Here is a 47,400-nt window from a genome sequence, read left to right on the forward strand (position 1 = left end):
TTCATAGGCTTTGACTTTTAGTTAATTGTTTTTGCCAATTTCTCTTTGAACAAATCATACCTTAGTTCAGCAACGCCCTAAATCTTTCTCTCAAGAAGGTGAATTCTTTCTAGTAAACCTTCGTTGGGCTGTCAATATAGACACGGATCTGAAATTTTTCTTGATAGCTTCATCCCCTAAAGGTCAAGCCACATAATTTAAACCCGAGTAGAGGATAAAGCAAGGCTCTGTGCTTTCTGATGACACGCTGTAAATAATAACAAAATTTTGAGCATCGCACCAACGTCCTACCGTTCGATTGCTTTAAGTATCCTGGAGTTTAGGCCTTCTCTAACCATAGCAAGCACATCGCTAACTGGGTAAATTTTTCTTCCCTAGCGGAGTTATCGTTGGCCGACTGTTGCAGCAACGCCCGCTGTGGCTTTTGTTTCGTCTGCTTAAAATTATCAAGACAATTCGGGAATGCTACCTAAAATTGATTGAGGGGCTTTATCGGATCTTCATACTGTCACGATATATTTAAAGGAATCGTGAAGTTATACTTCCGGGAGATGGCAAATTGTGTTGTTTGTGAGTACGTGCGATCGCGCAAGTGCGAACCGAAAGCCAAAAAAATTAGAGAAATCCGCAGCCAAGAGTTGCGCGGCGGGTTAACTCTCAGTAGAATTTATCCGGGTGGTTTTGGCCACTGACGCGACAAACTCGTGTAGAACTGCTTAAATAAGAATGTGACGTTAAGAACTTAATGTGATTTAACATCAAAATTAAACCCAATTTCTGAGATTTGAGCTAACTTAACAATGAAAGCCCCTGTTGCATTACTCAACCCGCAACGCTTCATTGGGGGTCAGAGTCGGTCTCTAATCCAGAGTGGCCGACTTAAAACTAAAGCTACGAGCTTTATTCAATCGCAGATTGCGTATGATTCAATTCAGGGAAACAGGGTAATGATGGGTGTATCTACACGGATTGTATTGGTTCCAATTTGGGCAACTCAAAAATTGTCTGCTAACTGTCTGGCCAACTACGCCGCAGCCGTTCACCCAGATATACGCAGAAAACAGCGCCGTTCGATCGTGCCAAAGTTTTTGCGGGTCGTTCTCAGGATTTAGCAGAGCCGGACATAAGTTAGTATTGTCAAGCTAAGCTGACAGAGTTTTCCTAGTTCTTGACCAACAATGGAAAACAACTTCCATTTTTTGTGAGAAAGGCTACAATCGGGAAGGTCTTTGCAAGATCCGATTCTCCCGGTTTGGTGCTTCAACCCTCTGCTGTTGCATTTGAGGCAGCAGACCAACATCCAAGGTGGCGAAAATTTGCCGCGCAACTGTCATGTCCGACAACCCGAGTAAAGCAAGGCGAATCAAAAGTTCGACACCTCGAATACAAAAGTTAGAGGGTTCCGTGCCGGAAAACTTGTACGGGTAAAAACTCGAAGTACCGAGTAAAAAAGCCAGTATTTTTGGAAGTGCGCTCGATCGTAGTTCATGGTTTGTTTCTCTGGGCCAGGTATTGCAGATGATGTGGTAACTCGCTCCGAAAGAAAAAGCCGCCAGCTCAATTTAAGGTCGCCATGTTAAAATCTGCGATCGATTGAATGCGCTGCCTGCTTCAAACCCGAACTCGAACTTTGACTCATAAAACTGGTGCAGTTTCGGTAACAGATTCAGCTAGCAGACCGAAAATCCCACTATTTTTTCCTGCGGGAATGTCAATACTGGCTAACTTGTCTAAACTACAAACAGACACTATTCCACTCTTATTTATTCTTTAATTCAGGAGCATGAGGAAGACGGCATGATCCAGGCTAACACCGTACTCGAAACCACAATTACACCGGAAATGGAAACAATCGAGTTGCTTCGGAGCGCCGAAAGCGTTCTACCTGAGAGCGAGTTAGAACTCTTTATCGACGAAGAAGACGATCGCGAAGAATTCTTAGACTCTCAATCAGAGGAAGACCCTAAATCTGGCAAAGGCGCCAAAGCCCGCCGTCGGGCACAGGCAAAGAAAAAGCATTATACTGAAGACTCTATTCGTCTTTACCTGCAAGAAATCGGTCGGATTCGACTGCTGCGAGCTGACGAAGAGATTGAACTAGCGCGCAAGATTGCAGATTTGCTGGAATTAGAGCGAGTTCGAGAACAACTGCTCGAAGAGTATAACCGCGAACCCAAAGACAGCGAATGGGCAAATGCTGTAGATATGGCACTTCCTGCATTCCGTCACCGACTCCACGTCGGCCGTCGGGCAAAGGAAAAAATGGTGCAATCAAACCTGCGTTTGGTGGTGTCGATCGCCAAAAAATACATGAATCGCGGTTTGTCTTTCCAAGATTTGATTCAGGAAGGCTCTTTGGGTCTGATCCGGGCTGCTGAAAAATTCGATCACGAAAAAGGCTACAAGTTTTCTACCTACGCAACTTGGTGGATACGTCAAGCCATCACCCGGGCAATCGCCGACCAATCGCGCACTATCCGCCTGCCGGTTCACCTTTACGAAACCATTTCGCGGATCAAGAAAACTACCAAACTCTTGTCTCAGGAAATGGGTCGCAAGCCTACGGAAGAAGAAATTGCTACCCGCATGGAGATGACGATCGAGAAGTTGCGGTTCATTGCTAAGTCCGCACAGTTGCCTATCTCTTTAGAAACTCCGATCGGCAAAGAGGAAGACTCACGTCTGGGAGATTTTATTGAATCAGACGGGGAAACACCAGAAGATCAAGTCTCCAAAAACTTGCTCAGAGAAGACTTGGAAAGCGTTTTGGATACTCTCAGCCCCCGAGAACGGGATGTACTGCGGCTGCGTTACGGCTTAGATGATGGACGGATGAAGACCTTGGAGGAAATTGGTCAAATCTTTAACGTCACTCGTGAGCGGATTCGCCAAATCGAGGCTAAAGCCCTGCGGAAGTTGCGCCATCCCAACCGCAACAGCATCTTAAAAGAATATATCCGCTAGAGTAATTTGCTAGCATCACCCAAAAGAGTGATTCGCACTGTTGTTTTTGGGGGGGAGACCCCCCGCCCCGGTTTGAGCTATAGCTGTTAAGTTTTGGGCAGCTAACTGCCCGGAGCAAGTGGCTATTTGCTGCCCAAATCCTGCTGCCAAAATTTAGGGAGTCCGTTACGGAACTCCCAAGCTTTGCAGTGTCACAAAAGTCTTAACTAGAAAATTACATCACGCCCCAAAAGTGAAGCAGGCCTTCACCAGAAACCAATTCGATGATGACAGCGGCAGAGAAACCAATCATCGCCAAACGACCGTTCCAATTTTCGGCTCCCTCGCTGAAGCCCCAGTTCCAAGCGTTGCGTTTTTGTTCTTGCATAGTGCGAACTCCTTTCGTTAACTTGTGTAAGGCTTATGTAAATAAATATAACATTCCTTGATAAAAATGCAAGCTTGTGATTGGTGATATCTGTCACAACGGTCGATCGACCTTGATGATTTTACCTAACGAGGAAAAATAGCCAACTCGGTATCAGGGTCGAACAAGTGAATTTTGTCATGGGCGATGGCCAACCAAAGCTCCTCGCCAACTCGGATCGATCGCTCAGGAGGAACCCGCACTTGCATTCGCACCGCCGGATCATCCGTCAAACAAACCCCCAAATAAGTTTCGTGTCCCAAAGCCTCTACAATTTCCACTTGTACCGAAAGATTTTTGGTAGCCGGAGGGTTAATACTCAGATGTTCCGGCCGAATTCCCAAAATTAGCCCTCGCCCGTCATATTGTTGTAGACTTTTTGCCCAAATATCGGGTAAACTAAAGCGAAATTGCGGGTGAGAAATCAACAGTGGAGCACTAAATTCCACAGACAAAAAATTCATCGGCGGAGAACCGATAAACTCAGCAACAAACAAATTAGCCGGCTTGTTGTAAAGCTCTAGAGGTTGAGCTACTTGCTGAAGCTGGCCTCTATTCATAAGAGCAATTCGATGGCCCATTGTCATCGCCTCAGTTTGGTCGTGAGTCACATAAATAGTTGTAGTTCGCAACTGTCGCTGCAACTGCACAATTTGCGATCGAGTTTCCGCCCTCAATTTCGCATCAAGATTAGATAGCGGTTCGTCCATCAAAAAAACTTCAGGATTCCTAGCCATCGCCCTACCCAAAGCTACCCGCTGCTTTTGCCCTCCCGAAAGTTGTTTTGGCAAGCGATTTAAAAGAGATTCTATTTGCAATAATTCAGCTACCTCTCGCACTCGTTTTCCTACAGCCTTTTCCCGTTCCGACAAATAGCGCAAACCCGGAGGCAACTTGCGAGTAGCTCCTCCTAAAAAATCTTCAAACAAAGGGTAAATTAGAGGATTTTTAAAATAATTAGAAGCTAAATCATTAATAACTTCTTCTATCTTATTCCTAATTTTTTCTATCTTCGCGATGCTTCCTTCTTCTCCTTGTATCTTCCCCCTTATCCCTTCTACTTTCTTCCCTCTTCCTTCTTCCTTCTTCCCTCTTCCTTCTTCCCTCTTCCTTCTTCCTTCTTCTTTCTCCCTTTCCGAGCGGCGCAATCCAAAGGCGAGATTATCGTAAACTGTTAAGTGAGGATAGAGAGCATAATTTTGAAATACCATAGCGATATTTCGGTCTTTAGGAGGCAAATCGTTAACCAGCCGATCGCCAACCCAAATATTGCCGGCAGTCAAAACTTCCAAACCGGCGATCGATCGCAGCAAAGTGCTTTTTCCGCAGCCAGAAGGCCCCACCAACACCATGAATTCCCCGTCTTCGACCGTTAAGTTAATGCGCCGCAAAACGCTGTTAGACGAAGAGCGATCGGCTAGAGGCGAGACACTTTCTGCGACGGTGTTTCCTTCTTTTTCCTGTTCTCCTTGGCGGAGCGGAAAACTTTTGTAGATATTTTCTAATACAACTTGCGCCATTAAACAATTTTAGGTTTTAGATTTTATATTGGGCATGGGGTATGGGGCATGGGGCATTGGTAATTGGGGTATTCAAGGAAGGAGGAAGTTCGGCAACGAGCAGTATACGGGATTTAAATGATTTAACGGATCGATGTTGAATTCACAAGTAAGAGGTCAGAAATCAGATTAATTCCCAATGCCCAATGCTCAATGCCCAATGCCCAATGCCCAATGCCCAATGCCCAATGCCCAATGCCCAATGACTATTGACTGCTGATAACTTTGATAATTTTTTCACCTGGATTGAGGTCAAAAACTCGATCGCCCGCAGCATCTTTCCCCCAAAAAGCTATAGCATCAATAGCCGATCGCAGCATACGGCCTGAATTAGTAAAAAGTTTGACATCCGTACCCGGAACCGCCTGCAGCAAGCCAACTAAAGCATCTTTAGGCTCTGAGAAACGAAAAGCTTGAGTGCCAATTTCGCCCCGGTTAGTAAGTCTGACAGAACCTGCAGGCATTCGTTTTGCCCAACCCAACTCGGAAAATAGCACCAGACTGTCGTTCGGGTCGAGAGTGATGCAACCCACCAACTCTTCCTGCTTCCGCAACCTGGTTACTTGAGAGCCCTGGGCCGCGCGGCCCATTGGCGGCAGTTGTTCATCATCAATCTCAAACCGGAGGACTCGGCCTCCTGAAGTTGCGATCGCCACTTGCTCCCCGACTTTAGCCAGACTCGCACAGCGCAGCCGATCGTCCTCCTTGAGTTTAACAACTGTAACGCCACGATTAGTCAAATCAGCAAATTCCTGCATCGGCAAGCGCTTAATTTTCCCTTGCTGAGTCAGAGTTACTAAATCTGCTGCTTCCGAATTTTCCGGCAAAATAAAGTGTGCCACTGTGATTTCCGACAAAGCGCGACCGGCACTTTCTTTAGTAGCACTCGGCGACAACAAACTAACGATCGGCGTTCCCCGGTCTTTGGCGCTACTACTAGGAATATCGGCCACTTTCAGCGGGTAAGCTTTGCCGTTAGGAGTTAAGACGACCAAAGTGCGATCGGTTTTCGTCAGATTTGCCGTCACAATAAAATCTTCATTTTTTTCTAAAGCTGAAACCGATTTTTCGCGACTTTTCGAGCGCGGTCGTTCCCCAGCCGGCAAGCGTCGCACGTACTGCTTGTGCGAAAATTCAACAATAGTTTCCTCTGCCTCTACAACGGGCAATAAGTTAGGCTGAATCGTTGCCGGCGACAACTGCTTCACAGCAGAATTTTTCTTACCAGAAAATTGTGGTTCGGCGTTTGCTGCGCGTGCAGTTCCATTGGCGAATTTAGTGCGGCGGGGGTCAGCGTACTTGCGTTTGAGCGAGCGAAATTCCTTCTTTAAAGCCTTCAAAAGTTCGCGCCTGTCGCTCAACAACCGCTGCAATTCTTGAATATTAGCCATCAACTCATCAAACTCAGACTGCAAATTTTGCCTTTCCAAACCAGTCAGCCTCCGCATAGGCATCGCTAAAATCGCATCAGCTTGACTTTCGCTCAAATTGAGGCGAACTTGCAAAGTTTGCTTAGCAGTAGAGCCGTCAGGAGAATTTCTGAGAATGTCGATCGCTGTATCGAGATTTGTCAAAGCCAACATTAAGCCTTGGACAATATGACAGCGGCGTTCCGCAGCCTGCAACTCGTAATTGTAGCCGCGGGTAAGAGTCACTTCCCGGAAATCCAGAAATTCCTGCAACAATTGTCTGAGCGTTAACTGTCGCGGTTGACCGTTGACAATTGCCAGCAAAATCGCCCCAAAATTTGTTTGCAGGTCAGTTTGTTGGTAAAGGCGAGCCAGAACCCCTTCTGGGGAAAATTCCCGCTTGAGTTCAATCACCACTCGAATGCCTTCGCGATCGCTCTCGTCACGCAAATCAGAAATACCGTCGAGGCGGCCAGCATTGACCAACTCCGCCACCTTTTCAATCCAAGCCGCCTTATTTACCTGAAACGGAAACTCCGTCACCACGATCGCCGTTTTAGTACGCACCTTGCGATTACCTGGCACTTCTTCCACCCCGGCCACACCCCTGACCGCAATGCTGCCTCGACCCTTAGTGTAGGCGTCAACAATGCCCTCTGTAGCGACGATTTCCCCTCCGGTTGGAAAATCCGGGCCCGGAATCAGTTCTATCAACTTCTCGTCCGATAGTTCCGGGTTTTCAATCAAAGCAATTAAACCGTCTACCACCTCCCCCAAATTGTGCGGCGGGATATTAGTTGCCATCCCCACAGCAATGCCAGCACAGCCGTTGAGTAACAGAAACGGCAACTGAGCAGGCAGCGCCGTCGGTTCCTGCTGCGAACTGTCAAAGTTACCAGTAAAATCAACAGTTGCCTCGCCGACTTGGGTTAGCATAGCTTCGTGGGCGATCGGCGCTAGCCTCGTTTCCGTATAGCGCATAGCAGCCGCCGGATCATTGTCCACCGAACCGAAATTGCCGTGACCCGCCAGTAAAGGATAGCGGCTAGAAAACTCCTGAACCATGCGTACCAGAGCGTCGTAAACCGATTGGTCGCCGTGGGGGTGATATTTTCCCAAAACATCTCCAACTACCCGGGCGCACTTACGGTAAGGTCGGTCTGGCGTCAGGCCGAGTTCGTGCATCGCATATAAAATTCGACGGTGAACTGGTTTTAAACCGTCGCGGACATCAGGCAAAGCTCGCCCGACGATCACACTCATGGCATATTCGAGGTACGATTGCTGCATCTCGGCGTGCAGAGGCGTAGAAATTACTTGCCCGGAAAGTAGGTTGAGTTGTTTAGCCATGAGTCCTTGTGTCCGTTAATTCCTGAGTGAAAACAGCCTCTGTCAATAATGCCGAGGTTCCCTGTCTCGATTTAAAAGCCTTTGCCGCAGGCGAACCGAAAGTTCGATCCAACCGCCCAGTTGAAGAATAAAAATAACCTTAACTTGTGAAAGCAGAATCAGAGTCCCGAAGACGGGCAACACTTGCCTGTTACTCTCCACTCTTACCCTAACCTCTATGTTGCCTTCATTTGCGCCTACCTGTCTATTTACCTTCTGCTGTGAGAAGGTTGATTCACAGGAGAACACGGAATGCCAGAAACTCAGAACGTAGTGAGGCTGTAGCTCTTCCTAGGAAAGCATCACGAGGAACTTGAGTCCCCGTCAATCTATGATAGAATTTAATTGCAATTAGGAATAACCATCTACACGAAGAAATATTTTATTCAGGAGAAACCTCAGATTGAGCTCGTCTCGGTACAGCCGTAGCCTGGATCGAGCAGCAATGGTAGAAGATCGAGCTTACCGTATTTTGGCAAGGGTGATGGACTCCGAAAGTATTAAAAAAGAAAAGTAAGCGGAAGTGGAATACCTCTGGTACTGGTACTTGTTCTGATCCTGTAGAAACGACTTGACTATGAGTGAAGTCCAAGTTTTGGGCTTATTCAACCATAGAGCGCGGCCGTGACTCGCTGAGAGTGTCAAAAATGCCGATATTGATGAATTCATCAGTCAAAAGCTCTCCTGGCGATATCTCCTAGTCTGACATCCCCTTGATGAACGGAAGCGTCGATATTTTAAGCCGTTTTGAGGGGTTAAAACTGAGAATTAGGAATCTCCAACAAGCTCCGCTAGATTCGCTACTCCGAATGCTGTGGCGACGGGAGTATGTGAATAAACATGGCTTGATTCTAATGAGGAAGAAGGAAAATAATTATCACACATTCCCGAATCTAATACCAGTTTAAAAAATAATGCAACTCTAGATCCGCGATCCAAACCCATATCCAGTCAATCAGTTCCCATCTAAAATCTAAAATCTAAAATCTAAAATCTAAAATCTAAAATGGTAGAAGCCGGAGGCTTGACCGAAAGAGAGGATACTATAGTCCAGGACGCACGGGTAGTCAGAAACCGGGTTTTTTCATAGCAATAGTTCGTTATAGCCCGCCGAAACGATCGAAAACCCGGTTGCGAGGCGTCGTCCATGCGTCCTGGATTGTACTAGAAACCTGCTACCTGAGAATCTTGAGACTCTCAGCAGTGTCAGGTCGAGTTATAAAAAAGAACTAAACTGTCTGTGTGTAGTAGTCTAAATGATGGTACTGGATGCTTCTAGGCATCTGTACACCGTCTCACAGCTAGTGGCTCAAGGATATACATACGGGTTTTGCAGGGTTCCCGGCTGATGGCGCTAAAAACTCTGCATTTTTGACGGGGAATGTAGTCCCCGTGTCGTGTTCCTCTTTGGACTAAAGTCACAAAGTTTCTATACTTCCCATATTTATTTATGAAAACCGTTCTGATTGTAGAGGACGATTTGGTTAATGCTCGGGTTTTTTCCAAAATTCTGACTAAGCGGGGGGGCTTAGCCGTGAAGCACACGGAAAATGTTGAAGAGGTGATGCAGATTGCTGCCAACGGCGAAGCTGATTTGATTTTAATGGATGTGTCTCTTTCGCGCAGCGTGTACCAGGGCAAATCTGTTGACGGCATTAAGATTACCCAACTGCTTAAAGCTGACCCGCAAACGGCCTCGCTGCCGATTATTTTGGTGACTGCTCACGCGATGGCTGGTGATAAAGAAACATTTCTAGATCAAAGCGGTGCCGACGGTTACATCTCTAAACCTGTGGTAGACCATCAAGAGTTTGTTAATCAAATCAAGGCTTTGTTGCCTGATTGAGTGAACCATATATGCAGAAGGAATAAGAAGGAAGAAGGAAAAAGGAAGCAGGAAGAAAGAATTGTTTGTGTAAACCAACAAACAATTAAAACTCTAGAATTACAAGGTTTTCTTGAACTCTAAATCTTCCTTCTTCCTTCTTCCTTTCGATGTCCCATAGCACAATGCTATGAGTTCGGACTTGGAATTTGTGAGAAAAAATTTGAGCTTTTTTAACTCATGAAATCGGAGTGTGCGTTGTGGCGAGGAACCAACTTATCCTCAGCGAACACAACGCTGTTCACTCATTCATGCAAGCTCAAAACTATGATTAGTCTTCGTCCTCATCGAAGTCAAAACCGATATCATCATCATCGTCAACATCAGGTCCCAAGGCATCATCATCAGTCTCAGCGACAAACTCGTCCTCATCAACCTCAACTTCCTCAAAATCCTCATCAGGCTCAAGATCAGACCCGCGCCCGATCTCAAAACCGCTCTCGATAGTATAAGCACGACGCGCCGTACGGTCATCAAGTACCACATCCTCCTGTAAATCGTGGATGTCGTCATCAAACACAGCACCATCAAAACCCGCATCCTGGACCCCAGCATCCTCATAGGCATTGAACCCAGTACCCGCAGGAATCAGGCGGCCGATAATCACATTTTCCTTCAGCCCCCGCAGCCAGTCAGACTTACCTTCGATCGCAGCCTCAGTCAACACCCGCGTAGTCTCCTGGAACGAAGCAGCGGAAATAAAGCTATCAGTATTCAGCGAAGCCTTAGTAATCCCCAGCAACACCGGAGTATAATCCGCCGGCGCTCCACCAGTAATTGACATCGCCTCATTAACCTGCTCAACCTGCCGCAATTCTACCAACTCGCCCGGGAGCATAGTAGTATCGCCACCATCTTCCATCCTGACTTTGTTGGTCATCTGGCGGACGATGACCTCGATGTGCTTATCAGAAATATCCACGCCCTGAGACTGATAAACCGACTGCACCTCATTCACCAAAAACGTCTGCACCTGTTGGAAACTCTCCAAAGCAGCCTCAAAAGTAGACTGCCGCTCCTTGAGCACGTGGAAGAACACCTCCAGAATTTCGTGAGGATTGGCGGGCCCATCGGTCAAAGCTTCGGCGACGCCTACGCGCTGTCCGTCGGAAACGATCGGGTTTTGACCAGGCAACAAAGGATACTCCTCAATCCGGCCATCATCCTCAATCACCGCAAGTTCCACAACATCGTCATCCGTAACCACGCGAGCCGTCCCCGGCCGCTTGGCTAAAATACAAGCTTCCTTCGGCTTCCGCCCTTCAAGAAGTTCCTCAATCCGTGGCAAACCCTGAATGATATCCCCAGTCTTTGCCCGCTCAAACACCAGAATCACCAAATTGTCACCCCGCTGCACCAAGTCGCCGTCGTCTACGTGCAGCACAGCACCGGCCGAAACCCGGTAAGGACGAGCCACCCTGAGCAAGAGTTTCGCCGATTCTGTCTCGGACGCAGGTACAACCTTCACAACTTGACCGGACTCTTCGAGAACAACCCCCGGAGCTATTTCGGTACCAGCCACCAGCAGTTGACCCGGACTCACATCCGGCGTACCCGCCACAGAGATCGAAATAGAATCCGCATCTCGCATCACCAACAGTCGGCGCACTGGTTCGCCATGCCCCTCACGGATGCCCCGAACGATGCCCGCTTCTTTGCAGAGAATCTCGGTGCGGGCGACTACTGCCCCGGGCGCGATCGACTGCCCATCTTCGACCAACAGCCGCGTGTGAGTGCTGCCCTGAGTCGGATCTGCAGACACATCCCGCCGAATCACCAGCGATTCCAAAATCACTAACTGCAAGCGGAAAGTCTTTGAAACTCGATCGCCCCCATCAGCCACAGCCATCGCCAACTCTTGCGACGCACTAGCGTCTTCAGGCGAACCCCAAGCCGGGCCCGAACCGTCCGCCCCAAAAGCCGTAGCATCCTCCTCATCCGGCAGCAGCTCGATATCCGCCGCCAGTTGCGGAGCTCCCGAACCAATTTCCAAGATAAGCTGAGTCCGCAGCAGTTCCAATCCCTCGACTGATTTGACGCGCTCCCCATCCTTATAAGGAAGTCGCTGCACCGCTTTCAAAGAGATCGACTCATTCAGCGCCGTCTGAGAAGGCACAGGTGGCTTATCCGGCACCGGAAACTCCACCACAGGCCGCAGCAGCAAAGCCGGGCCCTCGGGAGTTTCGATATACTCCGCATAGCCCAACTCTTCGGCAACCAAGCCTGGGAAAATTTCTTCACCGGCGTTGACGATTTGACCTTCCCCAAATGTTAGCGGCGGGCGGTCAACTACATGGAGTGTGCCCGGTTTGATCACAATTTCCCGGAGGATGTCATTTTTCTGAGTGATTTCCACTGCCCCGCTGGTTTGGCAGAAAATATCCTTAACCACCTCAGTACCGGCCTCAACGTACTGGCCATCTTCCACCAGCAGCAATGAAATATCTTTATTTACCTCGTGGCACTCTTCCGGTATCCAGAGCAGAGTCCCGCCTTTAACGACTTCGTAGCCCAGTTTAGCTTTGCCGCGCTTGTGGACTTCCACCCCCCCGTACTTGACAATGCCCCCTGTAGCTGTGCGGTAGCTGTCGTCGAGCAGTTCGGCGACGACTTCCCCGTTGATGACTTTGCTCCCGGGAGCCGTCTTCAGAGAAAACCGCTGCTTAGAAGATGTTTCGATGGTGTAGTGGTCGCGGCCGCCTGCGCTTTCTGCCCGCACGACTGCTTGGTCGAGCAGGACTTGGGCGGTGATAATTTCAATTTCTCTGGGGTCAGCGATGCGGACTACGCCACCGTGTTCAGAGATGAGTTTGGTTTCGGCAATTACGCTTTCGGCCGGAATGCGATCGCCATTTTTCACTGCAGGTTCGGCACCAGGGGGCAAGTTGTAGACCTCTCCTGAAAGAATCCAAATCAGTCCGCCTTTGCTGGCTGTGCGGGTTGTGTTCCCTTGGCGGTCGGTTTTTTCTTCAGGCACCAAATCAGCAAATTTGGCTTCTCCGGCTAAGTCGGAAGCCACGTCTGTAGTCACTTTTTCAGTGGTTTTGCGGGCGGCGCGACCGACGATCGGCACTTCCGCCAAAACTTGACCGGGAATGGCGCGCTGTCCGTCTTTGACCATCAGAGTAGAACCCTGGACGATCGCCAATTCGATTTTCAGTTTTTGATTTTTGGCGCCGGATTTCCCTTCTTCAAATCCGTCGCCCTCAAATACAAGTTTGCCGTTGTTTTCTGCCACCAGTGCTTCTTCGCCGTGTCTGGTGCGGAACGAGCGAGTACGCAAGTTCTTGAATTTGACTACGCCGGGGAAGGGTGCGCGTTCTTGTTTGGCGACTTCTCCAGTGAATACGCCGCCGGTGTGGAAGGTACGCATGGTGAGCTGGGTTCCCGGTTCCCCGATCGACTGAGCTGCAATAATCCCGATCGCTTCTCCCATGTCCACCATTTTCAAGTGGGCGAGACTCCAGCCATAGCAGTGCTGACAAACCGATCGGGTAGATTCACAAGTCAGGGGCGATCGTAAATACACCTCTGCCACCCCAGAATTACCAATTTCCGTCGCCAACTCCTCGGTAATTGGCTGATTTCGGACGGCTTTTTCGCTGCCGTAAGACACGATTTCCCCGGTTTTGGGGTGTACCACATCTTTGGCGAACACCCGCCCTAGCAGCCTGTCCTTGAGGGGAATCAGCACTGTTGCTCCGTCCGTCATCGGCCGTACTCGAATTCCCCGCTGAGTGCCGCAGTCCACTTCCCGCACAATTACGTCTTGGGACACATCCACCAAACGGCGAGTCAAATAGCCAGAGTCTGCCGTCCGCAAAGCTGTATCTACCAAGCCTTTGCGCGCGCCGTAGGAAGAGATGATGTATTCGGTGACGGTGAGTCCTTCGCGGAAGTTGGTTTTAATTGGCAAGTCGATGATTTCGCCTTGCGGGTCAGCCATCAATCCGCGCATTCCGACTAGCTGCCGCACTTGAGAAATGTTTCCCCGCGCCCCGGAGAATGCCATCATGTAGACCGAGTTTAGGGGGTCTGTGGCTCGGAAGTTTTTGACTACTTCGTCTTTGAGGTCTTCTGAGGTGCTGTTCCAGGTATCGATTACTTTTTGGAAGCGTTCGACTTCGGTGATTTCGCCTCTGGTGTATTTTTGTTCGGTGATGCGGATTTCTTCTTCGGCGGCATCGAGGAGCGATCGTTTTGACGGGGGCACTTGCAAATCGTCTACGCTAATCGAAACTCCCGCTCGTGTCGCAAAGCGGAAACCCAAGTCTTTGAGTTTATCGGCCATTTGCGCTGTACGGGCCGTTCCGTAGTGCATGAAAGACCAAGAGATTAATTTTTTGAGCTGACCTTTGTCAACAACTCGATTGCGAAAAACAATTTCCTTATTTTCTGTCATTTTTCTGAGTAGTGGTAATTGGTAATTGGTAATTGGTAACTTTTACTGGCCTTCGACTTCGGTTCCCCTGAGCGAATCCGAAGGATGGAGGAACCGCGTAGCCGAAGTATTGGTAATTGGTAAGTGGTAATTGGTAATTGATAAGTAGAGTGGCGGGAAAAAACAACAAGCATTTTGTAGGGGTGGGTTTAGCGTATAAGGAATAGAGCTAAGCTAGGAGATAAATGCACTCACCTGCCCTTCCCACAATAAACTTTACTTGCACCTACCTACTTAATTGGTAATGAGTAAGTTTTACTCCCCTTCGACTTCGATCGGGAACCGCGTAGCCGAAGTATTGGTAAGTAGTAATGGGTAATTTTTCCGTCTTCAATCGCTATTATTTGGTAGCAATTATTAGCGATTTATTACCCATTACCTGTTACCCATTACCTGTTACCCATTACCTCTTACCCATTCCCAATTTCTAATTGTTAATTACCGATTCGATCGTTTGGTGATAGATAATCCTGCCCGGAGTAGTGCGAATGAATTGATTGATCACCTTGCCCTCTCCGTCTTCCCGAACCCGGCGGAACTTGTATTCTTTCGTCACTATACCGTCGGTAGAGCGTTCCACCTTCAGCGGTTCTCCCTCGGGTTCTGCGTTTTCTATGGCGCCTTGAAACCTCACCCACACATAAGAGTGCAAGTCAACGATTCCTTGTTCGTAAGCTACAACCGCGTCGGTAAGGTTGGAGAAATAGTGACCGGCTCCTTTTTGAGCGTCAGGATTTTCGGCTGTCAAGTAATAGCAACCGAGCACCATATCTTGAGAAGGAGTAACGATCGGTCTTCCGGTTGCCGGCGACATAATGTTGTTAGAAGCCAGCATCAGCAAGCGCGCTTCCGCCTGAGATTCCAGAGACAAAGGCACGTGCACTGCCATTTGGTCGCCGTCAAAGTCAGCGTTAAAAGCCGGACAGACTAGCGGGTGAAGCTGAATTGCCCTCCCGTCCACCAAAATCGGCTCAAAGGCTTGAATCCCCAAACGGTGGAGGGTCGGCGCCCGGTTTAGCATTACCGGGTGTCCTTCAATCACCTCCTGAAGCACGTCCCAAACACTGGGATCGTTGCGCTGGATCAGTTTTTTGGCAGCTTTGATGTTGTTGACCAATCCTTGGCGGATCAAGCGGTGGATGACGAAAGGCTGGAAAAGCTCGATCGCCATTTCCCTCGGCAAACCGCACTGATGAATTTTCAGTTTCGGCCCCACCACAATCACCGAACGCCCGGAGTAGTCAACCCGTTTCCCCAGCAAGTTTTGCCGGAAGCGACCTTGTTTCCCTTCAATGATGTCCGACAGCGACTTCAGCGGGCGGTTGTTTGCCCCCACCACTGTCCGGCCCCGGCGACCGTTGTCAATCAGCGCATCCACAGCTTCTTGCAGCATCCGCTTTTCGTTGCGGATGATAATCTCCGGTGCCAGAATTTCTTGGAGTCTCGCCAAGCGGTTGTTGCGGTTGATGACTCTCCGGTAGAGGTCGTTGAGGTCGCTCGTTGCAAAACGCCCGCCGTCTAGCTGTACCATCGGCCGCAAGTCGGGGGGAATCACCGGAATCACATTGAGCACCATCCAATCGGGTTGAGATCCCGTAGCGATGAAGTTGTCAATTACCCGCAAACGTTTAATTAACTTCGCCCGTTTTTGACCTTTAGCATTAGCAATATCTTCCCGCAACTTTTCCGCTTCGCTTTCTAGCGGAATGTTTTGCAGCAAAACTTGCAAAGCTTCAGCACCAATCCCCACTTCTACGCCCGTCAGCGTGGAATCTTCGCTGTAAAGTTCGTCTTCTATTTCCAGCCAAGCATCTTCGGTTAGCAATTGCTTGTATTGCAGTTTTTCGGCATTACCGGGGTTGAGAACAACATAGGCATTGAAATAAACTATTTGTTCGACATCTCGGAGCGGCATATCTAACAGAATTGCCATGTAACTCGGGATGCCTTTGAGATACCAAACGTGAGCTACTGGAGCTGCTAATTTGATAAATCCCATCCGGTGACGGCGGACGCGAGATTCAGTGACTTCAACACCGCATCTCTCGCAAACAATGCCTCTATGGCGAACTCGTTTGTACTTGCCACAATGACATTCCCAATCTTTTGCAGGCCCAAAAATGCGCTCGCAAAACAAGCCATCCATTTCAGGTTTTAACGTGCGATAATTTATGGTCTCCGGTTTTGTCACCTCTCCAGTAATCTGACCGTTGGGTAAAGTTCTCTCTCCCCACTGTCGAATTCTTTCTGGTGAAGCTAACCCAATCTTGACGTAATCAAAGCGTTGTTCTATTTTAGCCATTCTTGACTCCAATTAATAATTTACAGTCGATTATTTGTGGTTGTTTATTTTTTTTGGTTGCTTGTTTCACGGCTTAAATCAATGTTATACTCCTCTATATGTGACGTGGTTTTTAATATCCGAGATGACACTTGACGAGACTCCAAAGTCATCAGCGATTTTAGAGATTGATTTTCTACCTCTAATTCTTTTTCGTACCTCAAGAGCTTGCTCTAAAGTCAATTTGCGATCGAGATACCCACCCATGCGAGGAACTGGAACCTCTTCGCCTGCTTCCTTCCAAGTGACGTGATACTTAATATCGTGTATGGTTTTGCGACCAACACTGTATTCCTGAGCTACATCCTTCACTCTCTCACCTGCTGCTAGTTTTTGCCTAATTTCTCGCACCTTTTCCCAGTCTAATTTGGCATTGGAAAGGGGATGACTTTTGCCTTGAGTGCGTCCTTTCTTAGAAGCATCTAATAAATTTTGAGTGCGAGTTCCACCCCAAAGATGTTCTGGATTAATACAACTGGGATTATCGCAGGTATGACAAGCATCCATCGAAGTCGGAACTTCACATCCTAATTTCTCTGCTAAAACAGCACGAGTAACTGATTGGGATTTCCCATTTTTAAAGTACCTGCCATAACCACCTTGACCATCCTTTGCACCTTGAAAAATTATGCAGCCGCTGTCTTGAATTTCTCCTACAAAACCGGGGGGAACTGTAGTGAAGTTATGGGGAATTTTTGCCTGAAGTATCTTAGTAATAGTGTCATACTGTACGCCATACTCTTTTATTAGGTGGCTTTTGATGGTTCCAGCTAAATATTTACGCTGAATTTCCTGCAGTTGTTCGATCGAGAGTTGGCCAATACCCGGAATACTTTTGCGTCTGGGAGTTTTGCGCTCGCGCCCCATCATCTGCTGCGTATTCTCAGCCGCAGTTCCAGCTACGAGATGTGCTGGGTTGATGCAGCTTGGATTGTCGCAGATGTGGCACGCAAAATAACCGGAATCTAGAAATCCTGGTATTTTTGATGCGAGCACTAATCGGTGGACTAATACCGTTTTGCCCTCGATCCACTTGCGCCCGTAACCATTTTTCAGCTTGCTCCCTTGCCAGTTAATACAGCCTGTCGCCCGGTCAAATTTTCCTTCTATTCCTGGGACAACTGTTACAATAGTCATGTCAGCGTCTCTCCTCTTAAGAGCGTTGATTCGCCTCACCAGTGTTCGTACCACTGCTGAGGCATTTTAATTTGAGATTGTCGATTAAAGATTAAAGAATTGAATCCGGTCAAAAAATCTTTAATCTTTAATCTTTAATGCCTAATCCTCGTCAAGTTCGTCACGAGAAAGCGATTCGTAAGTAGGCCGGGAGGGCGATCGCTTGCCCCCAGCATCCGCCATCAAATCCACCTCAACGTGTTCGCTGCCCTCGTCGGACGTATTCACCTTGTGCACAGCAATATCCAAGCACAAAGACTGCAACTCCCGCATCAGCACCTTGAAAGATTCCGGCGTACCGGGGCGCGGAATAGCTTTGCCTTTGACGATCGCATTCAGCGCTTCATTCCGTCCCTGCATATCGTCCGACTTCACAGTCAGCAACTCTTGTAAAGTATAAGCTGCGCCGAACGCTTCCAGAGCCCAGACTTCCATTTCTCCGAACCGCTGACCCCCCTGCTGCGCTTTGCCGCCCAAAGGCTGCTGCGTTACCAGCGAGTAAGGGCCTGTGCTGCGGGCGTGGATCTTATCGTCTACCAAGTGCACCAGCTTCAGCATATAGGCGATGCCAACTGTGATGGGGCGATCGAACGGTTCCCCAGTTCGGCCATCGTAGACAATAGTCTTGCCGGGGTGCTTTTCGTTAAACACCCAAGGCTTGCCGGTTTTTTCGCGGGCTTCCTGCAGCTTGCCGTGCACGGTTTCCCGCGACTTTTCAGCGCCGTGCATTTCATCAAAAGGCACCATCTTGAAGCGCATGGACAGATTTTCGCCCGCCCATCCCAGCAAGCACTCAAAAATCTGACCTACGTTCATCCGCGACGGTACGCCCAAGGGATTGAGCACTATGTCAACCGGAGTCCCGTCGGGCAAATAAGGCATATCCTCCATCGGCAGAATCCGGGACACAATACCCTTATTCCCGTGACGGCCGGCCATTTTGTCGCCGACTTGAATTTTCCGCTTTTGAGCTACGTAGACGCGGACGACCATGTTGGCGCCGGGGGGCAGTTCGTCGCCCTGTTCGCGGGTAAACACCCGCACGTCCACCACGCGGCCTTTTTCGCCGTTAGGGACGCGGAGGGAATTGTCGCGCACGTCGCGGGCTTTTTCGCCGAAGATTGCCCTCAGCAGTTTTTCTTCCGGCGGTTGGTCGGATTCGCCCTTGGGGGTGACTTTGCCGACTAGGATGTCGCTGGCTTCTACCCAAGCACCTTTGCGGATAATGCCCTGTTCGTCTAGCTGGCGCAGCGCGTCTTCGCCGACGTTAGGAATTTCGCGGGTGATTTCTTCGGGACCGAGTTTGGTTTGGCGGGCTTCGATTTCGTATTTTTCAATGTGGATCGAAGTGTAGACATCTTCGTACACCAAACGCTCGCTAATTAGCATCGCGTCTTCGTAGTTGTAGCCTTCCCAAGGCATATAAGCTACGAGGATATTGTGACCCAGAGCGAGTTCGGCCCCTTCTGTGGAGGAACCGTCGGCGAGCACTTGACCTGCTACGACTCGATCGCCCTCATAAATCAGCGGACGCTGGTTTAAACAAGTATCTTGGTTAGAGCGCTGATATTTTTGCAGTTCGTGTTCGATGCAGCCAGCATATTTTTGCTTCCAAACCGAGGGCTGTTTGACTTTGAGATCGTCGTATTCCTTAATCAGGAAATGTTCTTCGCTGGAATTCGATTCGGCATCTACAGCCAGGGGTTTGACAATAATCCGGGTAGCGTCGATGTAAATCACCTCGCCGTCGATCCGGGAAACCACAACCATCCCGGAATCTCGGGCAGCCTGAGCTTCCAAGCCCGTACCGACGAGGGGCCGTTCTGGTTTCAGTAGCGGCACAGCTTGCCGCTGCATATTCGATCCCATCAAAGCTCGGTTGGCGTCGTCGTGTTCCAAGAACGGAATCAGCGATGTCGCGACGGAGACGATTTGCACGGGCGAAATCGCCATGTAGTCCACCTGCATCGGCGTGGTGGTAGTAAATTCTTGGCGGTAGCGGACGGCTACGGTTTCGCCCAAGAGGTTGTTGTTTTCGTCGAGACTGATGTCTCCGGGGGCGACGCGCAAATCGTCTTCTTCGTCGGCTGTCATGTAAACGGGGGCTTTGTCGCGCAGCACCCGTCCTTTTTCTACTGGATAAAAAGGAGTTTCAATGAAGCCGTAGGGGTTGACGCGGGCGTGGGTTGCCAAGGAACCGATCAGACCGGCGTTGGGGCCTTCTGGTGTTTCGATCGGGCAAATCCGGCCGTAGTGGGATGGGTGAATGTCCCGCACTGCAAACCCGGCGCGTTCCCGAGTCAGACCTCCTGGGCCCAAGGCGGAAAGCCGACGTTTGTGCGTCAGTTCTGCCAAAGGGTTGGTTTGATCCATGAACTGCGATAGCTGGGAGGAACCGAAGAATTCCTTAATTGCTGCTACCAGCGGTTTGGGGTTGACCAGAGAAGCGGGGCTCAGGGAGTCGGCATCCGAAACGGTCATCCGTTCGCGGATAATCCGTTCTAAGCGGTTGAGACCGACGCGGACTTGGTTTTGCAGCAGTTCTCCAACACTGCGGACGCGACGGTTGCCTAAGTGGTCGATGTCGTCGGTGGAGCCGATGTCGAATTCGAGGTTAATTAAGTAGTCGATCGCTGTCAAGATATCTTGCGATGTCAGCACCCGCATCGTATCCGGGACTGTCAAGCGCAATTTTTTGTTGAGTTTGTAGCGGCCGACTCGACCCAAATCGTAGCGTTTGGGGTCGAAAAAGCGCGAGTTGAGGAGCTGTTCGCCGCCCGCCACGGTGGGGGGTTCCCCTGGACGGAGTTTGCGGTAGAGCTCCATCAAAGCTTCTTCTTCGCCGAATTGTCCTTCTTTCTCGATCGTTTTTTGGAAGTATTCCGGGTGGCGCAGGGAGTCGTAGATTTCGCCGTCTGTGAGTCCGAGGGCTTTGAGCAGCACCTGAGCCGATAGTTTGCGGGTTTTGTCGATTCTGACCCAGACTAAATCGTTTTTGTCTGTTTCAAATTTCAGCCAAGCGCCTCGGTTGGGGATCAGGGAGGCGTTGTAGGAACGGCGACCGTTTTTGTCGGTTTCCGATTTGTAGTAGACGCCTGGGGAACGCACGATTTGGTTGACTATCACCCGTTCCGCGCCGTTGATGATGAAAGTGCCGCGCTCGGTCATCAAGGGCAAGTCGCCGATGAAGACTTCTTGTTCTTTGATTTCCCCTGTTTCTTTGTTAATCAGGCGGGTGGGTACATACATTTGCACCGAGTAGGTGCTGTCCCTGCGCTTGGCTTCGTCCACGTCGTATTTCGGGCGCTTGAGTTTGAAGTCTTTGCCCATGAAGTGGAGTTCCAGCTTCCCCGTGTAGTCTGTAATCGGGGAGAAGCTGTCGAGTTCTTCGATCAGCCCGGCTTCTAGGAACCAGCGAAAACTTGCCCGCTGGATTTCGATCAAATCGGGCAAGGTGAAGGCGAATTCTGTGTAATCTTTAGTGGTCATGGGGGTCCTTTTTCCGCAGTGGCTCTAGCTTTTTACATGGCGCCAAGGCTGGGCTTTTTTACCTTGTTGCGTTTTTTTGATTGATTGTGTGAGAGAATTTATATGATGTTTTCGATCGCCTGCCAACTGCTGCAACGGTTATTTTTGCTTGTGGCTCGCAGTATTTTTGTGCGAATTTTAGTTTCGATCCCGATGCTTTTAGCTCCGATATCGTGGTATCCCGGGGTAAATTCCCTACACTTTTGACTCCTAAAATTGACTTGACAGCTATTGCCAAATTGCTGAGGTTCCAAGTTTCTTCTGATGTGTAAGTTTGAGTGTGTAAGTTTGAGGTATTGCGTGAAGTTTTTGCCGATCCCGAAGGTTAGCGTACTCGCGTTGTGTTGGCATTTCCGGGGCGACATCGCAGTCGCGGATACTAAGCCAACGCCCGATCGGGCGGTTCTTTTTATTATAGGACGCAAATCCGATCGCAGCAGGCAACGCCAAAAGAATCTCCAATAAAGGATGAATCCGGTTTTTCCGGCAGGATAGAAATGAAATTGTCCCGATCGCTGGCTCCTAAATCGACTTGTTTTCCTCGTTTCTCTGTTCTGCTATAACTAAACTGAAAAGCCGAATAGCTGACAGGCATTTTCGGTTGTCTGCTGGGACAAAGTTAAGAGAGAAACTCCTCTCAATTTAGCAACTTGCTCGGCTACGTAGTAGACGTAGGCTGGTTCGTTGCGTTTTCCCCGCTGGGGTACGGGGGCGAGAAAAGGGCAATCTGTCTCGACTAGGATGCGATCGCTATTTACCATACAAGCTGATTCTTGTATTTGCAAGGCTTTTTTAAAGGTGACTGTTCCGCTAAAACTGATGTAGAAACCTAGGTCTAAAAACCACTGGGTTTCTTCGGGTGTGCCTCCCCAGCAGTGCATGACCCCGCGCACTGGCCCGCGAGTCTGCCAAAAGTTCCTCAGCATTTCGGCCATTGGGGCGGCGGCGTCGCGACAGTGGATAATGACTGGTTTGTCAAGTTCCTGGGCGATTTCAAGCTGTGCCTCAAACACTTTAAACTGGTGTTCTCGATCGTCAGCTTTATAAAAGTCCAGTCCGGTTTCGCCGATCGCCACTACCCTAGAGTCCGAATTCGCTAATTCCCTTATCTGGCTCGCAGTCTCGTCTGTCCACTTCTCGGCATCTAGGGGGTGGAGTCCAACCGCAAACGAGACTTCTGCAAACTGATTGGCGATTGCTTGAATGCCGGCAAATTCTTCTGGCTCTACACAAGAATGAACCAGCCGAACTACACCAGCTTCGCGCCAGCGTTCTCGAATGGCTTCTAACTCAGATTTGTAGGTCTCAAAGTTGATATGAACGTGAGTGTCGATGAGCTGCATGGGGGAAGCAGATTAGAGGTGATACGGGAGAGTCCTGGTGGGATAGGGCGAGGGGGAGTGAGAGAGTCTGGGAGTGGGAGTGGCCGAGAGTGTGTGGGAAAAATCTTCCGTCTTCTTTCTTTCTTCTTCCTTCTTCACGCTTGACTTCTTCACCCTTGACTTCTTCCCTCAACATCCATCCCTTCAATCTTGTACACTGCTTCGTTGCCGAACTTTCTGCTTCCTTAAGATGCTACCGATACTTCGTGCGGCTTGAGGGTTCTTGCCAAGCGGGACTTTTTGCGAGCGCCGTTGTTGCGGTGGAGTACACCTTTTTTGACAGCTTTGTCAATTTTGCTGTAGGCCTCAGACATTCGCTGCTGGACTTCTTGCATTAATTCCGGGCTGGGAGCTGCGGCGTACTTGTCTACGGCAGCGAAATACTTCTTCATCAAAGTTTTGACCGCTGACTTGTAAGATTTGTTGTACAAGCGGTTACGTTCGGCGATTTTGACTCGTTTGACGGCGGACTTAATATTTGCCATAGTTCAGTTGCTGGAAGTAGGTATTCATTGATACACCCTAGTCTCAAGAGAGTCCCAAGACACGGGGATTTTGAAGGACAACCTTTTCGGGATCGATCCGCAAAAAGCTTGATTTTTAAAGGCGGAGTGAGACAGCCAACTTTCCATTAGCTCAGATTGAGCTGAGTCTGTGGCTACTTTTTGGCGACGCCCGCGCAATAATTTTTTATTGACTCATTTAACTGCCTGTTTTTTACCCCTGGCAATACCCATAAGGTAGGACATGGTTGTTACAGAGGCGTTTTGCGGTGTTTCCACCGTCACGAGTTAAAGTCACGGTTTCTTGCGCGCAATTTTCAAGTATACAATAATTTGGCGTTTTTTTATAAAAAAATTATCAGGTGTTGGAAAAACTAATATAGCACCTATTCTGCTTAAAATCCAATTCTCTGAAAAATCCAAGTTAAGCTATAACAAAGAATACGGGTTATTTGGGCTTCGGCAAGAAGCACTTACCGAAGGTAGAAGGTAAAAAGCTGAAGGTAGAAGGTAGAAGGTAGAAGACAGCACGGATCTGAAGGTAGAAAGTAGAAGGCAGAATCAAAATTCTTCCGCTCGAACACTCTCCCTCTCGGATATTATCGGGGTCGGACACTCTCCCCTTCTGCGTTCCAACCCTCTCCCCGGGCACCCGGTTCTCTGGCGGGCAATTCCTAGAGAAGATTGTGACTTGTCCTCAGTGTTGCAAAATCCTCGACAGAGATTTAAACGCTGCACTGAAGCCTTGGAAAATGCCGCGACTCTCGCGGTTTAAGCTTGTGGACTGGTGGTGGCCTACTTCTCTAGGAGAACGCCACAAAAATCCCCAATTGTCAAGCAAATGTTAGTGAAGTTATAGACGGCATTCCTAATCTCCATGCTGCGAATCATTACTCAGTGGGTTGAGGCACAAGCTGAACTGCGACGGATCTGCGATCGCACCCATGACGAACTTGTCGTTCACAAAGAAGCCACCGTGCGGGAGGTGCTGCAAGCTGTAAGGCGCAGAGGCGATCAGGCTGTGCTGCACTACACTGCTGAATTTGACCGCATGACCCTAAATGTGGAAGATTTACGGGTCAGCGGCGCCGAACTGGATGCTGCTTACCAGCAGGTGTCGAAAGAATTATTAAATGCCATCCGGCTGGCTTGCAAACAGGTAGAGGCGTTTCACCGACAGCGCGTACCCAAGTCTTGGGTGCAGTTTGGCGATGACGAGATTGTTTTGGGCAAGCGCTACACGCCGGTCGATCGAGCGGGAATCTACATTCCTGGGGGTCAGGCGTCCTATCCGAGCTCGGTGATCATGAATGCGGTTCCTGCGAAGGTCGCTAAGGTGCCGAGACTGGTGATGTGTACTCCCCCCGGACAGGAGAAGAAAATGAATCCTGCGGTGCTGGTAGCGGCTCAGGAAGCGGGAGTTGATGAGATTTATCGGGTAGGCGGGGCGCAGGCGATCGCGGCTTTGGCCTACGGTACGGAAACTATTCCGAAGGTGGATTTAATTACCGGGCCGGGGAATATTTACGTCACCCTAGCTAAAAAACTGGTTTACGGGACTGTGGGGATCGATTCTCTGGCTGGCCCGTCGGAAGTGTTGATTATTGCTGATGGTTCGGCGAATCCCGTGCACGTGGCTGCGGATATGTTGGCTCAAGCTGAGCACGATTCGATGGCGTCGGCAATTTTGCTGACGGCGGATTCGGTGCTGGCTAGGAAGGTGGTGGCTGAGGTAGACAGACAGTTGGCAAATCACCCGCGCCGAACTTTAACAGAAAAGGCGATCGCCAACTACGGTTTAGTCGTAGTAGTTGACTCGCTCAAAGCGGCGGCGGAACTCTCTAACGAGTTTGCCCCGGAACACTTGGAATTGCAAGTTGCAGATCCCTGGGCTTTGCTCGACCAAATTCGCCACGCTGGGGCGATTTTCTTGGGCTGCTCGACGCCGGAAGCTGTGGGCGATTATTTGGCGGGCCCCAATCATACTTTGCCGACTTCTGGGGCTCCGCGCTATGCGTCGCCGCTGGGTGTCGAAACTTTTATGAAGCATTCGAGTTTGATTCAATATTCGCCGGCTGCACTTAAGAAGGTGAGTAGGGCGATTAATGTTTTGGCGGAAGCAGAGGGGCTTCCTTCTCACGCTGATTCAGTGCGGCTGCGGACTGAAAATGAGGGAGAGGGTGAGTTTTAGAGGGTAGATTTAAGTAGATGATCGGCAAAATACAGAGGTAGTCAAAAGCGAGTGAAATGCAATGAAAGGAAGCAATTCTCTTGCGATTATGGTAGCTTTACATTCTGTGACAAACGGTCCAGTTTATTTGCACCTACCTACTTACGCACTGCGGGCTTAAGAAACCCGGTTTCTTCAAATATCTTGCTTAAATGATGCAATTATGTTAAGAAACCGGGTTTCTGGGTAGGTAATAATGATGTTGGTGGGAAGCGCGAAAATTGGGGAAAGTAGGCGAGAATCAACGAAATATTTAAAGTCTAAATATCTCAGATTTAAAGGTGCATGGTATTGAATACTGTTTTGGTAGCGATCGACAATTCAGAGCTTGCAGAACGGGTTTTGCAACTTGTAGGACAATTTCAGCTAGAACCGACGGCAAAAATGATTCTAGTTCATGTTGTCAGTTCTGGTACGTCGGATTTTGACGCGGTTGTCGATCGACCTCACGCTCAGGGAGATGAGATTGCTTACCGAGAGGTGGAGAAGTTACTGCAATCTTATCAGGAAAAGTTGCCTTGCCAGAGCGAATTGGAGATTGTTTCGGGACAACCTGCAGAAGAAATTGTCCGTTTGGCTAATATTTATAAGGCGGATTTAATTGCGATCGGCTGTCGGGGTTTGACAGGTTTAAAGCGAATTTTGGAGGGCTCGGTGAGTGCTGAGGTTGTCGCTGAGGCTCCTTGTTCGGTGTTGGTGGTGCGGGCTAAGTAAGGGGAATTGAACCGCAGAGATTGACAGGCGGGATGCTTGTTTCACAGAGATTGACAGTATCTAAAACGTGGAGGGTGTGTCAGCCAAGAGTTATTGAAGCCGCAGATAATATAACGAGAGCTGACGCACCCAAATATAAATTTTTGTTTATTTAGAATGTTAATTGTTGTATAGATTTAAGACTCGTTTTGAAACAGCCGTTATGCTGTCAGCAGTATAAATGTTTGATGGGACAGTGGCTTGAGTCTCTGGAAGACAGATAAGCGATCGCCTGTTAGGTATGTCTTGTAAAATCAACATTGACCTCATCAAAGGGTTGTGTAGTAATATCCGGCAATAGTCCTACACTCTTTTTTTCTCAATATATTTTTATATTTTTACACACTCAGATACAATTCGGTATAGTCTGTCAAACCGTTAAAAAAGCAATTCCATTAAATTTTAGTAACTGCAAAGGCTATGACTAAAAAACCGCATCGCTTGATTCCACAAATTCTGGCTGCTGGTTTGACCCTGTTTGGGGCGGCGGGTTGTTCTCATGTCTATTTCAGTCAAGGACTTGCTGGCGCCAATCAAGGACATTTTAAGGGTGCTGTAGCTGATTATAATCCGAATATCGACTTTAATGCCAACAATGCTATTGCCTATAGTTGGAGTGATATCCAATATAAACCCGAGAAAAAAGAAGACTGGAGTACAGACGACTATTATAAATTAGGCTTTTTTATCCTGTTTGCGGGGATGGCTGGTTTAGCTGTCTATTACAAACTAGCTTTTACATTCGCTGATGCGTACAACAATCGGGGTTTAGCCAAGTATAAACTAGGAAAAATCAAAGAGGCACTCTCTGATTATAATCAGGCGATCGAGCTTAATCCCAAACTAGCTTCTGCCTACTTAAATAGGGGTTTAACCAAGTCTCGCCTAGGGAAAAAAGGAGAGGCGTTATCCGATTATAATCAGGCGATTGACCTCGATCCAAAACGAGCTGCTGCCTACGTCGGTCGAGCTTTACTCAATCATGAACTAGGAAAAAAAGAAGAGGCGCTATCGGATTATACGAAGGCGATAGACCTCGATTTAAAACTAGATGTTGCCTACGTCGGTCGTGGTTTAGTCAAGTCTGACCTAGAGGAAAAAGCAGAGGCTATAGCAGATTATACGAAGGCGATCGAGCTTAATCCCAAAGATGTTGGTGCTTACAAAAATCGGGGTTTAGCAAAGTTTAGTTTAGGAAGAATAGAAGAGGCGCTGGCAGATTATAATCAGGCGATCGATCTCGCTCCCAACGATGCTGATGCTTACAACAATCGGGGTAACGTTAAGTATGAACTAGGGGAAAAAGAAGAGGCACGGGCAGATTTTGTTAAAGCGAACGACCTGAATCCCAAATTGGCTGTTGCCTACTTTCATCGGGGTGTAGCCAAGTCTAAATTGGCGGAAAAAGAAGAGGCGCTGGCAGCTTTTTCTAATGCGGTTAATCTGAATCCAGAATTAGCGGCAGCTTACTTTTATCGGGGTGAGATCAAGTGTGATATTGCCAATCAAGAAGAGGCGCTGGCAGATTTTAATACGGCGATTCACCTGGAGCCAAAGTTTTATTTTGCATACTGTCATCGGGGTGTAGCCAAGTATAGTTTAGGGGTCAAAGAAGAGGCGCTGGCAGATTTTAATATGGCGATTCACCTGGAGCCAAAGTTTTATTTTGCATACTGTCATCGGGGTAATGCGAAATATCACCTACGGAAAACAGAAGAGGCGATCTCCGATTATACTAAGGCGATAGACCTGAATCCCAAATATGCTGTTGCCTACTGTAATCGGGGTAGTGCCAAGTCTGAGCTTGGGGACAAAGCAGAGGCGATCTCCGATTATACTAAGGCGATAGAACTGAATCCAGAATTAGCTGATGCCTACTGTAATCGGGGTGTAATGAAGTCTAACCTAGGGAAAAAAGCAGAGGCGATCTCCGATTATAATCAGGCAATCGAACTCGATCCAAAATTAGCTGTTGCCTACAATAATCGGGGTATTGCCAAGTCTGAGCTTGGGGACAAAGCAGAGGCGATCTCCGATTATACTAAAGCGATAGACCTGAATCCAGAATTAGCTGTTGCCTATGTCAATCGGGGTAGTGCCAAGTCTGAGCTTGGGGACAAAGCAGAGGCGATCTCCGATTATAATCAGGCGCTCGAGCTCGATCCCAAATTAGCTCTTGCCTACGTCGAGCGGGGTTATGTCAAGTACGATCTTGGAGAAAAAGAAGAGGCGATCTCCGATTATAATCAGGCGATCGAGCTTAACCCCAATTATGCTGATGCCTACTACACTAGGGGTTTAGCTAACTCTGCCCTAGGAAAAACAGAAGAGGCGATCTCCGATTATAATCAGGCGATAGAGCTTAACCCCAACTATTCTGATGCTTACTACACTCGGAGTTTAGCTAACTCTGCCCTAAAAACAGCAGAAGACATACTCGTAGATTATACTCAGGTGAGCGACCTTAATTACAACAGTGCTAATGCCTACTTCCGTCGAGGTAATTCTAAGTCTGACCTAGGGAAAAAAGCAGAGGCAATCGTAGATTATAATCACGCCCTCGAACTCAATCCCACAGATGCTGTTGCCTACAACAATCGGGGTTTAGCCAAGTATAATTTAGGAGAAAATGAAGAAGCGATCGCAGATTATAATCAGGCGATTCACCTTAATTCTTGCTATGCTGATGCCTACTTAAATCGTGGTTTAGCTAAGTCGGCCCTAGGGCAAAAAGCAGAGGCAATCTCCGATTATAATCAGGCGCTCGACCTTAATTCTTGCTATGCTGATGCCTACTTAAATCGTGGTTTAGCTAAGTCGGCCCTAGGGCAAAAAGCAGAGGCAATCTCCGATTATAATCAGGCGATTGACATCGATCCCAAACTAGCTGTTGCCTACAATAATCGCGGTAATGCCAAGTCTGTTCTAGGTGAAAAAACAGAGGCACTTGCAGATTATACTAAGGCGATAGAGCTTAATTACTACAATCCTAATCCCTACTACAATCGGGGTTTGACTAAGTATAATCTAGGGGAAAAAGAAGCAGCCATCGCAGATTATAGTAAGGTAATCGAGCTTAGTTACTATAATGCTAATGCCTACTACAATCGTGGTTTAGCTAAGTCTGACCTCGGACAAAAAGCAGAGGCGATCGCCGATTATCAAAAAGCCGCTGACTTGTACAAGTACCAAGCAAATACAAGTGATTACCAAGACGCTATTAACAAAATTCAAGAATTATCAGCAGAGTAGCGACTTAGAGATTATTTTGAGAAACCGACCGAGGAGATTTTGCCTTTGGGCAATATTTATCCAGCCGATTTAATTGAACCGCATAAACGCTGCAATCGGTAGAGTAGATATCAACCAAATTGCTGCAATCCCTTACTGTGCAAATTATCCTCAATGTGCTGCATTTCCTTCATATCCTCACCCGCAACTATCCCGTACATTTCCGTGTAGATTTTTCCGTATTTAACCTTCTCTAAAGCCGACAGGATTATCAAGTCCTTGCGAGCGAGTTCTGGTTTCAGCGTGACAAGAATCGATGCCAAAGTCCCATCCATTCGCCAGCTACTGGAATATTGAGCCACCTCCTTTCCCAGCCCCAGTAAGGTATGGCGCTGCACACAAAGCGGAGTCGAGCCATTAACTCGGAAATTGGCATCAATGGCATACAACTCTCCCTCAGAGTCTTCCAGCACGTCGAAGCCAATAACGCCGAAATAACCCTGTTGGTGAGCATATTTACCAATAGCGGCAATCATCTCAAAAAACCTACTCATGTCGGTTTCGCGGTAGTGAATTAGTCCCCCTAAATAGCTGCCCTCTGGGGTGACAAGTTGGCTGGTAGTGCCGATAAGCGTGATATTTCCCGTTTTGCTTACATAGAACTGCACGCAGTAGTTCTGCACTTCATTCTTGACGAATTCCGAGACAATAATCGTATCCAGCAACTTAATATCCAGATATTTCCTCACTTCCTGCAAGCAGTAGTTCAGATCGCTGGCGCTTTTGATAATATAAGTCCCTTCTCCAGAAAGTCCGTGGGATGCTTTAATCAAGTAGGGGAATTGCTCTGGTAACTGAATGCTTTCGAGATTGACTTCGTGCAGATTGTAGGTTTGGTATTTCGGACATTGCACGCCTAATTCTGCTAGCGTGGCTTTGCTGAGCAAGTGGTAGTGGATGTCAGGATGGACGGCGTGTTTTTCGGGTTTGAGATTGTCGAAGGGAAATAGAGTCAGGAGTTTGTCAAAGCGATCGCTTACGCTGAGATCTTCGAGATAAGTTGAGCAGTCTATCATCTCCATACTGCTGTAGCTGAAGCCAAAATGCTCCCGCCAATAGTCCATCAGCGATTTCGGCGGCGAATTAATCACAATCCCTGGGATGGCATCGCCTAACACAGCCAGATTTTTCCAAGGTTCCTTCTGGCCAATCTTGTCGAAAGAAGTTTTGGTAGCTTCACTGCTGCCGTCTTGAATAAAGTATTTTTCCCTGTTGGGGTAAGCAGCCCAACTGGCAGTTGCAGGGTAATTTAGGATGAACGCATAACGTGCATCTGTGATGTCTGCAGCAAACAAATCGGAAAGAGAATTACCCTGAAAGTAAGGAAAGTCGTATGTTGAGTTCATAGAAACATCCAAGTCGAGTTTGAATTAAACTGTTTTGCCGGCCACTAAGTAGCTCGACATAATTAAAAGTAGGGTGGGCAATGCCCGCCCTACAAATTGAAAAAATGTTTATTGAGATCCCGCTACTTAATACCTAGGAAACAAGATATTAGTTGCGGAATTTTAACTCTCTCCAACTAGAGAGAATTCAACCTCAATAATTTCAATGATGGACGAGTTGTTTTTTCTTAGTGAACGCAGCCACCTTGTCCATTTCTGAGGTTCTATAAGCACAAGCCATGTCGGTTGAGTTATGCGCCCAGCCAACCCGCCCTTGAGGGTCTATGAGGATGCACCCAGCTTCTCCTGCCACCTTAGATGCCAGAGTCTCAATTGCGATCTGCGCTGCTTCATCTGGGTGCTTGCCGGACGCTAGAATGTCGATCGCCGTCTTCGCCAGAACTACTGGTATAATCGACTCGCCATCGCCTGTGGTCGAGCAACCGCCCTGTTGACTGTCAGCAAACAAGCCTGAGCCGATAATGGCGCTGTCGCCGACGCGACCGGCGGGCTTATTCATAGTGCCGCCTGTTGAGGTACCGGCAACTACGGTGCCGCTGCTGTCTAAAGCTACACAACCAACGGTATTGGGGCGGTCAATAACTTCTTTTTCCTCCTCCCACTCTTCCTGTTGCTCATCCGCGATTAAGTCTTCTTTTGCAGACATCTCGGCTCCATTTTCTGCTGCAAAATGTTCTGCGTGATCCGCTACTAAGAACATGGGTTTTGTATCCATAATCTTTCGCGCCACTGAGATGGGATGGCGCACGCCTTGAACATTGGCGAGGGCTCCCCAAGCTAATGAACCGCCTTCCATCATCGCTGCGTCTAGCTCTACCTGTCCCTGGTTGTTGAGAACCGATCCAAAGCCTGCGTTAAATGTCTGGTCAGCTTCCAGAACCCGGATAGCTGCCTCAACAGCTTCTGCTGCTGTACCCCCCCTTGCCAGCACTTCCCAACCAGCTTCTGCTGCTGCGGTACAGCCTGCATTGTTGGCTGCAACCTTGTCTTCTGTGATGGTTTTTGCTCCACCGTGAACAATAATGCTTAGTACCATAAATTTCCTTCTTTTTATCTGAATATCTACTTAAAAATTCCTTATATCAATCAATTTATTATAAGCAATTTTTAAGTATTTTATTTGATGCTAGTTATATAGGCTAGCTGTGTTTAATTTAGGATTCGTCTATCTTCAGATATAATTATTTTTGTCGAGATTTCTATTCCTCCCGACCTAGCTATTTACAAATTATTAATATATATATTGCTAAAGTTATGTCAATAGTTTGATCACATTTAGCTTCGAGTTAGTTAAGGAACTTGAAAGAGTTAGAGAATAAAGATGAGGTAAAACTTAAGGGGATGCACTACACCTTAACAGGCAAAATTGCTAAACCTGAAGAATGAGACTTTGAGAGACAAAGAAGTGCGATCGGCCTTCACATCAGTCTGAGCCTTTCTGCTGACCCGCCAAAAACCCGCGCAGCCGCAACAAACTAGCCGTTTGACCCAAATTCAGCCTTAGCAGCGGCACTCCCGTGCGATCGCTAATTCGGCGGTACTGTTATTGCTGTGCTAAAAGCGCTACTTTTACTGGTAACAAAAGTTGCAATAGTTTTTTATTAAAACCGCAATTAAAGGCAGATAAACGCATATACCAATTACAAATTACCATTTATTCATTTAGCTTACTTTCCTGAAAGTAAGGTTGATTCTGGGTTCAGTAACTTTGGCTGCTTTCGGAATTTGGTGTTGCCAAAAATGCTGGGTTGCTCCTTTCATCAGCAGGAGGCTTCCAGGAGTTAATTGAATTTCTAATTTCATTTCTTTTTGGTATTTGTGCCTGAGCATAAAACGACGAGTAGCCCCAAAACTTACAGAACCGATCGCTGGGTTTTCACCAAGTTCTGATTCATCATCACTGTGCCAAGCTACACTATCTTTGCCGTCGCGATATAGATTAAGCAACACGCTGTTAAACACTGTACCTGCTATTGCTTCTATTTTAGATTTGATTGTTATGAGTGTAGGTGTCCATAGATTAGGCTCCATTTTTATGTTAGAGTAAGTGTAAGATTTACCTGCATCTCCGTACCATGCGGTAAGTCGCGGTATAGCGACTTGCTTGCCAAAAAGCAGAGTCACTTCTTGCTTCCAATTAATAGTGCCGTACAATTCCGCAAATATCTCGTTGCTCTCATTGTTATTGAAGAAGTCGCGGTACATGATTACTTCGGCATCTGGCAGAGATAATTGCTGACCATGATTCTGGCTTTCTGCTTTTGGCTCTTCCCACAATGAAAGTTGAGTATACATAAATCTGCTCGCTGATTACGTTTTACTGAAATTTATAAATATACAGTTTTTGACACAAGCACTGCCCAGCTTTACCATTAATCATGTAAAGCTAATTTTAGCATTTTAACAAGACAAGGATAACTACTTTTCCAAAACTTACAGTTAATGTTGCATACCGAATTGGGCGAAAAGTCTAGGATATGTTCCGGTATGTTTTTACACAGGGACATAAGTTTAAATAATGCCAGAAAAATCCGGTTACTCTTGCTTTTGCCTTCCTTGCCCGCGATCGCTGCTTTGATGGATCTTGACCTAATCCTAGTCTTCAAGGAAGCGATCGCGCTTCACATCACTCTGAGCCTTTATGCTTACCCGCCAAAAACTCCCGCAGCCGCAACAAACTAGCCGTTTGACCCAAATTCAGTGGCAGCAGCCACACTCCGTCCAACCGAGACTGCACTCAACCGTCGCCCCAATAGCACTCGTGAATAATGAAAATGATCTCCCCTTCCAACAATGTAGCGATCGAGTTTGGGACTGTTCCAATTAATCTAAATTGTGTAGCCGATCTTTAATTTTTGTGCTGCGACTCATCAATGCAGACTGACAGCGTTCCCAGAAAATTTTAGCGACGCGATCGCCCTGATTCTGACGCCAACACTCGGCAAACAGCCGGGCTGCCTCAGCTAACTTCCCTTCCAAGTAATTTGCCCTCGCTTCTGCAAACAATTCCAGCGTAGCTAACTTGCCCGCTTTGATTTCAGGCGGATCAGCATCAAACACCTCATAAACTGTTACTAATTCAGATTTTCCCTTGACTTTTACCGTATCGAGGGTGCGGATTGCGTACAGAGATGGATTTTCTAAACGCGAGTAAGTTGACTGGGTGATTAATAGCGACACCCCATAATTTTTCGTCAAACTTTCCACCCGAGAAGCTAAATTCACCGCATCGGAAATTACTGTGCCCTCCATGCGATTTTGACCGCCCACCGTTCCCAGCATCAAAGTTCCAGTATTGATGCCAATCCCAATCTGAATCGGGGCACAGCCAAAATTAGCGCGCTGTTGATTGTATTCAACGAGGCTCTGCAGCATAGCAATTCCGGCTTTCACCGCATTATCCGCCTCGCCGCTAAACAGCGCCATAATCGCATCGCCAATATATTTATCAATAAACCCGTTATTTTCATTAATAACGGGTTCCATGCGAGAAAGATAGGAATTGATAAATCTGAAATTATCCTCCGGCGTCATGCTTTCCGAGAGCGTGGTGAAGTCGCGAATGTCAGAAAAAAGTACCGACATTTCCAACTGCACCTGATCGCCCAATTCCACATCAATAATGCTTGATTTCTCTAAAAACTGGAGGAACTGATTGGGGACGAAGCGCTCGTAAGCTTTGTTGAGTTGGAACAATTCATCGGTAAATCTGATTCGCTCAGTTTCGGCTTTTTTACGCTCCGTGATATCTTGAAAGGCTACAATTGCATAAGAAATGTTGTCCTTTTCATCATAGATGGGAGTACCCCAAGCCTCGATCGGAATAATCTTGTCGCCTTGGTGGATTTCCATATCCTCAGCGGTGGCACTTGCTCCCTTCAACGCCCGCACAATCGGCAAGTCAGCAAAGGGATATTCCTGCTCTGTTCCAGCTTGATAGACTTGATAAATCTCTGGTATTTGCTCGCTGGCGACTTGAGGAATAACTCCTTTACCTAATAATTGAATAGCAACGCGATTACTATAGTAAGGTTTGCCAGAAGCATCCAGCACTGACACCCCCACTGGAATTGCTTCTAAAAATTGAGCTAGTCTGTTCTCGCTTTCGCGGACTTGTGTATAGAGTTTAGCATTTTGAATCGAGATAGCCGCCTGTCCAGATAACACTTTTAATAGTTCCACTCTTTCTGGCGTAAAAGCTCCTGCTGTGAGATTGTTTTCTAGGTAAACAATACTAATGATTTGAGATTGATTAATCAGTGGCACGCATAAAATTGATTTGGGCTGATGCTTTTGGATGTAGGGGTCGTTGGTAAATTGTCCCGATCGGGCAGCATCATCTAGTACCACGCTTTCTTGAGTGCGGGCCACATAATTGACAATCGCTTTGGAAAGTTCTTGACAGCTTTCAACTGAGAGTGACTGCAACACAGTGACGAGTTCAGAATTTATTGTCCCTTCAGCTTCAATTAACAGCTTTCCCTGACTTGACAAAATCAGATAACCCTTTTGCGCTCCTGCATTTTCCATCACAATTTTAATCAAGCTAGACATTAGTTTTTCTAGCAATATTTCGCCAGAAATCGCCTGAGAAGCTTTCATTACTGTAGTAATATCTAGGTTGATGCCCGAACCAGTAGTTGTCAATGATGCGGTAGTTTTAGGGTTTTTTCTTCCCGGTTGAATTGCTGTCAGTAATTGGGGATATCGCGTTTCTAAATCCTGTACCTTAGCAGTGGCTCCCCATTGGGCATAACAATAATACGCCTCAATCATGTAGGTTTTAGCAACTTTTTCTTTACCCCATTCTAGGTAAAATTTGGCTGCCCGTTCATTAGCTAGTGCTTCTTCGTTGAGGAATTTATTTTCTTTGGCTCCAGAAATGGCGCGATCGTAGAGGTCACTCGCCTCTGCTTTGTTTCCTAAAATTCGCTGCTGTTCGGCTCGAATTAAATCGCATTTGTGGGCAAAGTTCGTGGGTGCATGAGTTGCCCAGCTAGTAAGTTGCTCAAGATCCTTCGTAACCGCTTCACTAATTGGCAAGGTGTTTGTGTTTGCGAGTAACGTCAGTGCATGATAGAAATAAAAGACTCCATAGAACACAGTTCCGATAATGCCACCAACAGTTTTCTCGGCAATTTGAGCTATCTCCAGAGCTTCCTGGGGTTGCCCAAAATGGTAAGCCAGAATCAATTTATGAGCAGAGACGCTCCCGATCGAGTAAGTATCTCCTGCTAATTTATGCTGAGGTAATCGTGTCGTTTCATCGTAAGCTTCTCCAACCAATTTCTGGGGAGCGTCGGCTTCCCCTGTCCAATTTAAGACTGCCTGTTGCACAATTTGGTGAAAGTTCAGAGCAGTTGTTTGTTTGAGCTGGGCGATCGCCTCTGCATAGGTTTGCATCTCTTGCCCCAGTTGTAGAAGTTCATTTCCCGCAGCATAAGCGAGTTTACAGCGGTTATAGGCACAGTAAGCCGCGAACTCCAAATCTCCCGTTTCCAAACCCGCTTGATAGCCTTCCAGCAAAGGCATCAGTACAGTGTGCATCGGCTCCTGCCAAATGCGAACAAATGGATAAACTAAATTGAAAATTTTCGCTTTAAAACTCGATGCTTTAAACATTTCCATCAAGGCGATCGCGATATCAGCAGCATGATTTCCGGCTACAATTTGCCCACCATATGCACAAAGAATTAGTCCATAGGTTGAATAAGCATAGGGTGTTTGGATCGCATTTCCAAACTGAAGTGACAATTCAATTTGTTTGAGTACAATCAACGGATAGAGGGCTGGCGAACCCATATAGGCTGCTGAAGCCATACTGCTGAGAATATTCATTGCAGCCAGTTTCTGTGGATCGCTCATCCTTAGTGAATTCATTACATCCACACTCATCAGTCGATCGCCAATAGCATTGAGAGCAGGAGCTACCATGTCTTGGGTGGGATGTTCTGGCAACTCTACATCCAACTCTTGAAGGATTGCCCGTGCCACCTGAATCGCCTCTGATAATTGATTGCGGGCAATCAAGGATTGAATCTTTATTTCTAAGGCTTTAACTTGTTCTAGGGGGTTTGACGTATGTTGGAGAACTGCCTCGACGCAAGCATCTACCCGCTCAAATGCGCCAATCAGACAGGCTGAATTAGCAGCTTCAATGTGCAGTTCTGAAGTAAGAATGGGCTGTCTGATCCATTGATCGGAACTGTCAGTGCCTAAAAGTCGCAGCCCTATCTCACAGTATTGAGCCGATGCCGGGTAAGCAGCCGAAAGCCGTGCTTTACGTGCAGCCATCAAATTGAGGTTGGCTAGATGGTCTCGCCGATCCTGAATTGCAATGCGATCGATGCCCAGATTAAATTGACTGACAATCGCAAAAATTCTCTCGTCTAGTTGCTCTGCTGAGGTTTGAGCGAATAGCAATTGCCCAATGTGCAAATGGACGGATTGTTTTTGGTCTTCAGGAATTAGGGAATAGGCGGCTTGCTGGACGCGATCGTGCAAAAACTGATAAATCGGATTGGCAACAGGTTGAGTATTAGATTGACCATCTGTTTGAATGAAGCACTTATAGCCTTCGGTAATGGGTAAAATGAGTCCTTCTTGCAAGGCTCTCCATAGCGCTGATGCCGTTGGTTCGGGTAATTCGTCGCTGACTATTGCCAATGTCTCTAAATCAAACTGCGCTCCAATGCAAGCCGCCAACTTGATAACATCCTGAGTTTGGGCAGGCAACTTCTGCAATTGCACCGCCATAAACTCCACCACATCCGAGGCATGGGTAAGCCTAGCTTGAGCAATATCGTACTGCCACCCCCCTTTAGGTCCCCCCTTAATAAGGGGGGACTGAGGGTAGTTAAAGATAATTTGACCATCTTCATACAACGACTTGAGGAATTGAGTCGAGAAAAAGGGATTACCTTTGGTTTTTTGAGCCACCAATTCTGTCAAAGGCCCGGCCAAAGATAAATCACAAATCAGCGTATCTGCTACCAACTGATTCATATCTGCTAAACTCAACGGTTGCAGCGTAATAGTATTCACCACTGCCCCAGACTTAATAATCTCATCCAACGTCAACATAAATGGATGAGATTGTGACACCTCATTATCCCGATAAGCACCCACCACCAATAGATGCCCCGTATCTTCCATCAACAGTTGTAATAACTTTAAAGATGCTGAATCCGCCCACTGTAAATCGTCCAAAAACATTACTAAGGGATGTTGGGCTGTAGTAAATACTTGCACAAATTTCTGCATCAACAGATTGAAGCGATTTTGGGCGGCACTCCCCGATAGTTCTAGTGCAGGACCTTGAGCGCCAATAATGCGTTCTAACTCAGGAATCACCTCAATCAGCACTTGCCCAATCTCGCCTACTGCTGTTAGGATTTTTGTTTTCCATGTATGTAACTGAGCATCGGATTCTGATAATAATTGCCCCATCAATTCCCGAAATGCTTGCACAAATGCACTGAAGGGAATATTGCGCCCAAATTGGTCGTATTTGCCTTTAATAAAATAGCCCCGTTGTCTGGCTATAGGCTTGTGGACTTCGTTCACTACGGCGGTTTTACCAATCCCAGACAAGCCAGCCACCAGCATCATTTCGGCGTTACCTGTACTGACTCGTTCAAAAGCAGCTAATAGATTATCAACTTCACTTTCTCTGCCGTATAACTTTTCGGGGATCAGGAAACGGTCTGTGATATCCCGCGTTCCCAAGTCAAATTCGGCTATGCTATCGGTTTCTTGTAATTGAACCAGACAACTCTCTAAATCGTGCTTTAGCCCCCCGGCCGTTTGATAGCGATTTTCGGCATTCTTCGCCATCAATTTACTTACAAGAAGCGAGAGAATTAGGGGAATTGTCGGCTCGATTTCCTGCAGCGGAACGGGCTCTCTAGCAATGTGGCAGTGAACCAACTCTAAAGCATCTTCTGTCTCAAAAGGCAGTTTTCCACTCAGCAATTCGTAGAAGGTGACGCCGAGCGAGTAAAAGTCAGTCCGGTAATCGAGAGCGCGATTCATCCTGCCAGTTTGTTCCGGCGAGATGTAAGCGAGGGTGCCTTCTAAAACGTTGGGGTTTTTCAGGAGCGGCGTTTCTCGCGTTAGCTGAGTAGAAATGCCAAAGTCAATAATTTTTAATTGTTTCGTTTGGGGGTTGTAAACAATATTAGAAGGGTTAATATCTTTGTGGATGATGTTTGCCCTGTGAATTTGCCCTAAAATTTCAGTTGTGGCGCTCGCAATTTGCAAAAATTCCTCCAGAGTAAACTTTCGCTGCTGCATCCATATTTTCAAGGATTCGCCGCCAAAGTCCTCTACAAACATCACGAGACTGTTTTGGTATTTTCGCAAGTCATAAACCTGCACAACTCCCGGCTCTTTTAGCTCTCGGGTGATGCGGTATTCGGTGCGGTAGCGCACCAATTCTTGAGGTGTGGGGTAGGTCTCTTTGAGAAGTTTGAGGATAAGCCGCTGGTTATCTGCTTCCCGAATGGCTCGGTAAACCAGAGAGTTGGCACTTTCATAGAGAAGTGTCTGGGTGGCAACGCCTGCAATAGAGAGCATATTGATTTTTAGGCTAAAAATTAACGCGCAGTCAACACGCACCAGTTTTGTCTAGAGCATAGCGCGTTAGAAAAGCAAAAATAAGCTTTGTTAACAAATGTTTAGTTTTTCGGGTAGCAGCCTGCAAATACTTTGTGGTAGCCCCGATTTCGCTCGCCTAATTTGTATTGTGCACAACAGTCGATCGCACTTTTGCTTTGATTTTCTGCCCACCTTACGCAGCCTGGGGTTTCACACAGCATAATTACGCAGAAAACTCTCTTTTTTAAGTAATAAATTAGGCTTTTAAAAAGTTTTTTATCAGTCCATGTACGGTTTAAAGCTATAAATTATAGCTTTATTGCTGGATTAAAACAAGTAATAACCGATCGTGACAGTTGAGCGTGCAGAATGTGATTTTCAGGTAAAGCAACCGCCCTGATGGTGACGACCTTCTTAATAGCTAAGCCTGCGTCGCAGTTGACCGCACTGATCAGCTAATACCTTAAAGTTATAATTGTCAGATACGTGATCTCTCTGCCAGCTAAAAGCTAATGAAACTAGCCTTCTTTTCTATACATGGTGCTGCAATGCTAGCGATCGCAGCCACTATTGTCAGTACAGCGGTGGTACAAGGACAACCCATTGTTCCCGCACCCAATGACGCTGGCACTACTGTCACGCCTAGCGGCGATCGCTTGAATATTACAGGCGGTCAAACTTCTAGAGATGGAGCGAATCTTTTCCACAGTTTTCAACAGTTTGGGCTTAGCGAAGGGCAGATTGCTAATTTTATGTCTACTCCCGCTATTCGCAATATCTTAGGACGGGTAGTAGGCGGCAATCCTTCTATTATTAACGGTTTAATTCAAGTAACTGGCGGCAATTCCCACCTATTTTTAATCAATCCTTCGGGGATTATCTTTGGCCCTAATGCTAGCTTGAATCTTCCGGCTGCTTTTACAGCTACTACTGCTACTAACATCGGTTTTGATTCGGGTTTGTTCAATGTGGCCGGAGCGAACGATTACAGTACGCTGATAGGAACTCCGAACACTTTTTACTTTAATCTCAGCCAACCGGGAAGTATCATCAATGCAGGTACTTTAGCAGTCATGCCAGGGCAAAGTATAACTTTAATTGGTGGTAGTGTCGTCAACACTGGTTCCCTCAATGCTCCACAAGGTAATATTATTGTCGCTGCTGTTCCCGGTGAGAATACTATTCGGCTTCGTCAAGAAGGACATTTATTAAGTTTAGAAATAGGGGTTGTTGACGGGGGATTGTTGGCACAGAATGGGCAATTATCTCTGCCTTTGTCTCTTCCGCAATTGCTTGCGGGCGCAGGTGAGAACTCTGCTACTGGTATCTCCGTTAACGGTGCAGGAGAAGTGGTTTTGACGGCCGGTTTGAGGGTGGAAAGCGGGGATGTGGCGATCGCTAGTTCTACTGTTAATAGTCAGAATGCTACACTCTCGGCAGCACGTAATCTCACTTTGGTAGAAAGCCAGCTACTTACTGAGAACAACTTGTATCTGTTGGCAGGAGATACGGTGCGGGTGCGGGATGGAAATAACGCTTTCAGGGCGATCGCGGGCGGCAATCTTACTATACAAGGTAATCAAAATATTGATATCTTCGCGCTAAATTACCCTAACCCTGCATTCCAATCCGCAGGGGATATCACATTATTGAGCAATGGCAATGTTTCCGGTGATGCTCACTTCGCTGCGGGAGGTAATGTAAGTATTCTCACATTGTCTGGCAACGGTGGCAGTTTTTTGAGTTTGTACGACCCGATTATTAGCTCCGAGGGAGATGTGAGATTTGGGGATTATACTGGAACCTCACTTAAGGTAGAAGCAAAAGGCGCGATCGCCGCGGGAGATATTACCATCACAGGGCCAGATACTACTTTGTCAGGTTCCGCCGATCCAGATGCGGCGGTGCTTTCAGGTAGTGCAGCTTTAATTCTGCGATCGGGCGTTTCGACTCTGGCGAATGCTGCCAATGTGCCGCCGACTACGACAGCAGGGGAGACATTTTTTGCTTCGCCCGGTGTTGCTTCGGGCAATAGCATCGGAGTGGGAGCGATTTCGACAGCAGGCGGGCCTGTGATTTTGGAATCAGCAGGGGACATTGCACTGGATGCGATCGCCACTTCTGGCGGCAATATTACTCTCAAAGCTGCTAGCGACATCGCCGTTACAGGCACTCTTCAGTCTACTGGCGGCAGTATTGACCTCACGGCTGGCAATCTTCTCACAGTCAGCGGCACTTTTACAGATAGTAACGGTGTAAATGTGAGCATTTCCAGCGCTAATGGCACAAGTGGCGGCGCGATTACTATTCGCCACGCAGGGGGCACGACTACACCTTTTATTGTCGGCGATGCGACAACGAATGGGACGGCGGGAGCCATTACATCAGGTTCCGAGACAATTTCGCCACAGTTTGCAGTGCCAGTGCCGCCAAGCACTTACACTCAGGGCAATATTGCGATCGTTACTTCCGCGCCATCTCCAACGCCGGAACCAACACCATCTCCAACGCCGGAACCGACACCATCTCCAACGCCATCGCCTACGCCGGAACCGACACCATCTCCTACACCGCAAGCAACACCGGAACCGACACCGGAACCGACACCATCTCCAACGCCATCGCCTACGCCGGAACCGACACCATCTCCAACCCCACAAGAAACACCGGAACCGACACCATCTCCAACCCCACAACCAACGGCATCCCCATCACCTGCGCCATCTTTAATACCAGAACCTACGCCATCACCTGCGCCATCTTTAATACCAGAACCAACGCCATCACCCGCGCCATCTTTAATACCAGAACCAACGCCATCACCCGCGCCAATTCCACAAGTAATACCGTCTCCGATATTGCTTGTGCCCTCCATTGCGCCTGAAATGCTAGCCCCGATGCCATTACCTACTCCGACACCAACTTTATCTCCGTCTCTTGACGCCGCCTTCCCCTTACCGGATATTTCAATTACCAATGCGATCGCTCAATCTGACAACCTGAGTATCATTAATAGAATTGAATCTCTTTTTAACTACAGATCCGATTGGGTAAGCGAAGTTGTCCAAACGGCATCGCCTCTAAATATAGTTAGCCGCAGCGATATCACACGGCTAATCGATAGAGGCGATATCTCTCAAGCCCTTTTGTCTATGGATATCTTCTATAGCGAACAAGTGGGGTCATACATTAACCAGCAAATCAGGCGCGATTGGCAATCTTTTACGGCCATACAGCAAAGAATTAGAGCGATAGCCAGCCAAACTGGTAAAAAAACAGCCATTCTCTACGTCTTATCCCGCCCTGAACAATTAGACCTGATCATCGTCCCCCCTACGGGTATCCCAATTCACAAAAGCATTCCCGCAGCTAAGCGCGAAACTTTGATGCAAGTCGTCGCCAGCTTCAGGTCTGAACTTCTTAATCGCATAAAACTCAATACTCAGAGCTATTTGCCAGCATCCCAACAACTTTACCAGTGGATAATTGCGCCCTTGGAAGCTGATTTGAAAGCTCAGGGCATCGATACGCTAGTTTTTAGTATGGATGCGGGGTTGCGATCGCTCCCCTTAGCCGCCCTCCATGACGGTTCTCAATTTCTAGTAGAAAAATACAGCATCGCACTTATTCCTAGTGTCAACTTGACCGATACTAACTATGAAAGCGTTAAAAATGCTGAAGTTTTAGCAATGGGAGCCTCGCAATTTACCAATAACCAACCCTTGCCAGCAGTACCCGCAGAACTTAATGCTATTGCCTCAGAATGGAAAGGCGAATCTTTCCTTAATCAAACCTTTACTCTCAATAATCTTCAATCGCAGCGCAATGACAGACCCTATCGGATTATTCACCTCGCCACTCACGGAGAGTTTAAGTCAGGAACACCGAGCAATTCTTACATTCAGTTATCAGACACCAGGCTAACACTCGATCGCGTGCGCGAACTCGGGTGGAATCAGTCGCCTAAAGTTGAGTTATTGGTGTTGAGCGCTTGTAAAACTGCTGTGGGTGATGAGGGCGTGGAATTAGGCTTTGCGGGGCTAGCTGTGCAAGCGGGGGTGAAGTCAGTTTTGGCGAGTCTTTGGTACGTCAGCGATGAAGGTACTTTAGGGTTAATGGCTGAATTTTACCATGAGTTAAAAGTCGCGCCTATTAAAGCCGAAGCCTTACGGCAGGCTCAAATCGCCATGCTCAAAGGTCAAGTTCGCATTGAAAACGGCCGTTTAATTTTGTCAAACGTAAATAAGGAGTTAGAATTGCCACCAGAATTAGCTAAACTAGGTAATGGAAATCTCTCCCATCCTTATTATTGGTCGGGCTTTACAATGATCGGGAGTCCTTGGTAAGGTATAAACGTGATTGCAATTGCTTCTTTAATCGCGACAGAAAATTGCTTTGTCATTCGTACTAATAGAGTAAGTGCATAAATACTAACAATATCAGTGCGAACGACGAAGCGAAGCAATCGCAAGGACTGAGGGAATCCCTAGCATTTGATTGCTAGTGATTCTATAAATGCTATTTGAATGAATCATCTAAAACTTTAAAATTAAATAGGATGCAAATGATACACCAAAAGTTGGTTTCAATTCTAGTTTTTATTGACTCGAATGTTGAAGATTATCAGAGTTTAATTAGTGGCGTTTCCCCAAATGCTGAAGTAATTATCCTAGATGAAACGCGGGATGGGATTGAGCAAATCACCGAAAGGTTAGCAATTGAACAAAATATAGAAGCAATCCACATCATCTCTCACGGTAGTCCAGGTGCGGTACAGCTCGGTGCAAATACACTCAACAGCAGCAACATAGAAAACTTCGCTCCTCAACTCCAACAGTGGCGCAAAGCATTAATTCCCGGTGCCGATATTCTCCTCTACGGGTGTAATGTCGCCGCCGATGTATCGGTGACAACTGACATCGACTACATCTGTCACATCAGCCAGGGGTTAAAACCCCTGTCTCATAGCTTAAGTCGGTTAAAACCGACTCAAGACAATCAAGACAATTCACTTATTGGGTCCTCTCTCGATGACTTTCGCTATCAGACGGGGGTTAAAACCCCCGGCGGGACTGGTGTTAATCCCACAAAACCTAACCAGTTCCTCGAACGCCTGAGTGAATTAACTGGTGCCGACATCGCCGCCTCTGCCAACCTTAAAGGCAATGCGGCACTGGGTGGAGACTGGGAACTGGAAGTACAAACAGGCTTGATTGAAACACCAATCCCATTTAACGCCAACACCCTCAAAACCTACAGCAGCGTACTAGGCTTCGCCCCCAAAGTTGACTTCGCTACTGGCGCTTACCCCAACTCCGTCAGCATCGGCGACATCAACGGCGACGGCCTCGATGACATAGCTGTGGCGAACTACAACAACAGCAACAACGTCTCCATCCTGCTCAACACCACCACCAACCCCACCACCCCCACTTTCGCCACCCAAGTCCCCTTCGCTACTGGCAGTAAGCCCAGCTTTGTCAGCCTCAGCGACATCAACGGCGACAGCCTCCCGGACTTAGCTGTGACGAACATCAACAGCAACGATGTCTCCATCCTGCTCAACACTACCCCCACAGGAGCCAGCATCCCCACTTTCGCCACCCAAGTCACCTTCCCTACTGGCAATGCGCCCAACTGGCTCAGCATCGGCGACATCAACGGCGACGGCCTCCCTGACTTAGCAACGGCGAACGAGAACGACGACACCGCCTCCATCCTGCTCAACACTACCACCAACACCGCCCCCCCCACTTTTGCCCCCCAAGTCCCCTTCCCTACTGGCGATCTCCCCAGGTCCGTCAGCATCGGCGACTTCAACGGCGACAGCCTCCCTGACTTAGCAACGGCGAACATCAACAGCAGCAACGCCTCCATCCTGCTCAATACCACCGCCGCAGGAGCCACCACCCCCACTTTCGCCCCCCAAGTCCCCTTCCCTACTGGCGATCGCCCCACCTCCGTCAGCATCGGCGACTTCAACGGCGACGGAAAACCTGACTTAGCAACAACGAACAGTGAAAGCTACAATGTCTCCATCCTGCTCAACACCACCGCCACCAACGCTACCACCCCCACTTTTGCCACCCAAGTCCCCTTCGCTACTGGCACTGGACCCAGATCCGTCAGCATCGGCGACTTCAACGGCGATGGGAAACCTGACTTAGCTGTGGCGAACATCAGCAGCAACAACGCCTCCATCCTGCTCAACACCACCGCCACCAACGCTACCACCCCCACTTTCGCCCCCAAAGTTGACTTCCTTACTGGCAATTGGCCCATCCCCGTCAGCATCGGCGACTTCAACGGCGACGCAAAACCTGACTTAGCTGTGGGGAACTACGCCAGCAACAACGTCTCCATCCTGCTCAACACTACCCCCAAAGTTACTGCTGTCACCGCTACCACCGCTGACGGCAGCTACGGTGTCGGTTCCACTATCAATATCACCGTCACCTTCGATGCTGCTATCAACGTAAATACCACAGGTGGCATACCGCAACTGCAACTCGAAACAGGTACAACTGACCGTTTTGCCACTTATGTCAGTGGTAGCGGCGGTACTGTACTCACCTTCAACTATGTAGTCCAAGCTGGGGACACCTCCGGTGACTTAGAATACCTCGCCACCAACGCCCTCACCCTCAACGGCGGCACAATTAAAGAAACTGTGGGTACAGCCTTTGACGCTTTCTTAACCCTCCCCACTACCGCCTCACTCAACTCTCTCGGCGGTAGCAAAGCCATAGTTATTGAAACTGTTGCACCCACCATCACCAGCGTCACCTCTACCACCACTGACGGAAGTTACAACACAACTGGCAACATCAACGTTACCGTCAACTTCAGCGAAGCCGTCACCTTAGCAGGCGGTAGTATGAGTGTCGCCTTAGACACGGGCGGCACTGTTACTATTGCACCTTTTAGTGGCACATCTGCTGTGGGTACTTATACTCCAGCAGCCGGACAAAATAGCCTCGACCTTAATTCAAATAGTATAACTTTAGCGACTGGTGCAACCTTAAAAGATACTGCTGGAAATAATGCAACTTTAACTATTCCTGCGGGACAATCTTTAGCCGATAGCAGAGCCATAATTGTAGACACGATTGTACCCACAGTTGCCTTAACATCCGCATCCCCAACAACCACAAACGCACCCTTTTTAGTCACAGCAACATTCAGCGAAAGCGTCACAGGATTTATTGCCAGCGACGTTAATCTTACTAACAGTACGATTAGCAATTTCACAGGTAGCGACACAACTTATAATTTTACCGTTACACCTAATGCTGATGGTCTTGTCACCGTTGATGTCCCTGCTGCTACAGCCACTGATATTGCTAGCAATAACAATACCGCCGCCACGCAACTGACTCGCACTGCCGACATCACCGCACCAACAGTTGCCTTAACATCCGCATCCCCAACAACCACAAACGCACCCTTTTTAGTCACAGCAACATTCAGTGAAGATGTCACCGGGTTTGATAATACTGATATTACCGTCGCCAATGCGACTGTCGCTAACTTTGTCACACTTGATGCAAAAACTTACACCTTTGATGTCACACCGAAGGCTGATGGTAATGTCACCGTTGATGTACTTGCGGCAACAGCTACTGATACTGCGAGTAATAATAATACAGCCGCCACTCAACTGGTTCGTACTGCTAATATTACCGCGCCAACAGTTGCCTTAACCTCAACTTCAGCAACAACAGTAAGTGGTTTATTTAGCGTCACAGCAACATTCAGCAAAAATGTCACAGGGTTTGATAATACTGATATCACCGTCACCAATGCGACTGTCGGTAACTTTGTCACACTTGATGCAAAAACTTACACCTTTGATGTCACACCGAATGCTGATGGTAATGTCACAGTTGATGTACCTGCCGCAACAGCTACTGATACTGCGAGTAATAACAATACCGCTGCCACTCAACTGGTTCGTACTGCTGCTAATATCACCGCACCTCCTGCTAGCTTGGGTGTAGTTTCTAACATTACTCTTGCAGGTGGTACAAGTCAGACATTGACAGTTACTTTCACTGATAGCAGTGGAGTTGATGTTAGCAGTTTAGATAATTCTGATCTGGTAGTAAACTGGTCAGGTGGTGCAATTCCCGCTACATT

The 47,400-nt window shown here is 47.7% G+C and carries 24 protein-coding genes; 10 read left to right on the forward strand and 14 right to left on the reverse strand.

Annotated features, from left to right (window positions below):
- The first annotated feature begins 530 nt into the window (after nucleotides 1-530).
- The 3 genes from QUA47_RS21195 to rpoD all read left to right on the forward strand — a co-directional run bounded on the left by QUA47_RS21195 (nucleotide 531) and on the right by rpoD (nucleotide 2,964).
- A complete protein-coding gene (locus tag QUA47_RS21195; RefSeq protein ID WP_333432206.1) occupies nucleotides 531-692 on the forward strand; it encodes a hypothetical protein in 162 nt (53 codons plus the stop codon).
- A gap of 255 nt (nucleotides 693-947) precedes the next feature.
- Complete coding sequence (locus QUA47_RS21200) at nucleotides 948-1,112, forward strand: hypothetical protein (protein WP_333432207.1); 165 nt, start codon at nucleotides 948-950, stop codon at nucleotides 1,110-1,112.
- Nucleotides 1,113-1,797: 685 nt separating this feature from the next.
- A complete protein-coding gene (gene rpoD, locus QUA47_RS21205; protein ID WP_333048311.1) occupies nucleotides 1,798-2,964 on the forward strand; it encodes an RNA polymerase sigma factor RpoD in 1,167 nt (388 codons plus the stop codon).
- Between the two features lie 214 nt (nucleotides 2,965-3,178).
- Here the strand turns inward: rpoD and QUA47_RS21210 are convergent, their stop codons facing one another.
- The 3 genes from QUA47_RS21210 to QUA47_RS21220 form a co-directional block, all read right to left on the reverse strand.
- The gene (locus QUA47_RS21210) at nucleotides 3,179-3,331 is read right to left on the reverse strand and encodes a chlorophyll A-B binding protein (RefSeq protein ID WP_333288338.1); all 153 of its coding nucleotides are present in this window, start codon (nucleotides 3,329-3,331) and stop codon (nucleotides 3,179-3,181) included.
- Nucleotides 3,332-3,456: 125 nt separating this feature from the next.
- Nucleotides 3,457-4,890 carry an ABC transporter ATP-binding protein gene (locus QUA47_RS21215; protein ID WP_333432208.1) on the reverse strand — a complete coding sequence of 478 codons (1,434 nt, stop codon included), beginning with the start codon at nucleotides 4,888-4,890 and terminating at the stop codon, nucleotides 3,457-3,459.
- Nucleotides 4,891-5,135: 245 nt separating this feature from the next.
- On the reverse strand, nucleotides 5,136-7,688 hold the full coding sequence (locus tag QUA47_RS21220; protein WP_333432209.1) for a DNA topoisomerase (ATP-hydrolyzing): 2,553 nt from the start codon (nucleotides 7,686-7,688) through the stop codon (nucleotides 5,136-5,138).
- Nucleotides 7,689-9,177: 1,489 nt separating this feature from the next.
- Between QUA47_RS21220 and QUA47_RS21225 the strand changes: the two genes are divergently transcribed.
- Nucleotides 9,178-9,573, forward strand: a complete 396-nt coding sequence (locus QUA47_RS21225) for a response regulator (RefSeq protein ID WP_006632892.1) — start codon at nucleotides 9,178-9,180, stop codon at nucleotides 9,571-9,573.
- A gap of 310 nt (nucleotides 9,574-9,883) precedes the next feature.
- Here QUA47_RS21225 and QUA47_RS21230 read toward each other — a convergent pair whose 3' ends face one another.
- The 7 genes from QUA47_RS21230 to rpsT all read right to left on the reverse strand — a co-directional run bounded on the left by QUA47_RS21230 (nucleotide 9,884) and on the right by rpsT (nucleotide 22,965).
- Complete coding sequence (locus QUA47_RS21230) at nucleotides 9,884-14,014, reverse strand: DNA-directed RNA polymerase subunit beta'' (RefSeq protein ID WP_333432210.1); 4,131 nt, start codon at nucleotides 14,012-14,014, stop codon at nucleotides 9,884-9,886.
- A gap of 466 nt (nucleotides 14,015-14,480) precedes the next feature.
- On the reverse strand, nucleotides 14,481-16,355 hold the full coding sequence (locus QUA47_RS21235; protein WP_333217584.1) for a DNA-directed RNA polymerase subunit gamma: 1,875 nt from the start codon (nucleotides 16,353-16,355) through the stop codon (nucleotides 14,481-14,483).
- Nucleotides 16,356-16,439: 84 nt separating this feature from the next.
- Entirely contained in the window at nucleotides 16,440-17,531 is a 1,092-nt protein-coding gene (locus QUA47_RS21240; protein ID WP_333432211.1) for an HNH endonuclease, read from the reverse strand.
- A 141-nt stretch (nucleotides 17,532-17,672) separates the two neighbouring features.
- Nucleotides 17,673-21,059: a DNA-directed RNA polymerase subunit beta gene (gene rpoB / locus QUA47_RS21245; RefSeq protein ID WP_333041547.1), complete on the reverse strand. Its 3,387-nt coding sequence runs from the start codon at nucleotides 21,057-21,059 to the stop codon at nucleotides 17,673-17,675.
- A gap of 451 nt (nucleotides 21,060-21,510) precedes the next feature.
- Nucleotides 21,511-21,693, reverse strand: coding sequence for a hypothetical protein (locus tag QUA47_RS21250; RefSeq protein ID WP_333255262.1), 183 nt, complete (start codon nucleotides 21,691-21,693; stop codon nucleotides 21,511-21,513).
- Nucleotides 21,662-22,441, reverse strand: a complete 780-nt coding sequence (locus QUA47_RS21255) for a TatD family hydrolase (RefSeq protein ID WP_190660454.1) — start codon at nucleotides 22,439-22,441, stop codon at nucleotides 21,662-21,664. Before QUA47_RS21255 ends, QUA47_RS21250 begins: the two co-directional genes overlap by 32 nt.
- A gap of 224 nt (nucleotides 22,442-22,665) precedes the next feature.
- Nucleotides 22,666-22,965 (reverse strand): 30S ribosomal protein S20, encoded by a 300-nt coding sequence (gene rpsT, locus QUA47_RS21260; RefSeq protein WP_006632886.1) that lies wholly within the window; start codon nucleotides 22,963-22,965, stop codon nucleotides 22,666-22,668.
- 895 nt (nucleotides 22,966-23,860) lie between these two features.
- Here rpsT and hisD point away from each other — a divergent pair.
- From hisD to QUA47_RS21275, 3 genes are all read left to right on the forward strand, one after another.
- Nucleotides 23,861-25,174 carry a histidinol dehydrogenase gene (gene hisD, locus QUA47_RS21265; RefSeq protein WP_333432212.1) on the forward strand — a complete coding sequence of 438 codons (1,314 nt, stop codon included), beginning with the start codon at nucleotides 23,861-23,863 and terminating at the stop codon, nucleotides 25,172-25,174.
- 324 nt (nucleotides 25,175-25,498) lie between these two features.
- Nucleotides 25,499-25,927, forward strand: coding sequence for a universal stress protein (locus QUA47_RS21270; RefSeq protein ID WP_333432213.1), 429 nt, complete (start codon nucleotides 25,499-25,501; stop codon nucleotides 25,925-25,927).
- Between the two features lie 459 nt (nucleotides 25,928-26,386).
- Nucleotides 26,387-29,218: a tetratricopeptide repeat protein gene (locus QUA47_RS21275; RefSeq protein WP_333432214.1), complete on the forward strand. Its 2,832-nt coding sequence runs from the start codon at nucleotides 26,387-26,389 to the stop codon at nucleotides 29,216-29,218.
- 110 nt (nucleotides 29,219-29,328) lie between these two features.
- Here the strand turns inward: QUA47_RS21275 and QUA47_RS21280 are convergent, their stop codons facing one another.
- The 3 genes from QUA47_RS21280 to QUA47_RS21290 form a co-directional block, all read right to left on the reverse strand.
- Entirely contained in the window at nucleotides 29,329-30,603 is a 1,275-nt protein-coding gene (locus tag QUA47_RS21280) for a carbamoylphosphate synthase large subunit (RefSeq protein ID WP_333432215.1), read from the reverse strand.
- 202 nt (nucleotides 30,604-30,805) lie between these two features.
- Nucleotides 30,806-31,699: an isoaspartyl peptidase/L-asparaginase family protein gene (locus tag QUA47_RS21285; protein ID WP_333432216.1), complete on the reverse strand. Its 894-nt coding sequence runs from the start codon at nucleotides 31,697-31,699 to the stop codon at nucleotides 30,806-30,808.
- A gap of 626 nt (nucleotides 31,700-32,325) precedes the next feature.
- A complete protein-coding gene (locus QUA47_RS21290; RefSeq protein WP_333432217.1) occupies nucleotides 32,326-32,958 on the reverse strand; it encodes an alpha-ketoglutarate-dependent dioxygenase AlkB in 633 nt (210 codons plus the stop codon).
- Between the two features lie 246 nt (nucleotides 32,959-33,204).
- Here QUA47_RS21290 and QUA47_RS21295 point away from each other — a divergent pair, with 246 nt between their 5' ends.
- A complete protein-coding gene (locus QUA47_RS21295) occupies nucleotides 33,205-33,345 on the forward strand; it encodes a hypothetical protein (protein ID WP_333432221.1) in 141 nt (46 codons plus the stop codon).
- Nucleotides 33,346-33,486: 141 nt separating this feature from the next.
- Here the strand turns inward: QUA47_RS21295 and QUA47_RS21300 are convergent, their stop codons facing one another.
- Nucleotides 33,487-39,240, reverse strand: a complete 5,754-nt coding sequence (locus QUA47_RS21300) for an AAA family ATPase (protein WP_333432218.1) — start codon at nucleotides 39,238-39,240, stop codon at nucleotides 33,487-33,489.
- A 569-nt stretch (nucleotides 39,241-39,809) separates the two neighbouring features.
- Between QUA47_RS21300 and QUA47_RS21305 the strand changes: the two genes are divergently transcribed.
- Nucleotides 39,810-43,607, forward strand: a complete 3,798-nt coding sequence (locus QUA47_RS21305) for a CHAT domain-containing protein (protein WP_445302535.1) — start codon at nucleotides 39,810-39,812, stop codon at nucleotides 43,605-43,607.
- 218 nt (nucleotides 43,608-43,825) lie between these two features.
- The coding region (locus QUA47_RS21310) for a DUF4347 domain-containing protein (RefSeq protein WP_333432220.1) at nucleotides 43,826-47,400 on the forward strand (3,575 nt) is incomplete at its 3' end.

The organism is Microcoleus sp. MON2_D5, from assembly GCF_036701905.1.
Lineage (GTDB): Bacteria > Cyanobacteriota > Cyanobacteriia > Cyanobacteriales > Microcoleaceae > Microcoleus.

Bases quoted from the DNA above. Each gene is read 5' to 3' on its own strand.
- QUA47_RS21305 (WP_445302535.1), top strand. From the start codon at position 39,810: ATGCTAGCGATCGCAGCCACTATTGTCAGTACAGCGGTGGTACAAGGA.
- QUA47_RS21255 (WP_190660454.1), bottom strand. From the start codon at position 22,441: ATGCAGCTCATCGACACTCACGTTCATATCAACTTTGAGACCTACAAA.
- QUA47_RS21290 (WP_333432217.1), bottom strand. From the start codon at position 32,958: ATGTATACTCAACTTTCATTGTGGGAAGAGCCAAAAGCAGAAAGCCAG.
- QUA47_RS21230 (WP_333432210.1), bottom strand. From the start codon at position 14,014: ATGACAGAAAATAAGGAAATTGTTTTTCGCAATCGAGTTGTTGACAAA.
- rpsT (WP_006632886.1), bottom strand. From the start codon at position 22,965: ATGGCAAATATTAAGTCCGCCGTCAAACGAGTCAAAATCGCCGAACGT.
- QUA47_RS21235 (WP_333217584.1), bottom strand. From the start codon at position 16,355: ATGGCTAAAATAGAACAACGCTTTGATTACGTCAAGATTGGGTTAGCT.
- QUA47_RS21200 (WP_333432207.1), top strand. From the start codon at position 948: ATGATGGGTGTATCTACACGGATTGTATTGGTTCCAATTTGGGCAACT.
- QUA47_RS21285 (WP_333432216.1), bottom strand. From the start codon at position 31,699: ATGGTACTAAGCATTATTGTTCACGGTGGAGCAAAAACCATCACAGAA.
- QUA47_RS21240 (WP_333432211.1), bottom strand. From the start codon at position 17,531: ATGACTATTGTAACAGTTGTCCCAGGAATAGAAGGAAAATTTGACCGG.
- QUA47_RS21215 (WP_333432208.1), bottom strand. From the start codon at position 4,890: ATGGCGCAAGTTGTATTAGAAAATATCTACAAAAGTTTTCCGCTCCGC.
- hisD (WP_333432212.1), top strand. From the start codon at position 23,861: ATGCTGCGAATCATTACTCAGTGGGTTGAGGCACAAGCTGAACTGCGA.
- QUA47_RS21225 (WP_006632892.1), top strand. From the start codon at position 9,178: ATGAAAACCGTTCTGATTGTAGAGGACGATTTGGTTAATGCTCGGGTT.
- QUA47_RS21270 (WP_333432213.1), top strand. From the start codon at position 25,499: ATGGTATTGAATACTGTTTTGGTAGCGATCGACAATTCAGAGCTTGCA.
- rpoD (WP_333048311.1), top strand. From the start codon at position 1,798: ATGATCCAGGCTAACACCGTACTCGAAACCACAATTACACCGGAAATG.
- QUA47_RS21210 (WP_333288338.1), bottom strand. From the start codon at position 3,331: ATGCAAGAACAAAAACGCAACGCTTGGAACTGGGGCTTCAGCGAGGGA.
- rpoB (WP_333041547.1), bottom strand. From the start codon at position 21,059: ATGACCACTAAAGATTACACAGAATTCGCCTTCACCTTGCCCGATTTG.
- QUA47_RS21250 (WP_333255262.1), bottom strand. From the start codon at position 21,693: ATGCCTGTCAGCTATTCGGCTTTTCAGTTTAGTTATAGCAGAACAGAG.
- QUA47_RS21220 (WP_333432209.1), bottom strand. From the start codon at position 7,688: ATGGCTAAACAACTCAACCTACTTTCCGGGCAAGTAATTTCTACGCCT.
- QUA47_RS21280 (WP_333432215.1), bottom strand. From the start codon at position 30,603: ATGAACTCAACATACGACTTTCCTTACTTTCAGGGTAATTCTCTTTCC.
- QUA47_RS21300 (WP_333432218.1), bottom strand. From the start codon at position 39,240: ATGCTCTCTATTGCAGGCGTTGCCACCCAGACACTTCTCTATGAAAGT.
- QUA47_RS21275 (WP_333432214.1), top strand. From the start codon at position 26,387: ATGACTAAAAAACCGCATCGCTTGATTCCACAAATTCTGGCTGCTGGT.